The organism is Streptomyces sp. NPDC001056 (genome assembly GCF_053598955.1).
Map to the genome: position 1 here is coordinate 1 of NZ_JBSFLI010000037.1, position 56,404 is coordinate 56,404.

At 72.5% G+C, this 56,404-nt stretch carries 47 protein-coding genes (1 of these 47 cut by a window edge); 10 read left to right on the top strand and 37 right to left on the bottom strand.

Features of this window, described 5'->3' with window-relative positions; genetic code table 11:
• Positions 1-236 precede the first annotated feature (236 nt).
• Complete coding sequence (locus ACWDD7_RS31370; RefSeq protein ID WP_450459879.1) at positions 237-1,184, bottom strand: NAD-dependent epimerase/dehydratase family protein; 948 nt, start codon at positions 1,182-1,184, stop codon at positions 237-239.
• 71 nt (positions 1,185-1,255) lie between these two features.
• Here ACWDD7_RS31370 and ACWDD7_RS31375 point away from each other — a divergent pair, with 71 nt between their 5' ends.
• The 3 genes from ACWDD7_RS31375 to ACWDD7_RS31385 are packed head-to-tail and all read left to right on the top strand — an operon-like array spanning position 1,256 to position 2,383.
• On the top strand, positions 1,256-1,720 hold the full coding sequence (locus ACWDD7_RS31375; RefSeq protein ID WP_450459880.1) for a MarR family winged helix-turn-helix transcriptional regulator: 465 nt from the start codon (positions 1,256-1,258) through the stop codon (positions 1,718-1,720).
• Entirely contained in the window at positions 1,710-2,063 is a 354-nt protein-coding gene (locus ACWDD7_RS31380) for a hypothetical protein (RefSeq protein WP_450459928.1), read from the top strand. Before ACWDD7_RS31375 ends, ACWDD7_RS31380 begins: the two co-directional genes overlap by 11 nt.
• Positions 2,003-2,383, top strand: a complete 381-nt coding sequence (locus ACWDD7_RS31385; protein ID WP_450459926.1) for a hypothetical protein — start codon at positions 2,003-2,005, stop codon at positions 2,381-2,383. The genes ACWDD7_RS31380 and ACWDD7_RS31385 overlap by 61 nt, the downstream gene beginning before the upstream one ends.
• Here ACWDD7_RS31385 and ACWDD7_RS31390 read toward each other — a convergent pair.
• A complete protein-coding gene (locus ACWDD7_RS31390; protein WP_450459881.1) occupies positions 2,332-2,844 on the bottom strand; it encodes an ArsR/SmtB family transcription factor in 513 nt (170 codons plus the stop codon). The two genes, ACWDD7_RS31385 and ACWDD7_RS31390, sit on opposite strands and share 52 nt — an antisense overlap.
• Positions 2,845-2,927: 83 nt before the next feature.
• Between ACWDD7_RS31390 and ACWDD7_RS31395 the strand changes: the two genes are divergently transcribed.
• A complete protein-coding gene (locus ACWDD7_RS31395) occupies positions 2,928-3,839 on the top strand; it encodes a S41 family peptidase (RefSeq protein ID WP_450459882.1) in 912 nt (303 codons plus the stop codon).
• 89 nt (positions 3,840-3,928) lie between these two features.
• Here ACWDD7_RS31395 and ACWDD7_RS31400 read toward each other — a convergent pair whose 3' ends face one another.
• From ACWDD7_RS31400 to ACWDD7_RS31495, 20 genes are read right to left on the bottom strand one after another with little or no spacing between them, the layout of a single operon-like run.
• Positions 3,929-4,816, bottom strand: coding sequence for a peptidoglycan-binding protein (locus ACWDD7_RS31400; protein ID WP_450459883.1), 888 nt, complete (start codon positions 4,814-4,816; stop codon positions 3,929-3,931).
• Positions 4,816-6,366: a DUF6519 domain-containing protein gene (locus tag ACWDD7_RS31405; protein WP_450459884.1), complete on the bottom strand. Its 1,551-nt coding sequence runs from the start codon at positions 6,364-6,366 to the stop codon at positions 4,816-4,818. Before ACWDD7_RS31405 ends, ACWDD7_RS31400 begins: the two co-directional genes overlap by 1 nt.
• Before the next feature lie 54 nt (positions 6,367-6,420).
• Complete coding sequence (locus ACWDD7_RS31410; RefSeq protein ID WP_450459885.1) at positions 6,421-8,580, bottom strand: hypothetical protein; 2,160 nt, start codon at positions 8,578-8,580, stop codon at positions 6,421-6,423.
• A complete protein-coding gene (locus ACWDD7_RS31415; protein ID WP_450459886.1) occupies positions 8,580-12,401 on the bottom strand; it encodes a putative baseplate assembly protein in 3,822 nt (1,273 codons plus the stop codon). The genes ACWDD7_RS31410 and ACWDD7_RS31415 overlap by 1 nt, the downstream gene beginning before the upstream one ends.
• Entirely contained in the window at positions 12,398-15,538 is a 3,141-nt protein-coding gene (locus ACWDD7_RS31420; protein ID WP_450459887.1) for a putative baseplate assembly protein, read from the bottom strand. Before ACWDD7_RS31420 ends, ACWDD7_RS31415 begins: the two co-directional genes overlap by 4 nt.
• Positions 15,535-15,927 carry a GPW/gp25 family protein gene (locus ACWDD7_RS31425; protein ID WP_351876920.1) on the bottom strand — a complete coding sequence of 131 codons (393 nt, stop codon included), beginning with the start codon at positions 15,925-15,927 and terminating at the stop codon, positions 15,535-15,537. Before ACWDD7_RS31425 ends, ACWDD7_RS31420 begins: the two co-directional genes overlap by 4 nt.
• A complete protein-coding gene (locus tag ACWDD7_RS31430; RefSeq protein ID WP_450459888.1) occupies positions 15,924-16,259 on the bottom strand; it encodes a hypothetical protein in 336 nt (111 codons plus the stop codon). Before ACWDD7_RS31430 ends, ACWDD7_RS31425 begins: the two co-directional genes overlap by 4 nt.
• Before the next feature lie 18 nt (positions 16,260-16,277).
• A complete protein-coding gene (locus ACWDD7_RS31435; RefSeq protein ID WP_450459889.1) occupies positions 16,278-16,814 on the bottom strand; it encodes a phage baseplate assembly protein V in 537 nt (178 codons plus the stop codon).
• A 36-nt stretch (positions 16,815-16,850) separates the two neighbouring features.
• Positions 16,851-17,990, bottom strand: a complete 1,140-nt coding sequence (locus tag ACWDD7_RS31440) for a hypothetical protein (protein ID WP_450459890.1) — start codon at positions 17,988-17,990, stop codon at positions 16,851-16,853.
• The gene (locus ACWDD7_RS31445) at positions 17,983-18,345 is read right to left on the bottom strand and encodes a hypothetical protein (protein ID WP_450459891.1); all 363 of its coding nucleotides are present in this window, start codon (positions 18,343-18,345) and stop codon (positions 17,983-17,985) included. Before ACWDD7_RS31445 ends, ACWDD7_RS31440 begins: the two co-directional genes overlap by 8 nt.
• Positions 18,346-18,352: 7 nt before the next feature.
• The gene (locus ACWDD7_RS31450; protein ID WP_450459892.1) at positions 18,353-19,039 is read right to left on the bottom strand and encodes a hypothetical protein; all 687 of its coding nucleotides are present in this window, start codon (positions 19,037-19,039) and stop codon (positions 18,353-18,355) included.
• A gap of 5 nt (positions 19,040-19,044) precedes the next feature.
• Complete coding sequence (locus tag ACWDD7_RS31455; RefSeq protein WP_450459893.1) at positions 19,045-19,599, bottom strand: hypothetical protein; 555 nt, start codon at positions 19,597-19,599, stop codon at positions 19,045-19,047.
• 57 nt (positions 19,600-19,656) lie between these two features.
• Positions 19,657-26,385, bottom strand: a complete 6,729-nt coding sequence (locus tag ACWDD7_RS31460) for an eCIS core domain-containing protein (RefSeq protein WP_450459894.1) — start codon at positions 26,383-26,385, stop codon at positions 19,657-19,659.
• Positions 26,382-26,666, bottom strand: a complete 285-nt coding sequence (locus tag ACWDD7_RS31465; protein WP_450459895.1) for a hypothetical protein — start codon at positions 26,664-26,666, stop codon at positions 26,382-26,384. Before ACWDD7_RS31465 ends, ACWDD7_RS31460 begins: the two co-directional genes overlap by 4 nt.
• Positions 26,657-28,627, bottom strand: a complete 1,971-nt coding sequence (locus ACWDD7_RS31470) for an ATP-binding protein (protein ID WP_450459927.1) — start codon at positions 28,625-28,627, stop codon at positions 26,657-26,659. Before ACWDD7_RS31470 ends, ACWDD7_RS31465 begins: the two co-directional genes overlap by 10 nt.
• Positions 28,628-28,663: 36 nt before the next feature.
• Positions 28,664-29,521, bottom strand: a complete 858-nt coding sequence (locus tag ACWDD7_RS31475) for a DUF4255 domain-containing protein (protein ID WP_450459896.1) — start codon at positions 29,519-29,521, stop codon at positions 28,664-28,666.
• 52 nt (positions 29,522-29,573) lie between these two features.
• Entirely contained in the window at positions 29,574-30,320 is a 747-nt protein-coding gene (locus tag ACWDD7_RS31480) for a hypothetical protein (RefSeq protein ID WP_450459897.1), read from the bottom strand.
• Positions 30,313-31,041, bottom strand: coding sequence for a T4 family baseplate hub assembly chaperone (locus ACWDD7_RS31485; protein ID WP_450459898.1), 729 nt, complete (start codon positions 31,039-31,041; stop codon positions 30,313-30,315). The genes ACWDD7_RS31480 and ACWDD7_RS31485 overlap by 8 nt, the downstream gene beginning before the upstream one ends.
• A gap of 39 nt (positions 31,042-31,080) precedes the next feature.
• On the bottom strand, positions 31,081-31,605 hold the full coding sequence (locus ACWDD7_RS31490) for a phage tail protein (RefSeq protein WP_351876798.1): 525 nt from the start codon (positions 31,603-31,605) through the stop codon (positions 31,081-31,083).
• Positions 31,606-31,639: 34 nt separating this feature from the next.
• Entirely contained in the window at positions 31,640-33,505 is a 1,866-nt protein-coding gene (locus tag ACWDD7_RS31495; RefSeq protein WP_450459899.1) for a phage tail sheath family protein, read from the bottom strand.
• A 572-nt stretch (positions 33,506-34,077) separates the two neighbouring features.
• Between ACWDD7_RS31495 and ACWDD7_RS31500 the strand changes: the two genes are divergently transcribed.
• Positions 34,078-34,353, top strand: coding sequence for a hypothetical protein (locus ACWDD7_RS31500; RefSeq protein ID WP_450459900.1), 276 nt, complete (start codon positions 34,078-34,080; stop codon positions 34,351-34,353).
• Positions 34,354-34,358: 5 nt separating this feature from the next.
• On the opposite strand, the gene ACWDD7_RS31505 is transcribed toward ACWDD7_RS31500, so the two are convergent.
• The 3 genes from ACWDD7_RS31505 to ACWDD7_RS31515 all read right to left on the bottom strand — a co-directional run bounded on the left by ACWDD7_RS31505 (position 34,359) and on the right by ACWDD7_RS31515 (position 36,762).
• Positions 34,359-35,165: a class I SAM-dependent methyltransferase gene (locus tag ACWDD7_RS31505; protein ID WP_450459901.1), complete on the bottom strand. Its 807-nt coding sequence runs from the start codon at positions 35,163-35,165 to the stop codon at positions 34,359-34,361.
• A gap of 51 nt (positions 35,166-35,216) precedes the next feature.
• Complete coding sequence (locus ACWDD7_RS31510) at positions 35,217-35,819, bottom strand: nitroreductase family protein (RefSeq protein WP_351876795.1); 603 nt, start codon at positions 35,817-35,819, stop codon at positions 35,217-35,219.
• A gap of 64 nt (positions 35,820-35,883) precedes the next feature.
• Entirely contained in the window at positions 35,884-36,762 is an 879-nt protein-coding gene (locus tag ACWDD7_RS31515) for an NADP-dependent oxidoreductase (protein WP_450459902.1), read from the bottom strand.
• Between the two features lie 117 nt (positions 36,763-36,879).
• Here ACWDD7_RS31515 and ACWDD7_RS31520 point away from each other — a divergent pair, with 117 nt between their 5' ends.
• Positions 36,880-37,254: a MerR family transcriptional regulator gene (locus tag ACWDD7_RS31520; RefSeq protein WP_351876793.1), complete on the top strand. Its 375-nt coding sequence runs from the start codon at positions 36,880-36,882 to the stop codon at positions 37,252-37,254.
• A 105-nt stretch (positions 37,255-37,359) separates the two neighbouring features.
• Positions 37,360-37,932, top strand: a complete 573-nt coding sequence (locus ACWDD7_RS31525) for a MarR family winged helix-turn-helix transcriptional regulator (protein ID WP_450459903.1) — start codon at positions 37,360-37,362, stop codon at positions 37,930-37,932.
• 29 nt (positions 37,933-37,961) lie between these two features.
• On the opposite strand, the gene ACWDD7_RS31530 is transcribed toward ACWDD7_RS31525, so the two are convergent.
• The 10 genes from ACWDD7_RS31530 to ACWDD7_RS31575 all read right to left on the bottom strand — a co-directional run bounded on the left by ACWDD7_RS31530 (position 37,962) and on the right by ACWDD7_RS31575 (position 48,084).
• Positions 37,962-38,705 carry a gamma-glutamyl-gamma-aminobutyrate hydrolase family protein gene (locus ACWDD7_RS31530; RefSeq protein WP_450459904.1) on the bottom strand — a complete coding sequence of 248 codons (744 nt, stop codon included), beginning with the start codon at positions 38,703-38,705 and terminating at the stop codon, positions 37,962-37,964.
• Entirely contained in the window at positions 38,702-40,192 is a 1,491-nt protein-coding gene (locus tag ACWDD7_RS31535) for an aldehyde dehydrogenase (protein ID WP_450459905.1), read from the bottom strand. The genes ACWDD7_RS31530 and ACWDD7_RS31535 overlap by 4 nt, the downstream gene beginning before the upstream one ends.
• Positions 40,193-40,314: 122 nt before the next feature.
• The gene (locus ACWDD7_RS31540) at positions 40,315-41,775 is read right to left on the bottom strand and encodes an APC family permease (protein ID WP_450459906.1); all 1,461 of its coding nucleotides are present in this window, start codon (positions 41,773-41,775) and stop codon (positions 40,315-40,317) included.
• Positions 41,776-41,968: 193 nt separating this feature from the next.
• The gene (locus tag ACWDD7_RS31545; RefSeq protein ID WP_351876788.1) at positions 41,969-42,574 is read right to left on the bottom strand and encodes a TetR/AcrR family transcriptional regulator; all 606 of its coding nucleotides are present in this window, start codon (positions 42,572-42,574) and stop codon (positions 41,969-41,971) included.
• 28 nt (positions 42,575-42,602) lie between these two features.
• On the bottom strand, positions 42,603-43,448 hold the full coding sequence (locus ACWDD7_RS31550; RefSeq protein WP_450459907.1) for a fumarylacetoacetate hydrolase family protein: 846 nt from the start codon (positions 43,446-43,448) through the stop codon (positions 42,603-42,605).
• Between the two features lie 13 nt (positions 43,449-43,461).
• Positions 43,462-44,376 carry a 3,4-dihydroxyphenylacetate 2,3-dioxygenase gene (locus ACWDD7_RS31555; protein WP_450459908.1) on the bottom strand — a complete coding sequence of 305 codons (915 nt, stop codon included), beginning with the start codon at positions 44,374-44,376 and terminating at the stop codon, positions 43,462-43,464.
• Positions 44,369-45,832, bottom strand: a complete 1,464-nt coding sequence (locus ACWDD7_RS31560) for an aldehyde dehydrogenase (protein ID WP_450459909.1) — start codon at positions 45,830-45,832, stop codon at positions 44,369-44,371. Before ACWDD7_RS31560 ends, ACWDD7_RS31555 begins: the two co-directional genes overlap by 8 nt.
• 35 nt (positions 45,833-45,867) lie before the next feature.
• Complete coding sequence (locus ACWDD7_RS31565) at positions 45,868-46,674, bottom strand: acetoacetate decarboxylase family protein (RefSeq protein WP_392213939.1); 807 nt, start codon at positions 46,672-46,674, stop codon at positions 45,868-45,870.
• A gap of 9 nt (positions 46,675-46,683) precedes the next feature.
• On the bottom strand, positions 46,684-47,892 hold the full coding sequence (locus tag ACWDD7_RS31570) for an NAD(P)/FAD-dependent oxidoreductase (protein ID WP_450459910.1): 1,209 nt from the start codon (positions 47,890-47,892) through the stop codon (positions 46,684-46,686).
• A gap of 3 nt (positions 47,893-47,895) precedes the next feature.
• The gene (locus ACWDD7_RS31575) at positions 47,896-48,084 is read right to left on the bottom strand and encodes a ferredoxin (protein ID WP_285555599.1); all 189 of its coding nucleotides are present in this window, start codon (positions 48,082-48,084) and stop codon (positions 47,896-47,898) included.
• A gap of 377 nt (positions 48,085-48,461) precedes the next feature.
• Here ACWDD7_RS31575 and ACWDD7_RS31580 point away from each other — a divergent pair, with 377 nt between their 5' ends.
• Together ACWDD7_RS31580 and ACWDD7_RS31585 are read left to right on the top strand one after the other, a co-directional pair.
• A complete protein-coding gene (locus tag ACWDD7_RS31580; protein ID WP_351876782.1) occupies positions 48,462-49,817 on the top strand; it encodes a glutamine synthetase family protein in 1,356 nt (451 codons plus the stop codon).
• A gap of 43 nt (positions 49,818-49,860) precedes the next feature.
• Complete coding sequence (locus tag ACWDD7_RS31585; protein WP_450459911.1) at positions 49,861-51,153, top strand: cytochrome P450; 1,293 nt, start codon at positions 49,861-49,863, stop codon at positions 51,151-51,153.
• A gap of 4 nt (positions 51,154-51,157) precedes the next feature.
• Here ACWDD7_RS31585 and ACWDD7_RS31590 read toward each other — a convergent pair whose 3' ends face one another.
• Together ACWDD7_RS31590 and ACWDD7_RS31595 are read right to left on the bottom strand one after the other, a co-directional pair.
• A complete protein-coding gene (locus ACWDD7_RS31590; protein ID WP_450459912.1) occupies positions 51,158-52,480 on the bottom strand; it encodes a TetR/AcrR family transcriptional regulator in 1,323 nt (440 codons plus the stop codon).
• A gap of 44 nt (positions 52,481-52,524) precedes the next feature.
• Complete coding sequence (locus ACWDD7_RS31595) at positions 52,525-53,673, bottom strand: acyl-CoA dehydrogenase family protein (RefSeq protein ID WP_450459913.1); 1,149 nt, start codon at positions 53,671-53,673, stop codon at positions 52,525-52,527.
• Between the two features lie 283 nt (positions 53,674-53,956).
• On the opposite strand from ACWDD7_RS31595, the gene icmF reads away from it, so the two are divergent.
• Positions 53,957-56,404 carry the 5' portion of a fused isobutyryl-CoA mutase/GTPase IcmF gene (gene icmF / locus ACWDD7_RS31600; RefSeq protein WP_450459914.1) on the top strand. The gene runs 783 nt beyond the window's last position, so 2,448 of the gene's 3,231 nt are visible here — the first part of the coding sequence; it begins with the start codon at positions 53,957-53,959; the stop codon falls past the right edge of the window.

Consider the following 56,404-nt stretch of genomic DNA (forward strand, 5'->3'; position numbering starts at 1 on the left):
GACCCCGCCGGTGAGGATCACCAGCGACTCGCCGATCGCGAACAGCCCGTACTGCGCCAGGTCGAAGCCCATGCCCTGGAGCCGGCCGACCCGCGCGTCGGCCGGGACGGCCGACGCGCCGCGCCGCGGACACCGCATGCCCGGTCGTCGCCGGCCACGGGCATCGAGGAGACGCTCCCCAGCGCCTACGGGACGGCGGTATCCCGGGTCCGCCCGCCGCCCCCGAGCGCCGGGCCCTACCGTTCGTTGCCCGCTCGAAGCCAGGCGATGTAATCCGCGGCCGCGGCGGCGGTGTCGTATTCGGGACGGAAACCGGTGTCCTCGCGCAGGCGGGTCGTGTCGAGCCACCGCGGCGGCGCGGCGTCCCGTGAGGGCAGCTCGGCGCGGAAACCGGGCTCGACGGAGGTGATCGCCTCGATCACCTCCGCGTTGCTCGTCGCACGGCCCGAGCCGACGTTGTACGTCATGTGGCGCAGCCGCGGCGCGAGTTGCAGGAGCGCGAGCGCCCGGCCGGTGTCCTTGACGTAAGCGAGGTCGAGGGCGTCCTCGGCGTACGGCTGGTGGGCGAGGCCGGACAGGTCGGGTGCGCCGCGGCGCGCGGCGGCGTGGGCGAGCGACGGAGCCGGGAAGAACGGATCGGGCAGGTGGCCGCCCGGCCCCCAGGTACCGGAGATGCGCGCGGTGACGATCTCGATGCCGGTCTCGGCCGCCAGCTGGCCGGCCAGCAGCTCGGTGATCTTCTTCAGCGTCGGAATCGCGTGGAAGTGCCTCATCGGCAGCGGCAGGTCCTCACCGAGCGCGCCGTCGACGGCCACACCGCCGTATACGCCGATGGTGCCGGCGACCACGACACGCCGTACACCCCACTCCTGTGCGACGCGCACGATGTTGAGGAAGCCGTCGAGCGCGCGTCCCGCGGTCCCGGCCGCGTCGCCGTCGTCCGTCTCCCAGGGCAGTGTGATGGCGAGATGGACGATCCCGGTGATCGCGTACCGGCGGCCCACCGCGCGCAGGCTGTCGAGGTCGGTGATGTCGCCCTGCGCCATGGCCACGGGCAGATCGGCCAATCGCGGCGGTACCGCGGGGGCGCGGCGCTGGAGGAGCACGCATTCCTCGCCCGCCCCGTGGAGCGCCCGAACGGTGTGCGAACCGATGAAACCGGCTCCGCCTGTCACGAGAATCATGACTGTCTCTTTCGTCGGCACGACTGATTGTCAGTGCTACTGATTATCAGCCTAGAGATATCATGTTCGTCATGCCAACCCCCGCCCCGCGCCCCATGGAGCCGCACGACGCACTCGGGTATCTCGTCAAGCACGCACACCTGCGGCTGACGGCGCTGGCCGACGCCGCGCTCGCCCCGCTCGGCATCGACAGCAAGGACTTCGGTGTGCTGCGCGTGCTCGTCGGGCGCGAGCCCATGTCGCAGCAGGCGGTCGCGACCAGGCTCGGCGTCGACCGCACCACGATGGTCGCCCTGATCGACGCCTTCGAGGCGAAGGGCGTCGTCACCCGGAAGCCCGATCCGAACGACCGCCGGCGCAACGCCGTCGAGCTGACCGAGCCGGGGCTCGCGCTCTACCGGGAGGCCGACGCGGCGTACGTCGCCGCGGAGGAGGAGTTCCTCGCCCCGCTCGGCGCGACCGCGGCCGCGCGGTTCCGGCAGGCGCTGCGGGCCGTGCTCGCTCCCGGGGAAGGGCGGGACGGACATGACCGATGACGCCGGCCGCGTCCTGGTGCGGCGCGCCGGCGCCGCGGAACTCGACCGCTTGGTCGAGTTCCGGGCGCTGATGATGTCGGAGACGGGTAAGGACGTCGACGCCGATCCCACCTGGAGGGGCGACGCCGCCGCGTGGTTCGCCCGCCGGATGAAGGAGGCGGAGGCGGACACCTTCGCCGCGTTCGTCGCCGAACTGCCGGGTGCCGGCGCGGTCGACCGCGCCGTCGGCACCGTCGACGACCAGCCCCGAGTCCGCGCAACCGCAGCGGCCGGCGCGGCGAGATCGCCGATGTCGTCACGTCACCGGACTTCCGCGGCCGCGGACTCGCCCGCGCCTGCGTGAGCGCGCTGCTCACCTCGTTCGCCGACGGGACGACCGTCACGACCGTGCGGCCGGCCGCCACCTCCGACGGCGAGGCGCCCTACCGCGGCCTCGGCTTCACCGAGCCGCGCGACCTCGTCCTCCAGGTTCGCGTCACACGCTGGTCGTCCTGTCCGGGAAGGCTGAGGACGGTGACGCGGCGCACGGCTGATCGATGCCCCGACGCCGCGCCTGCGGAGACATGGAGGCAGGTCCGGGCCCCGGCGGCGCTTGCTCGGCAGGCGTCATGTCACTGCGTCGGGGCAGGGGGTTTGCGGTACATGCCGATGAGGAGGCCGTAGCTGGACTGGCCCGGCCCGTCGTCGGTGGCGCCCTCGGCCATCTCCGTCAGGACCGCGGTCAGTCTCGCGGCCTGTTCGGGTGTCAGGCGCAGGTGCCGCAGGATCAGCAGCGGGTCCGCGGCAGCTGTGAGTTCGTCGGCGAAACCGGCGAGCGCTGCTCTGGTGGAGCCGCCGGTGGGGTCGTCGATGTCCATGCGGAGCGCGGTGCGCTGGTAGTACTGCTCGACGCCGCCGCGTACCCGTCGGCTCTCGACGACGCGGACAAGACCCGCCTCGCGCAGGATCTTCAGATGGTGCCCGACGCTGCCCTTCGCCACGCCAAGCGCGGCGGCGAGCTGGCTGGTGGTTGCGGACTGTCGGGCGAGGGAGAAGAGCAGGCGTTGCCGCAAGGGGTGCCCCAGCGCCTTGTGCTGCTCGGGCGTGGAGACACGCATCGACGGATCCTGAGTGGCTTCGGCCATGGAGTAAGCGTCTAGGATTCTTGACGCTTTGGCAAGGCCGGTGCTCTACTTGCGCCCGAATCCAGTGACCAGGGGGGCAATTGATGGAACACACCGAGATCGAACGCATCGTGGCGCGGATCCGCGAACTGGTCGCCACCCGTTACGTTTTCCCCGACCTTGGAGAGCGCATCGCCACTGACTTCGGTGAGGCCGCATCCACCGGCCGGTATGCCGGCGCCGAGAGCCCCGCGGCGCTCGCGGAACTGGTCAGCGAGGACCTGCGGCGGCTCAGCGGCGACGGCCACCTCAGGCTCATCCACCACTCCGAGCCGATCCCCGACCTCGCGGACGAGGCAGCCTCGGCCGCGATCTTCGAACGACGTTCACGGACCACCATGAGCGGCATCGGACGGCTCGAACGGCTGGATGGGAACATCGGGCTGCTCCAGATCGAGCCGGCGCTCTTCGGCGCCCACCTGGTCGGCGACGACATCGCCGCGGCCATGCAGATCCTGCGCAACACCCAGGGCCTCATCATCGACTTGCGTGCCTGCATCGGCAGTGATCCCGCAGCGGTCGCCTATTTCTGCAGCTACCTGCTGCCGCCGGGTACGCACCTCAACGACGTCTACGACCGCACTGAGGACCGCACCACCCAGTACTGGACGCTCCCCCACGTCCCCGGCCCCCGCTACGGCACGGATCGTCCCGTCTACGTACTCACCAGCCGCCGGACCTTCTCCGGCGGCGAGGAACTGGCCTACGACTTGCGCCACACCGGCCGCGCGGTCATCGTCGGCGAAACCACCGGCGGCGGCGCCCACCCCCGCATCGGCGTGCGCCTCCACCCCCACCTCGAGGCCAGCATCCCCACCTGCCGTTCCATCAACCCCGTCACAGGCACCGACTGGGAAGGCACCGGTGTCCAGCCCCACATCCCCACCACCGCCCAGGACGCCCTCGCTACCGCCCACGCCGCTCTCACCCGCGCATCGGAGGGCACCGCCCTCTGAAGGCGGGACCCCCGGCAGCGGCGAGGCCGCCGCGCGCGCACGGCAGCCCGCGGGCTGCGGTCCACGAGCGGCGGTCCGGCGGTCGTCCGTCAGCCGTCCGACGGAACCTTCAGTTTGTCCCAGCTGGTCCTGCCCGGGATGCCGTCCGCGTCCTTGCCGCGGTAGCCGAGTTTGTGCTGCCAGGCGGCGTAGGACTTGCGGTCGGCCTCGGTCCACTCCGGGCCGGGGCCCTTGTCGTAGTGGTCGCAGCCCTCGGCGACGAGGCGGCGGCCCATGGCGGTGATCAGGGGCGACTTCTGGCCCGTGTGGAAGAAGCCGCTGCCGGGGAAGGGCGCGTACTTCGGCTTGGGGCCGGGCTTGGGGCCCGGGTCGTTGCCGCCGCCCTCTCCGGCCAGCCGGTGGGCGATGCGCCCCCGCATACCGTCCATGGTGAAGCCCCGCGGGTCCTGCTTGCCGGGCTGCCACTCCTTGTGTCCGATGACGGAGCGCTCCGACCAGCCGTGATGGCGGCAGATCGCGGCGGCCACCTTCTCGATGGCCTCCTTCTGCGCCTCGGGCCAGGGGTCCTTGCCGTCGCCGAGGTTCACGCACTCGAAGCCGTAGAAGTGCCGGTTGCCGTCGACGTCGGCCTGGTTGTCGTGCGGCAGCGTCGTCTCGTTGACGACCGCGCGCAGGACGTCGCTGTCGCCGAGTCCCGCGTGGTTAGCGCGGCCGTTGCCGACGAGGTGGACGTGGCCCTCCTTGTCGATGACGCCGTGACAGAGGGGGCCGGGCAGGCCGGAGTAGCCGTTGTAGCAGATGTTCACGGAGTTCTCGGTGCCCGAGGTGACGGTGTGGTGGATCATCACGCCGTTCACCGGGCCCCAGGGGCCCTTGGTGTTGCGGTTGTGGTGGCGCCAGTCGCGCACCTCGTGGACGGTCAGGCCCTCGGCCCGCAGGACCTCCAGCAGCTTGGACCCGCTCATCGGCTGCGCCATCACTCGTCTCCTCCCGCGGCGGCCTCCGCCGCCGCCGTGGTCTGTGAGCGGCCGCCGGCGGGGGCGGCCTCGGCGGCCTGCTCCTCGCGCGCGGCCTCGGCCTCGGCGTCCAGGGCCGCCTGGTCGGCCGCGGGGATCTTTGCCGAGAGCGGACCGAAGGCGTACCTCAGGTCGGCCGTGCTGCCCTCGCCGGTGACCAGCGCCAGCAGGGCGAAGTGCCGGTCGATGCCCGCCGGAGCCTGGAGCAGCGGGCGGCGCGCGGCGTCGGTGGCCCACTCGACGCCGCCGGTGGCGGTGCGGGCGGGGATCAGCCAGTGGTCGCCGGTGCGGTAGGTGCCGCCCTTGGCGAAGTAGACCTCGACGCCGTCCTCCAGCGGCAGCCACTCCCCCTCGGTGACCGGAACCGCGCCTGCCTTGAGGGACGTCGTACGGCCCTTGCGACGGGGTCCTTCGCGGTGGTCCCAGCGGCGCAGGAACGGGTGCAGGTGCGGCAGGCGTCCGACGCGCGGGTCCGGCTCGGCGGACAGGCGCACGCGGCGACCGGGCAGGTCCAGTTCCTCGACGCGCAGCAGGGGCAGCGCCTCCAGGCGGGAGGCGTACGCGGTGTCGCCGAACTCGACCAGGTCGCCGACCTCCAGGTCGAGCTTGGAGTCGGGGCCGAGGGTCGCCAACCGCACCCAGGTGCCGTCCAGTTCGTCCACCGGGAAGACGACGGAGCCGTTCTCCCGGGACCAGGTGAAGGTGGCGTCCGCCGCCTCGCCGCCCGTGTGGACCTCCACCCGGTACAGCTGGTTCTCCGGGCCCCGGTAGCGGGCGTCGGGGCGGACCAGGCAGGGGTCCTCGTCGGCGTGCTCGGGGCGTTCACTGCGGGCGGCGAGCCGGGCGGAGGGCGCCGACTGTGTCTTCGCCCACTTCTCGAACGCCTCGCGGACGGCGGCCGGGTTCGGTTCGGCGTCCGCGATGTCCAGCGCGGTCAGGGGCAACGGCAGTACCTGCCAGACGACCTTGGCGCGGACGGCGGTGTCGGGCAGCGCGGTGCCGAGTGCGACCTCGCGCAGCGCCGGGTCCTCGGCCGCAGAGACCGCCCGCTCCCACACCGCGAGGTAGACGAGGAAGGGCGACTGGGCGGGCGAGGGCAGCCGGTCGCCGGGGCGTTCCGGGTCGCGGAAGCCGTCGGGCTGGTTCCAGTAGTCCCAGAAGGCGTCCGTCCCGGCGCTCTGCCGCTCCTCGGTGTCGCCGTCCGGCACGGGGACGCCGGGCGCCGGGCGGTCCGCGTCGCACAGGATGCCGTCGACGTAGTAGCGGCCGCCGTGGATGTACAGGGTGTCGATGTCGTGCCTGCCGCCCACGTACTCGATGCGGAAGCCGGTGGCGCCGGCGGGTCCGCCGTGCCGTCCGATGAGGTCGGCGGCGAGGGTGCGGGCCTGGTGGAGCTGGATGGCGGTCTGTTCGTTGAGGTCCGCGTCCAGCTGGACGCGGCCCTGCTGGGCGAGGACCGCGGAGTAGTGCCGCTCCGGGCGGAAGGTGGAGCGGGAGAGATCAGCGTGCATGAAGGGGGTCCCCCTGGTTCGTCGGTCTGCGGGCGGGTCGTACGACGGCACTGCTCACGTCACGAAGAAGATCCCGGCGTCCGCGACCGCGGGGGTGTACTCCGCGAGCCGCGCCCTGAGTCCGTCCTCCCGCTGCGGCCGGTACAGGTCGTGGAAGGCGCCGAGTTCACCGCCGTCGTCCGCGCCCCGCCGGATCTGCTCGGGGCCGCCGTCGGCCAACTGGCCGTACCAGGGCGTTCCGTAGCGCTTGGAGGCGAACAACGGCCGTACGGTGTCCGCCTGTCCGGCTCCGACGAGGTCGGGCCGGCAGCGGTGGCGGCGCGGGGTGCGCGAGCCGGGCGGGACGTAGCAGTACCGCAGGCAGCCGATGCCGCGCCGGGCCACGTGGAGCCGGCCGGTGAAGAGGGAGTTCTCGGCGATCTCCACGGCGTGGGTGTGTACCTCGCCGATGACGGTGGTGCGGTGCAGGTGCAGGACCGCGTGGGCGTGGCGGCAGTCGGGGGCGGAGAGTGCCTCGCGGTCGTCGCCGGTGGCGTCCAGGACGCTGTCGCGCAGATGGATGTCGAGGGGGTCCTCGCCCACCTCGTCGCCGATGACCTCGATGGTGCCGAGGATGCTGTGCTCGATCCGGACGCAGGCGGTGGTGCGGTCCAGGACGATGCTGGGCTCGTCGGGCGAGTGCGGTGCGCACTCGGGCTCCAGCGACCAGCCGGGTACGAGCGTGCAGTGCCGTACGACGACGGCGCCCATCGGGCCGGTGACGTTGATGCCGCGCCCGGCGACGAGGAGTCCGTCGAGGACGACGCGCGGCCGTTCGTGCGGGGCTCGATGGTCCGGTACGGCACGGATGTTGAGCGCGTCGGGGCGGTTGCTGTACCAGTCGAGGAGCCGGATCACCGGCCGGGTGCCCTCGGCGGCGCGCAGTTCGAGGCGGTCGCCGGGGTCGAGGTCGAAGTCCAGCTGCTCCTGGTAGGCACCGCTGTGGGTGATCTCGATGATGCCGGTGCGCCCGGGGCCGCGCCGGTCCTGCCAGGCCCGGTAGGCGTCCATGATCCGCCGGTACGGCTGCCCGGGCCCGACCCGGTAGAAGTCGGCGTCGGGGCGGGGGCCGCGGTCGGGGCGCTCGTACTCGCCGCCACCGAGGTCGGCGGCGAAGGCGTGGTGGTAGTCGACCCACACGCCCTGCCGGGGCGCCGACCGGGAACCGAAGGCGATCCGGCCCAGCTCCGGGTCGACGGCGATCTGGCCGCGTCCGGGCCGGTAGCGCCAGTCGGACAGGTCGGCCACGACGATGTCGGCGAGCGGCACCGGCCGGTCCTCGCCGTCGCGCCGGACGCACAGGCTCTTCCCGGGTCCGTAGTAGTCGGCGAGCCGGTCGTGCAGCAGCCGCCGGGTGATGAACGCCGGCACGTTGTCCACGGCGGCGATGTGCGCGGGCGAGGGCTCGGGGACCGGGCGGGTGAGCAGCGGGGTGTCGTTGCCGAGGATGGAGAAGGTGTAGAGGTTGCGGGCGCGGTCGATGCAGTAGGCCGGGGATGCGGTGAGCGCGTGCGGCCTCAGCCGCCAGACGAAGAGGCCGACCCCGGCCGGAGACCAACCGCCTTGCCTCCGAGCGGAGTTGGCACGGCGTACGTCGACCGTACGGGCCGTCGTCTCGAACGGACCGCCCGCGAGGGCGAGAGCCGAGCCGTCCCGCAGGTCGAGCAGCCGGCCCCGGTCCCCGCGGGCGCCGGTGACGCCCAGCCTGACCGGCTGGGTGTGGGCCACGTGCCGGGAGAGTTCGACGGCTCGCGCGGGCCAGTCGGCGACCCGCTCGGAGAGTTCCTCCAGCAGGTGCAGGGTGCCCTTGCGGCGCCGGTGGCCGACCGTCGCGGCGACGTCCCGGCGGGGGGCGACGGCCTCGGCGAGCGCCTGGCGGCCGCCGTGGTGCAGGCCGCCGGCGAGTACTCGCTCGTACCCCGGCAGGGTGCGGTAGCCGACCAGATCGCCGAGGTACGGCAGCACCCAGGGCGCCGCGGTCTCCACGAACAGGTCCTCGTAGCCCTGCCGGACTCCGTCGCGGACGCGGTCCAGCTGCTCGGCGATCACGGCGAGCAGCGCCCGAAGCGGCTCGCCCTCCTCGGCGTCGCGCAACCGGTGCCAGCGGGGCAGCAGTTCGGTGAGCCCGTCGGGATGCCGGTCGGCGGGCATCTCCCACTCGACGTCGGGGGACATCACTTGACCTCCGTGAGAATCAGGGTGTCCGCGGCGCGCGCCGACAGCATGGTGAGCTGGGCCGGGCGGATGCCGCGGAAGACGAGCACCGTCCGGCCCTTGGCCAGGGGGCGGGTGTCGGTGATGTCGGGGTTCAGGCGCAGGAGCCGGGCGAGCGAAATGCCGTGCCGGGCGCAGACCGAGGACAGGGTCTCGCCGTGCGCGTCGCCGACGGTGTAGGTCTGTTCGTCGTACGACGCCGCATGCGCGGGGACCGACGACCGCGGGGTCCCGGGGTCGGCGAGCAGGGCGGTGAGCTGGTCCGGGGTGGCAAAGGCGGCTGCGCCCGTGAAGACGTCCACGTCCACGTGGTCGACGCCGGGCACGGAGTGCGCGGTGGCGAGGACCTCGGACAGCCGGGCCGGCTGGGCCAGCTCCCGTCCTTGGTAGCCGAGTCGGAGCAGCAGTGCCTGGCGCAGCCGGGGCTCGACGATCTCCCAGGCGGCGTCGGGGGCGAGTTTCACCCTGGCGGCGATCAGCAGCAGGACGAGTTCGCGCGTGTCCACCCGGATGGGCAGGTCGGGGTCGCCGTACTCGGTCAACGCCCCGCACAGGGGCCGGAGGCTGTCGTCGGTGAGCGGCACGTCGTCGGTACCGGCGACCGTGACGTGCAGCACCCGCCGCCGTCCGTCGAAGAGTTCGCGGGCGGCGGCCCGGCCGATGCCGGCGCGGGAGCGGGCGAAGTCCTCGTAGTCGGCCGGGGAGACCAGCCGGTCCAGGGCGGAGACGGCGAGGGGGATCGTCCGGCGGGTGAGCGAGGGGCCGTCCGCGTCCGAGCCGCCGGTCGCCGGAAGCGGGTTGGTGACCGCGGTGACGCCGAGGGGGCGGGTGAGCGGCTGGGTGATCCGCTCCGCCGGGACGTTGGCGGCCTTGCCGGTGCCGAAGCGGTAGCGGGCGCGGACGTTCTCGTGGCCGCTGGGCAGCCGGGCGCCGTGGACGCCGTCGCCGAAGGTCACGGTGGTACGGCCGTCGGAGGCGGTGCCGGTGATGTACACCCGCTCGGTCGGGCCGCGCCCGGCGAGACTGTCGACCTCGTGCCAGAGCACGCCGTCCACCCGGATCTCCAGCACCGGTGTCGCGCCGAGGGGGTTGTCGGCGGCGAGCCAGGTCAGCGGGGACTGCCACAGGGCGAAGGTCTGGTTGACGCGGCCGGAGTCGCCACTGCCGATGGCCTCCTCGCGGCTCTCGCCGTGGGTGGCCGCCACGACGTTGCCGAGGACGCGGACGCTCGCCCGGTGGTAACGGTGGGCGAGGTTGCTCGTGAGGGTGAGGCGGGTGTGCACATGGTCGCCGGGGAGCCGGGGATCGACGGCCGGGTCGGCGGCCGCGATGACGACCACTTCGCCGGCGGTGATCCCGGCCACGCCGGGCACATCGGTGCGTTCGCCGCTCACGACGAGGGCCCGGCCCGGCCGCAACCCGTCGTACAGCTCGGCGAGTTCGATCTCGTCGCCGTGCACGTCCTCGCCGAGCGGCTCGTCGGCCAGGCGCAGTTCCTCGCCCGCCGCGTGCACGGTGGTGTCGCGGATGTGCGAGAGCAGCACGTCGAACTCGTCCAGCCACGGGTCCGCGAGGGTGAGTTCGGTGCCGCGGCCGGTGATGCCGTAGTTGGCGTACGCCGCCGTGCGGGCCGCCACCACCTGGGTGGTGACGAGGGCGAGCTTGGCGTCGCCGGGCACGCTCGTGCCCTTGGCGGGGCGCTCGATCGCCACCCAGCTGCCGACGGTGATGCCGTCCTGGACGCTGTCCAGTTGCAGGATGCGGCGGTTGAGGGGCGCGGGCTTGCTCGCGATGACGATCTCCACGTCGGGCTCGGTGCTGCCCACCGTGTAGGTGACGCCCACCTGGTAGTCCCCGTGGGTGAACTGCCTGCTGCCGCCCGGCTTCAGGGAGAACTGCTCGGCGGTGCCGTTGGTCAGCGCGATGTGCACGGTGCCGTCGTCCTCCGGGCGGGAGACGAACAGGCTGCGCTCGGGCAGGCCGGGGTGGAGGCGGGCGGTGACGCCCGGTTCCTCCGCGGCGGCCGGGCGGCGGGTCAGCCAGCTCAGCTCGTGCTCCCGGGCGGCCCGCGTCGACAGGTCGACCTGGCCGGGACCGAGGGTGAAGGTGACCTGCTGGGTGGTGGGCAGGTTCTCGGCGCGCTGGTCGGAGCTGCTGCCCTCGGCGTACTGGAACTCGGCGCGCACCGGCACCTTGCCCGCCGGGTCGTACACGACGCGCATGGTCGCCAGCGCCGCGCCGGTCAGGGGCCAGTCGGTGGTGCGGATGACGCGGCCGCGGGCGTCCTGGACCGGTTTGAGCGGGGCGCCCGCGCCGAAGGGGGCCGCGGTGACGCGCATCGCGAGGAGGGCGCGCAGCAACTGGCCGGTGCCGGGGCCGGCGGCGGCGCGCCAGGCCGGGTAGAGGCTGCCGAGACCGGGGTTGAGGGCGGCGAGGAGGCGGGCGGTGTCGGAGCCGGGGCGATGGCTGCCGGTTCCCCGGCGGGGGCCGGGGGCGGTGGTTCGCAGGGCGGGGAGGACGGTGCTCAGGGCGTGGAGGGCGGCTCGGCGGGGATCGGGGCGACCCGGTGCGTCCTGCCGGGGACGGACGGGGGCGGGGTCGGTCGCCCGCGCCCGCGGGGTGTCGCCGCGCCCGCCCGCGCCGCCCCCGGCGGCACGGCCGCCCGCGGGGACGACTGGTCGGGCGGGCGCCAACTCCAGTGCCCGCTGTGCCAGTTCCGCGAGGACCGCCGCCAGCCGCTCGAACCACGCGGACACATCCTCGTACGGCTCCGCCAGCACCTGTGCCTCGCGCAGTCGGGCGACCGGGCCGGCGAGGCGGGACGCGAGACCCTCCGGGGTGCCGATGCCGTCGAGGTCCGTGCGCAGCGGGGTGAGGACCTGGTCGTCGAAGTCCTCGATCAGGCGGCTGACCGGGCGCGGGTCGGGCACCTCGGGAGTCGGCGGCTCGTCGCCGGGATCGCCGGGGGCGGCCGGCTCGGCGATCCAGCGCCGTACCTCGTCCACCAGTTCCCTCAGCGTGGGCGGGGCCGAGCTGGGCAGGGTGAGCGCCGTGACCTCTTCCTCGCGGTCGACGCGGACGCCCGCGATCGGCAGCAGCCTCCTTTCCCCTCCCGCCTGTTCCCCGAAGACGAAGAGGAGCTGGTCGCCGGTGCGCAGCGAGTTCGCCGTGCCCTCCACGAACAGTTCCGAGCGGTGGTCGAGATCGTCCGGGGTGATGAGGGAGGGACGGCGGCGGCGTACCGCCAGCTCGTTCCAGTCCCAGCGGGCGGTGAGGTCCGCCGATGTCTCGAAGGTGAGCGACTGCTCGTCGGCGGAGGCGGGCACGCTGTGGCTGCGGGCGCCGCGCGGGATCGTCACGGGGAGGGTCTCGGCGCGCGGGTCGCGTTCGAGGGTGTACGCCAGATGGGTGCCGGCGGCCACTCCGGGCCGGGGCCGGTGTCCGACGAGGCGGCCGAGCATGACCAGCGAGCGGTGTTCGTCGGCGGTGCGGATGTAGGCCTCGTCGGCGATCCGCTCGGAGTGGAAGGTGAGCAGGTCGCCGAGGACGGCGGTGGCGTCCAGCAACCCGACGGCCGGGTCGTCCGGGGTGCGCACGGTGAGCCCGGTGAGGGCCGGGTACGCGGGCGAGGCGAGCCGGTCGAGGAGGGCGGCGAGGAAGGAGCCGTAGTCGCCGACCCGGTAGTCGAGGGCGGTGCGGCCGGGAGGGTTGTGGAGTGGAGCGGGGGCGAGGCGCTCGTCGTGGCCGCCGCACGCGCCGCCGCAGGAGCAGGCCCGGCTCATCGGTCGCCTCCCAGGGTGATCGCCAGCCGTCCCTGCTCGGGGCGGTCGGGGTCGTTGTCGCAGGTGGCGATCTCCAGCGGGCCGAGCCGCAGCACGCCGTCCTCCCTCTCTCCGCGATCCGGTTCGAACAGCCTTCGCAGCCGGGTGACTTCGACGCCCTCCACGCCCGGGACGGCCGCGGCGACGGCGACCAGGCGGCTGAGCCGCACGGGTTCGCCGAAGGTCAGCGCGTCGGGGTGGAAGAACCCGAGGCGTCCGCCGGGCATCCGGCCGCTGCCGAGGACGCGGTACAGATCGGCCAGGATCTGTCCGTGCTGGTGTCCGGGCAGCGCGCAGACGCGCAGCGCGATGTCGAGCGGCACGAACCGGGCGGGGCCGACCACCAGGTCGTGGCCGATGCGCCGGTACGTCTCCAGTGCCTGCGCCACCGAGTCCAGCAGGCGCTGCGACGGGGCGCCGTCGCCGTACGCGTCGATCGCGACGTGGGCCTCCTGGGTGCTGCCGGTCCAGCGGATGTCGGCGGCGGCCCGCTGGACGCCGGGCAGGGCGGAGGCGAGCGCCGCGTAGTCGGCGGCGGTGACGGCGCGCAGCCGGGTGCGGCGCAGGTCCAGGGGTGCCAACTGGCGTACCTGTTGCAGCGGTTCGGGTTCGGTGCCGCCGGTGGCCGGGAGGGGGTTGCGGACCGTGGCGGCCGGTGACGGCTCGCCGGGCTCGCCCGACGCCACGACGAGGTGGTTGATGGCCTCCGCCCCGACGTTGCCCGCGCTGCCGCCACCGAGCCGGTAGCGCGCCGTCAGACGTGTTCCGGGTGCCGGTTCGGCACCGCCCCGCCCGTCGCCGAAGCGCAGGGCGAGCCGCCCGTCGTCCTCCTGTTCTCCGACGAAGTGCCGGTCGCGGGGCGCGCTGTCGAGCAGGTCGCGGCGCGGCTCCCACACCGCGTCGCCGTCGGCCAGGCGTACGGCGGGCAGGGCGCGGCGCGGGTCCTGGGCGAGCGCGGCGCTCGCCGGTCCGCGCAGGACCGGCTCCTCGGGGTGGAGGCCGGCCGCGTACGCCGGGCCCCAGCTGTGCGCGATCTCCCAGGCGATGTGGGGGTCGAGGACGGTGCCGGCGCGGGCCCGCGCGGTGAGGACGGCGATGCGCCGCAGCTTGGTGTCGAGCAACTCGTCGCTCCGGTGGAGCAGTTCACGCAGAGCGCGAACGGGATGGCGGCGCAGGTCCAGCCGTTCGAGCGGCTTCAGGCCGAAGACGACGGCGAGTTCGGCGATCTCCTCCTCGCCGAGCCCGTCGCGGTCACGGGCGCTGCGCCACAGGTCGACCAGACGCTGCCGGAGCCGGCCCGGGATGGCGGCGATCCGCTCGGCCTGTCCCGCGGCGACCGTCGCCGGGTCCGGGAAGGGCACGGCCGGGGTGACCGGGGCACGGCCGAGGACGGGGCGGAAGCGGGGCCGGATGCCCGGGTAGGCACTCTGGGCGAGCAGCGTCCGCAGGGCCGCGGCCTGCGCGTACGCCGTCGCGGGTACCACTTTCCCCCAGCCTCCGGCCGGGGGGACCCCCCTCTCGCTTCGCCGTTGCCCGGCCTGTTCCAGACCGATCCCCGCGCGCAGCACGGCCCGCTCCCCCACGACCCGGAACAGCTCGCGGACGTCCTCGGGGGCGAGGGCGCGGCCGCTTTCCGCCCGGTCCGTCAGCGAGGTCACGAGCCGCGCCGGGGCGTTGTTCTCCGTGCGGTCGTCGCAGCCGAAGCCGGGCGGGCCGCAGGGCGCGACGACGGCCGGGTCCGGTGGCACGGTGACCGTCTGCGTCGTACCGGAGCGGCCGTGGTCGACGAGGACGGCGTTGCCGCGGGCGAGGGTCACGTCCTCGACGGGCAGGCAGTCGCGACCGCCCCGCGTGGTCAGGCAGAACGGGAAGCGCAGGGCGTCCGCGGCGGCCCAGGTGACCTCCAGGACGGGCTGGTCCTCGATGGGGTCGAGGCCGGGGGTGACGGAGGTGAGGCGGACGGCCTGCCGGTGTGCGGGGTCGGCGTCGCCCGGGGTGCCGGTGCGCGGGCCCTTGACCTCCTCCAGGATCAGCACGTCACCCGGTTTCAGGCCGAGCCTGCGTTCCCGGCAGGTCTCGGGGTCGGTCCATTCGTCGCGCAGGGTGGCGGCGGTGGCCCCCGCGGGCAACACGCACACGTCGCCGTCCCAGGTCCACAGCCGGATCGCGTTGTGCGCGACGCGCAGTTCGAGGGGTTCGGCGGCGACGACGGGTTCGAAGACCTCCACGGAGCCGCGCTCGTCCAGGTCGCCGAGGTCGTCGTCGTCGATGACCGTGCCGGGTTCTGGGCGGTCGTGCGGGTCGAGGCTGCGTACGTCGACCGAGGCGAAGCGGTAGGTGCCCGGCGCCAGCGTGCGGTCGGCGGCGGTCTGGACGGTCACATAGGTGCGGGCGTTGCAGCCGTCGTGCATCGCGTAGTCGATGAGCCGGACGTGCCGGCGTACCGAGACCCGGCGGCGGGCGGTGTCGAGGTACGCCTCGGTGGCGACCGCGTCCTGCTGGTAGCTGATCTGGTCGCCGGTGTACGCGAGCAGTTCCACCAGCGTCGTGCCCAGGTCGGCGGGGTTGCGCTCGGCCCGGTCGGGCGTGGTCAGCGCGAGCCGGTCGAGGAGCAGCCCTCGGATGGTGTCGTAGTCGCGGGCCGTGTAGTCGATGACGGGCGCGGACGGGAAGGGCTCGGTGTCCGCCGGCTCGTCCGTGCAGTCGAAGGGGGTCGGGCAGTCGGGCCGGAAGCCGAACTCCGCGCTGAAGTACCGCTGGTCGAAACCGCGGTACGGCGCAACGCCCGGCCTGCCGTAGGGGTCGGCCTCCACCAGCGACAGCCGGTAGCGGGAGGTGTCGCCGGCCCGGTCGAGGGTGACGTGGAGCCGGTCGTCCAGCTCGGGGTCCTCCTCGCGTTCGACGCTGACGTCGACGGCGGTGATGCCGGTGATGCGCCGGCCGCCGTCGATGCGGACGTTCTCGGGGCCGAGGGCGCCCGGGGCCTTGCCGAGGAAGGTGACGGTGAGCAGCAGCCCGTCGTCGCTCACCTCGACGGCGTCGACCCCGTTGAGCCGGGCCGCGCGCACCTTGGTCCGCCGGGTGGCCGCCGCGCTCATGCCGCCCTCCCCTCGAACAGGTCCTCCTGGACGGCGCCGGTGGCGCGGACGACGTACGACAACCGGACGCGTACGGTGTCGTCGCCGCCTTCGATGTCGAGGGAGACCACCTCGATCAGGTCGCCCAGCCAGCGTTGCAGCGCGGCCTGGACGGAGAGTTCGAGGGTGCTGATCAGTTCGGGGCCGGCCGGTGCGAAGACCAGGTCGAGCAGTCCGCAGCCGAAGTCGGGGCGCATCACACGCTCGCCGGGGCTCGTGAACAGCAGTTGTTCGACGAGGTCGTGGACGTGCTCGGCGGGGCGGGCGTGCGCGGTGCGGCCACGGCGGTCGGCGTGGAACGGGAACGCGATGTCGCTGCGCGGGCGGGCTTGTTGACTCAGCGGCCTCATCGGACGGTGACCTTTCGCTGCGCGGCCTGGACGACGGGTGGTCCCTGCGGGACGAGGGCCGCGCTGAAGCACTGGGCGGCACAGGTGTCGAGCAGCACGGGCGCGCCGTTCGCCGTGACGCCGGTGGTGGTGGCGGTCCAGCGCACGGACGCGCACGGCGAGGGCACCCCGTCGACGGTGTGCGGGCAGCCGGTGACGACGTAGGTGTGGGCGGCCGTGGCCACGGCGGCGCCGTCGACGTGCGCGCCGCCGGAGGGTGTGGTGGCGGGTGTGGCGCGGCCGCCGTGCGGGCAGCCGATCACGGTGCCCGCGTGGAGCAGACTCCCGGACAACTTCTCTCCCCCGTTTGTCTATCGCTTGGAGTGGACGGTCAACTGGCCCTGGTTGATGGTCACGTCGCCGCCGCGCAGAGTGATCTCGGCGCCCGCGCCGGTGGCGATGACCACGGATTCCTTGGTGATGCGGATGTAGGCGCCGCCCTGGGCCTGCAGGAGGACGCCCTGTTCGGCGCCCGCGGTGTCATTGAGGACGATCTTGTGGGCTCCCGGGGTCTGTACGACGACGGGTTTGCTCGGCGCGTTCGCCTGGAGCTCGCGGCGCGCGTCGGGCGGCAGTTCGCTCGCGTCGCCGTACCAGCACCCGGTCCAGACCGGGAAGCTGGGGTCCCCCTGCTCGAACTCCACCCATACGCCGGCGCCGGGTGGTGGCACCACGAACTGTCCGGCCTGCGCCCCGGTGAACGGCAGGCAGGGCAGCGCCCAGGTGGACGGCTCGTCGCCGAGGACGTCCGGGACCTCGGCCGTGATCCGGCCGAGGCGCAACGGGTCGTCGTTGCTGACCACCCGGCCGCGGAACTTGCCGAGGTAGCGATTGCTGGGTGCCGCCATGGTCGGGGTTCTCTCCTGGTCGGTGGGTCGGGTGTGCTACGGCCGGACGGTGTCGCCGCGCGCTTCCAGGCCCTCACGGGAGAGGGTGAAGTTCTGCTGGAAGGAGCCCGGACGGAGGTTGTGGGTGACGGACTTGACGTAGTAGTCGCCGTCGTACGCCCGTCCGGCGCCGCGGACGCCGACGAGCCGTCGCGGCTGGAGGAGGTAGCCGTGCCGGTTGACGTCGAGCGAGCCGGAGCCGGAGATGACGTCGGCGGAGACGGCGGCGCGCGCGAGGAGTTCGGCCTCGGCCTGCTCGCGCTGCTGTTTGGCGGTGCCGGAGAGGGTCTTGCGTTTGAGCGCGGGGCTGGCCCGGCGGCCGAGCGGCGGGCGCAGGGGGCTGATCGGCGGCTGGGGCAGGAGGGTGGACTGGCGGGTGCCGGGGTCCTGCCAGCGCGCCTGGGGCTCCTCGCGGGCGGTGCCGTCGTAGGCGAAGGTCAGCTGGTCGACGGTGGACTGGGCGTCCATGTTGACGTTGAGGGCGTGCTGGCGCAGTCCGAGCCGTACCTCGGGGCCCCAGCGGGCCGCCGACCGGCCGGGGGTGGGGCCGGGCTCCAGATAGAAGGTGTAGCCGTTGGCGCGGGCGAGTTCGGTGACGTACTGGAGGTCGGTGCCGGTCTGGTAGTGGACGCGGAGGTCCTGGTGCGGGGGTTGGGCGATCATCTCCCGGTAGACGTCCGGGCGGACGCCGTAGTCCGAGTAGCGGCGCAGGATGGCCAGCACCCGTTCGGACGGCGGCAGGTTGGGGTAGCGCGCGGTGCGCTCCTCCAGGTCCATCAGGAGGGTCAGGTCCTCGCCGGTGACGGTGAGGGTGGAGTGTCCGGGGATGTTGCTCGCACCGACCTCCTGGCGCACGATCAGGCCGTCGAACAGCACCTCGGGGGTGCCGCGGACGCTGACGGTGAGGATGACGCGGATCTTGGGGTCGAAGTAGCCCTCGGGCAGGAGCCGTTGGTTGAGCAGCCCGTTCTTCGTGAGGTCGAAGGCGAACTGGAACCCGCTGCGCTCCCCCGCGGTGGCCGTGATCTGCGCGGACAGCAGCGCCTCGGCCACCTCCAGGGGGACCGGGCGCGCCAGCTTCGGTCCCATGAGGAGCTGGATGTGGACGGGGCCCTGCCCCACGGGCTGTTCAGACACGCCGCTCCCCCCGCGGGAACCCGCCGGCGAGCGGGATGCCGATGACGCGTCCCGCCTCGTCCGTCAACTCCCGTGGATCGAGTACGGGGTTGGCGTCGGCGATCCGCCACCACTGGCCGGGGTCGCCGAGGAAGCGTTGCCCGAGCAGGTCGGGCCGCTCTCCGCCGCCGACGAGGTGCGGTTCGGTCTCGTCGTCGAGCGGGGGCAGCAGCCGGCGCTTGGTGTACCGGACTTCGGTGCCGTCGGCCTGCTTGTGGATGCCGATCTCGGCGTCGTGGTACCGGCTGGTGCGCGGGTAGGGGTGGGCGCCCGGTATCGAGTCCAGGGCACTCTCGTACGGCTCGATCTCCGCCATCTCGTCCTCATCCCCTTCCGGCCACGAGATCGGCGCCGCCGAGGCCCAGCGCGCCGAGGCCGCCACCCCGCGCGGCGGCCGCGAGCCGCTCCTTCTGCGCCAGGTGCGCCATGTACAGGTCCGCGCCCCGGTGCCCCGCCGGCAGATCGCTGACCGTCAGGATCTTCATCCCGATGCTCAGCGAGGCGCGGATCGGGTTCAGGTCGACGTCGAACGCCGATTCGTTGACGGACAGTTCGGTGAGCCGCACGGGCATCACCCGCTTGCTCCCCCACGTGAACAACGTCAACGGCATCTCGATCGGACTGATCTCGATGCTGCCCTTCTGCGTCAGCCTGCTCGCGGCACGCAACTGGGCGGTGGTGGGCTGCACCAGCATCTCCAGCACGGCGAGCTGCGGATGGATCCCGTCCGGCGCGGCGATCTCCAGCTGATCGGTGGCATCGATCTCGGCGGTGAACTTCCACGTCTCCTGCGCGGGCCCCTTGAGCCTCAGCGCCTCGTTCCGGTCCCCGCTGCCGGTCCCCCCGCCACTGGCGTCCCCGCCGTCCCCGGCCGACTGGGGCGCGATGCTGCGTTCCAGGGTGTCGGGGTTGAACTGGAGGACGATGACGCGTTGGGGGGTGCCGTGGTCGGGGTCCAGGACGACGAGGCCGGAGCGGATGGGTTTGGGGATGTCGGCGTAGCGGGTCATGTCATTCAGCTCCCTGCGCCGCGGAGGACCGCGAGCACACGACCGGCGAAGTCTCGAACGGAACGATCGGGGTCGGACGAGGAGAGCTCCGTGAGTACGTCCGTGAACTCTCGCCATTTGGTGTAGTAGATCGCACGCACCGCGGCATTCCGAACCACCGGAGCAGTGTCCTGTGCCGCAGTGAAGAAACCCGAATAGAATTCCTCGTCGAATTCAAGAGGCGCCCCGAGGCCGGCCTTGATCACCGCCGACGCCCGCTCCTGTTCGCCGACGGTTTCCATCCCCGACAAGAGTTCGGCATCCTCACACGTATCGAGTTCGGCACGCACCATGGGAGTCAGTTGTTCCGCAAATTCCTGACCCAGTCCGCTCATCACCGAGATGTACGAGAAACTCAGGGCGTCGTCCCGAAAGTAGTTGAGAGTGGCACCCGGAGCGATCTGCCAGGCGACACGCCGCGGAACCCCCCTTCCTTCGTCACCGGGGAGGTCCGCCACTGCCGCCCAGCCCATATCCGCAGCGAACGCCGCGACCGATTCCTCGGCCTGGAACTGCCGCATAACAAACCTTCGCGACCGTGCCACACCTGTCGACGACGAATTCATACACACTCCTCATCAAACCTGCGGTGTCCACCACGGGAAGACACCTTGCATCCTGCTCTTGATCTTCTCGCGAATTTCTCGGTACATCTCCTCCTCACTGAGCCCGGAACCGAAGTCGGTGCCCCTGTACACAGTCTCGAACCACTTCTCGATCAACTGCACTTCCCTGTTCGCCAGATTGTTCGCATCCTGCAACTTCCTCAACTCTGCCAGTCCCGGACGCTTGCGCTGGACTCGACTGCGATCCTTGCGACCACCCTTTTCTTTTTCCTCTCTGAATCTATCAAGGTATCCGCGAACGTCGTCGAGGGCCGCGTCCGGATGACTGTCGGCCATGCGGAGTTCGTCCTGCATCTGTTCGATCGCACGATCCAGGGCTCCTGGCGGCCCGTCGAGATAATCCGGCAGAATCTTCGCCCCGGCCGGAGCCCCCGCAGGAATCATGGGCTGCAGAGTGAAGGTGCGCTGAAGGCGCAGGATCTCACGCTTCCGGTCAGGGTCGGGAACCTGGTTGTACAGATCGGCCAGAAGGACACTGTTCACCATGTTTCCCGGGTTCCGGTCCCGCTCGCCGAGATAGGCGAGCGAGCCGACGAGCGAAACGTCTTCCGTTTCCTCGTACGGAAGTTGACTCCGCCGGTCGGAGTGCCACCGTCCGAGAGTACGGGCAATGTCACTGGTGTGCTGGGAACGCTGGAGGCGCTTGAGAATCTCGCTGTACGCCGTCGACGAGTTCGGGTTCCACTCTCTTTCCTGGTAAGTCTTTCCGTCACGGAACTTCTGAAAATATGGTCCGCTCGGCAGGCGGCTCCGCCATGTCTCCGCCCCACCCCAGTTCATGACCTGCGTGACCAGGCCCGAGTTCCTCAGCTGCGTGTGAGCGGATGCGATGTCCATTTGCGTCGGAATATTCGCGCGAAGCCGTGGCCTCTTCCCTCCCGGTGTCTGTTCACGCGTGGCACCGATCTGCTGCCCGCCCCCTCCCGCCGCCTGCAACTGCTGCGCCTGGGCCAGGATGTCCTCCTCCAGGTTGCGGATGTAAAGGAGGACGGGTTCCGAAGGGAGTTCCTTGCCATTGATGACGATCTTGCGCGGATTCAGAACGGCGAGATCGTCGAAGGACGAGGTGCCCTGGACCGCGAGTTCCGTCAGCCGGTACCAGATCCGCAGTCCCGCCAGGGTCGAACGGTGCACGACGCGTCCTACGCCCTTCGAAAGCAGCTTTGACAGCGTGGGGCGCATTCGCGCGACGATCTCCGACAGCCGCTTCTCCTTCGACTCCGGAGAGTCCTCGTCCTTCTTGCGACGGTCTTTCTTTTCCTGCTTGTCCTTGTGCGGGTCTTTGTCCTTGTGCGGGTCCTTGCCCTTACGCGTGTCCTTGTCCCTGTGCGGGTCCTTGCCCTTACGCGCGTCCTTGCCCTTGTGCGGGTCCTTTTCCTTGCGCGGGTCCTCGTGATCCTTGTTCTTCGACCGCCCCCGCCCCTTGCCCGACCCAGGCTCGTCAGGACCTTTCTCCGCGGGCTTGGGCTCGGACTCGGGTTTCGTCCTGTCGTGGTCGCCGTCCTTGCCGTGCTCGTCCTTCGGCTTCCTTCCGCCACCGTCACGGTCCTTCGGGCTGGTGGAGTCCTTGCCCCCTTCTTTCGGCGCGGCGGAGTCCTTGTCCGTCTTCGGCTTGGTGCCCGGCTCCGCCTCGGTCTTCGGCTTCGGGCGCGGCTCCGGCTCGGGCTTCGACTTGGCGGACGGGGTGGGCTGGGTGTCCGGCTTCTCGCCGGGGGCCTTCGGGCGGCCGTTCTTGTCCTTGGACGTGGGGGTTTTGGTGTCGTCGGAGGGCTTCGGTCTGCCGGGGGCGCCGTCTTTGCCGTGGGCCGGCTTCGGCGACTTGGCGTCCGAGTCGGACTTGTGGTCGGTGGACTCGTCCTTGGCCCTCTTCGCCGGGCTCCCGCCCTCGCCGTCCTCTCCGCCCCCGCGCCCGCGCCGACCGGGCTTGCCGAACTTTCCCTTGGTCAGTTTCGCCGCGACGCCCCTCAGCCGCTTCCCCACCTTCGCGACGTACTTGCCGATCTGGTTGAGGAGAGCCTGGTAGAGGACCTCCAGGAGGGCGACGACGCCCGCGGCGACGGCCTTGGCGAAGAGGAGGCCCGCGCCGCCCACGCGGACCGCCCTGAGCCAGGTGAGGACCGCCTCCAGGGAGCGGAGGATCGCGCTGAGGGCACCCCAGGCCGTGCGGATCGCGTCGATGACCGCCATCACCCAGCCTGCACCGGGAATGAGCTTCGCGACGACCTTGGTCATCACCAGCTCGCCGATGATGAGCGGGAGTTGGGGAACGACGGCGTCCCAGGCCTCCTTGACGATCTGGTCCAGGGAGATGCCGCCCTTGATCAGCTGGTCGATGATCGCCTTGGGGACGCCGATGATCTCCTGGATCTTCTCCTGGAACCATGACTTGACGGCCGTGGACACCTCGCGGAAGAGGTGGTTCTTCGCGCCGTCCACCGCCGAGTTCTTCGCGCCGCTGAGCCAGCCGCCCGGGTCGGAGAGGAAGTCGACCGCGATCATCATCCAGGCGCCCAGCGCGCCCAGGAGCTTCGAGGCGAACTCCAGGACCGACCTCACCGCCGCGACGACCGCCTTGACCGCCGCCTGGAGCGCCTTCTTCAGGACGTCAAGGAGGCTGCTGAGCAGCTTGCCGATGGCGTCGAGGAGGTCGCTCACAGCCTGCTTCAGCGCCTGGGCGAGACGGTTGACCAGGGCGATCGCCGCCGAGACGAGGTCGGTGACGAACTTGCGGATCCGCGCGGCGAGTTCGATCACGGCCCGCACCATCGCCACCGCGAACTCGATCAGGTCCTTGATGAGGTTCTTGATCGCGTCGACGATGTTCCTGCGGGCCTCGTTGATCCAGCGCTCGACCGTGTCCTTGAAGTTCTTGATGAAGCCGACGACCGCGTCCCGCGCCGCCCGGATGACCCGGACGATCGCGTTCTTGATCTCGATGACCTTCTGCTTGATCCAGTCGAAGGCCTTGCTGACCCAGTTGCCCGACTCCTGGGCGGCGCCGTCGCGCTTCTGGGCCGCGTCGCGTTCGGCCTTGTCGCTCTCGTCCCGGATCTTCTTGTCGCTGCCCTCCTTCTCCTTGTCGACGTCGTCGTCGGTCTTCTTCTCCTTCTCCTCGACGTCCTTGCGTACCTTGTCGTGCCGCTCGCTCTTCTTGTCGCCGAGGGACTTGAGCTGCCCGTCCTGCTCCTTGCGCCAGTCCTCGCGCTGGGCGGTGACCTCGCCCATGGCCTTCTGGCGCTCGCCGGCCTGCGACCTGGTGTTCGCCTCGATCTCGGCGTCGACCTTCTTCTTGTGCCGGTCCTGCGCGTCGCGGACGTCGCGGTCCTTGGCCTGCCTGCCCTCGGACATGCTCTTGGCGCCGTCGGTGAACGCCGCCCGGAACTGTGGACCGCGGTCGTGCTCCGCCACCTCGGAGGCCGCCTCCGGAGGCACCGCGCCGGTCGCCCCGCCGCTGTCGACCGCCCCGCCCTGACCGCCCTGCGCGCCGGGCACCTTGGCGGTCATCCTCTCCTTGGGGGCGTCCGGGTAGACCTGGTCCTCGCCCATCCCCCGGCCGGCGTCGTCGCGGCCCGTGCTGATGGTCTCCTGGCCCTTGTCGTCGACATGACCGTCCTGCTCGCCGGCCGTCTGCTCCGCCGCGCCCGTCATCCCGACGCCCGGCGCGTCGCCCGCCCGAGCCTGCTTCAGGGCCTCGTCCTTCGTCGGGAGCCCGGCGAACTTGGCGGCGAGCGCCTGCGGATCCACCACCGGCTTGTCGGCGCCGAAGAAGCCGGCGATACCGTTCACGATCTTGCCGCCGATGAAGCCGAGCGCCATCTTGAAGGTGTCCCAGCCGCCGGGCTCCTCGGCCTTCTCCGCCTCGATCTGGCCCTCGGGCTTCTTCTCGCCGGTGACCTCGGCGTCCTTCTGCTCCGGCGCCTGGGCTTCCTGCGGCTTGTCCTGCGAGTACTCGGCCGGGGCGTCCGTCCTCGGCTTGCCCGACAGCGTCTGCGGCGCCCCCGCCGGGCGCTGCATCGAGGGGGGTGCGGACGCGAGCGCCTCGTGCTCGTCGCCGACGGAGCGGTCCACCGCGCCGCCGACGCCGCCCATGGCCTGAAGTGCCTTGTGGGGCTTGAGTTTCGAGGCAGTCGTCAGGCCCGCCTCCGGGGAGACTCCGGAGAGGTCGGGGGCCGGGGCGGAGTCTTTCTTGCCCTTGGACCGAGCCGGGGCGGCCCCGCCGCCGCCCCCGGCACCACCGCCGCTGCGCGACGCTCCGCCCGTCGCGGCCTTCGGCGCCGGCGCGGCCTCGGGTTCGTCGGGCCCCTTTGCCGACTCCGGTGCCGGCCCGGACTGCGCGGCGGCCGACGCGGACGCCGACGTGGGCTTCGGGGCCGACGCCTCCGCCCGGCCGTGCGATGTCCTGCGCGACTCGTGTGCCGCTGCCGCATCCGCTCCGGACCCACTCGGCGCACCCGGCGCTCCGGACGAAGCCCCCTGGACCGCGGCCCCGGCCCCGGCCTCGGCCGCCACCGCGACCTCCTCCGGTCCGGCACCCGGCACCGCCGGGGCCCCCGCACCGCTCCCACCCGGCTGCCTCGCCTCGGTGTCCCCCTGCGCCGACTGACCGCCGGTCGCCTTCGGGGACTCCTTCTCCTGGCCGCCGGCGCTTTTGTCCCCCGCGGCGGCGGTGCCCTTCTCCTCCTTCGCGGCCGTCTCCCCGGCCGCGCTGCCGGCATCGGACGCTCCCTCGGCCCTGCCCGCCTGCTGCACCGTGGTCTGCGCGGCGACCGGGCCCGCCTTGGGGTCGTCGCCGCTCTTGGGGTCCCGGGTGCCGGACACCGGCGGCAGCGCGGCGGCCTGTTCCACCGCGGGACCGAGGCCGACCGGCCCGGCACCGCCGTCCGCACCACCCTCGGTCTCCCGCGCGGACGGCCCCGGCTCCGGCTCCGCGCCGGGCTCGGGCCCTTCCTCCTCCGGCGCGGCCGCCGCCTCCTCTGCGTCCTCCGCGTCACGCTCGGCCTGTACCTGGTCCGCCTTGGTCGGCGGGGCGGCGGGGAAGGACGGGACCGACGAGGCCGCGGACGCGCCCGGGGCGAGCTTCTCCGCGGTCGGTACGGCGGACACGTCGAGGTCCTGCGCGGGCAGGAAGTCCTCCGGCTGGAGTCTGACGTCCCAGGCGCTCCGTTCCCCGCCCCCGACCTCCACCTCCGACTCGCCGCCGGAGCCGAAGGGATCGTCGTCGGCCTCCTCCTCGGGTCCTTCGACGTCCTGGTTGCGTCGGCCTTCGAGGGTGCTGAACGGGCCCGGGAGCCGCGTGTCCGTGCCGGAGACCGTCGGCGAACCGGTGGGCTTCTCGCGGCCGCCCTTGTCCTGCGGCTTCACCTGCTGTCCGGCCACGGCGGCGTCGGCCGCACCCGGGCGGTTGCGCGCCGCGGACTCCTCCTCGCTCGCGGCCGGCGTCCGCGTCTCCTCGGCCGGCTCCCGGCCGCCCGGGTCCTCCTTCCCGCTCTCTTCCCGCCCGGCGGGTGCCGCCGTCTCGGTGTCGCCGCGCTGTCCGCCGCCCGGCGTTCCGCCGGAGGCGGCGGACGGCGCGGCCTGCTCCTGCCGGGCGGGGGCCGCCGCCGGTGCCGAGCCCTGCGGCCCCTTCGCCCCCGGTGCCTTCTCCTGCGCGCGGTGCGGCGCGTCCCCGCCCTGCGGCGTGGTCCCGTGCTCCGGCGTACCGCCGTTGCGCGGTGTGCTGCCGGCCGCGCCCTCGTCGCCGTCCCGCTCCTTCTCCGGTCCCGGTGCCAGGCCCGGCCGCTCGTCCTCCGCGCGCCGCCGCTCCCGCGCCCGCGGCGCGTTCTCCCGCTCGGCGCGCACCTGCTCGGCCAGGTCCGGCTCGATGTCCGGGGCGTCGTGCGCGTCGACTTCCAGATCCTGGTCGCGTACGTCGTACGCCCCGACCTCCTCGACGAGGTCGAGGACCCGGTCCTGTTCCGGGGCCAGCAGCCGGTTCTCCAGCCGGACGAGGACGCCGTCGAGCAACTCTTCGGGGAGACGGGCGAGTTGCTTGCGTGTTCGCTGGGACAGGTCCTCCGGGTCGCCGCGCAGGGAACGCACGACCGAGTTGGCGAGCCGGTCGAGCAGGGTCGCCGGGTCCATCGCCTCCGCGCGGTTGCGGTCGGCGTCCACCGTGGCGTACCGCAGCCAGCCCGGAGTCGCCTGGTTCTCCGAGACCTGGGGCGCGGACTCCTCGGTGGCGGGGCGGACGAGGTCCTGGGCGGCGGACTCGGCCTCCTGCTCGATCGCCTGCCGGGGGAGGCTGACCGCGCCCGGTTCGCGGCCGGCGCGCAGGGTGCCGAGGCCGTGCGGGTTCTGGACGGTGTGGAGGAGTTCGTGGACGAGGAGGCGACGGCCCTCGTCCGTGCCGGGTCTGAAGGCGCCCGCGCGGAAGAGGATGTCCTGGCCGACCGCCACGGCGTCGGCGCCGAGGAGTTCGGTCAGCCGGGAAGCGTCGCGGTCGGTGTGCAGCCGGACGCGGCTCAGGTCGTGACCGAGTCGGTCCTCCAACTCGCGGCGGACGCCGGGGTCGAGGGGCTGACCGGCGCCGCTGACGATGTTCTTCGGTTCCGGGGCACGGGACTTGGCGGCGCGTTCCCTGCGCTTGCGGCGGCGCTGTTCGGCGGACTGCTGCGCGCCGGGGTCCTGGGCGCGGGCGCTCATGGGGTCACCTCCCCGTGGCCGCTGAGCCCCTCGTGGACGGCGCGGGCCAGTTCCTGGCCGAGGCGGCGGGCGGACAGGCCGGCGGGAAGCGGGGCGAGGCCGGACAGGGCGTCGACGGCCAGGGGGCCGGACGACGCCAGCGGCACGCCGTGCAGCCGTACCAGGCGGGCGAGTTCGCGTTCGAAGGCGGCCGAGACCCGGGCGGGGTCCGCGCGGAAGCCGTCCAGGACCAGTTCGCCGATCTCCACGTGGATCGTCGAGGGCCGCTTGTTCACACCCATCCGCGCACCTCCGCGGGGGTCAATGAGCGCTCCAGTTTGAGGTATTCGGTGCGCGCGGCGGCGAGCATGTGCCGCATCTGCAGCCGGTCGCCCTCCTCGGCGGCGAGGAAGGCGCCGGACAGCGCGATGTTGCGGATCGAGCCCCCCGCGACGGTGAGCCGGGCCAGCAGGTCCGTGTCGATGTCCTTGAGGGGGGCCTGCGGGGGCAGTACGCGGCGCCAGATCTCGGCGCGTTCGTGCTCGGCCGGGAAGGGGAAGTCGACCACGAAGCGGATCCGGCGCAGGAAGGCCGTGTCGAGGGCCTGTTTCATGTTGGTGGTGAGGACGGCGAGACCGCGGTAGGCCTCCATCCGCATCAGCAGGTAGCTGACCTCCAGGTTGGCGTAGCGGTCGTGGCTGTCCTTGACCTCGCTGCGCTTGCCGAAGAGGGCGTCGGCTTCGTCGAACAACAGGAGCGCGCCGCCGCGTTCGGCGGCGTCGAAGACGCGGCGCAGGTTCTTCTCGGTTTCGCCGATGTACTTGCTGACCACCTGGGAGAGGTCCACGACGAACAGGTCCAGGCCGAGTTCCTTGGCCATCACCTCGGCGGCGAGGGTCTTGCCGGTGCCGGAGCCACCCGCGAACAGGGCGGTGACGCCGAGCCCGCGGCGCAGGGTCGCCGCGAAACCCCACTCCTGGTGGACGGTCGGCCGCCGTCGCACATGTGCGACGATCTCGCGCAGTACGGCGGTCTGGCGCTCGTGCAGCACGAGGTCGGTCCAGCCGGCGCGCGGCTCTATCCGGCGGCCCAGTTCGTCCATGCCGATGCGGGCCTCGTCCAGCCCCGCCCGCCAGGCGAGTTCGGCGGCGTCGGCGTCGTCCTCGTGCGGCAGTCGGCGGCCCACGGCGGCAGCGGCGGATCGCACGACGTGCGGCGGCAGCCGGAACTGTGCGACCAGGGAGCGCAGTTCGCGATCGTCCAGGTCGGCCACGTCGTCGAACGCGGCTGCCCACAGTGCGAGTTGCTCATCGTCGTCCAGGCGCGGCACGGCGACGCGCGTGGCACTCGGGCGTCCGGTGGGCAGCGGGTCCTCGCTGGAGACGACGACGGGTACGGCGGCCCCGCCGAGGAACGCCTCGGTGGCCGCGCGCTGGTCGCGGTCCAGGTACCCGGCCTCCACCAGCAGCGCGGCGGGCAGCAGGATCGCCTCCCGCTGCCACAGACGGGCCAGCCGGTCGCGCTCGACCGGGTCGGCCGGCACGTCCTCGGCGCTCATGGCGTAGAGCCCGAGCCCGCAGCGCGCGGCCGCGGCGGCCGCGATCTCGGCGCGGCTGCGCGGGTCGCCGCCGGTCACCTCGACCACCGGCGGCGCGTCGGCGCCCCGGCCCTCCGGCGTCCAGCCCTCGGCGAGCCGGCTCGCGGCGAGGTCGTACGACGGCGGCAGCGCGTCCGGCGCCGTGGTGCGGCGCAGCCGGCCGTGCAACCGGGCGTCGAGATAGGGCGAATCCAGGAGGAAGTGCAGGATGCGCTCGTCCAGCCGGAGCCGGGAGACGGTGAGCCGGGTCTCGTCCTCCAGCTCCACGATCCGCCAGCGCCGCAGGGGGGCCACCGGGGTGAGAGCGCTCCAGTGCGGATCGCCGAGGGCGGCGAGGGCGAGCGAGAAGGTGGGATACGACCGCTGCGGATCGCCCGCGGCCGCCGCGCACCGGGCCGCGGTGGTGGGGTCGAGTTCGTCGGCGGCGGTGAGCAGGACGAGGTCGCGTTCGAAGGGGGTGAGCCCGAAGAGGGCGACGAGCGCGTCGAGCGGGGTGGTGGGGGCCGCGGGCACGGGTACGGCGGCGGCATGCCCCCGCGTGGCTCCCTGGCCGGTGGACCGGGCCGCGTGGGCGTCGACGCGGGCCAGGACGCGCTTGATCCCGGCGGTCAGCGCCGAGTCGCCGCCGCCCGCTCCGGCCGCCTGCCGCTCGTCGTACGTGCCCATGTGCTCACCCGCCCCCGTCGCGTCGCCCATGCCGGATCAGTCGTCCCCGCCGTCCGCCCCGCGAGCGGGCGGCTGTGCCGGTTTCGCCGTCCGCGGCGTGCTCTTGCGGGCGCGCGCGGGGGCCTTCGCGGGAGCCTTGGCAGATGCCTTGGCGGGGGCCTTCGCCGCGGCCTTGGCCAAAAGCCCGTGCGCGCTCTCGGCGACCGCCTTCGGCGGCGCGTGGTCCTCGGCCCGGGTCTCCCCTTCCGCGCGGGACCCGACCGGCGGCGGCACCGGCGCTCCCGGCGCGCCGAACGGCAGCACCCGGACCTGCGGGCGCTCGACCGGCTTGGCCGGTGTGGGGGTCTCCAGGCCGTCGATGAGGACCAGGGAGGCCTGGTAGACGACGGACAGGGCGTAGGGGGTCTGGTAGAGCATCCCCCACAGCTTCGAGGTCTCGTCCACGTCCATCACGTTCGGTGTGAACCGCACCCGCTGGGCCGCCTCGGCGAGGTTGCTGCCCGCCAAGTAGGGCTTCTCGCCCGCGAGTTCGATGATCTCCCTGGGCAGGACCGGGATCTCGTGCAGGGTGCGCACGACCGAGCCGAGGAGGCGCTGCCCGACCAGTTCGGTCTCGTCGCCGTACGCGCTGATCACGTAGTTCAGGTCGAGTGCCGTGCTCGCCCGGCGCACCAGCGTGCCGTCGGGGGCGCGGGTGGGCAGGTCGCTGTTGCGCCGCGAGGGGTCGGGCGCGACCTGGTAGAGGAAGACGGAGATGGTCGGGTCGGTCGGCGGCTCGGCGGGCGGCTTGCGCGGCTCCACCTTCACCGCCATGTCGATCTCCGGCTGGAGGTGGGACTCGATCAGCAGGGCGAGGGCCTGGCTGACATGGGCGATGGCGAGTGCGTTGCTCATGGCGTCAGTTCCCTGATCCCCTTCGTCGTCCTACGGCGTCGCGCCCCCGTGCTCACTCACGCCCCCGCGCCAGGTAGTCCGCCAGGCTGAGGGTCGACCCCGCCCGCTCGGCGGCGCGTCCGCCCTGCCGTGTCCCGCCCGGTGCGGGCGGTTGCGCGGCCGTCACCTCCAGCCGGCCGATCTGCACGCGCACCACCTGTTCCGGCGCCCGTCCGGTGCGGCGCCCGGCGGTCTGCCGCACCGCGGTACGGGCCGCCGTCGTGTCCGCGGCGCTGGGGCGCGCTGCCATGGGCACGACGGCGGCCGGAGCGGCGCCCGCCCCCAGGGGGGCGGGGACGGACGCCGCGGACCGGTCCCCACCGGTGTCGGGGCCGGGCCGCCCGGTGCCCCGCGTCGCTCCGCGGGGCGCCGGGTGCGGCCCGGCGGTCAGGGGTGCCGCGGGGCGGAGCAGCGGCGCCTCGGCCGGGACGGGCGGGGTGGCACGCGTCGACTCCGGCTCCGCAGCGGGTCGTTCGGTGCGGACGACAGTCCGCTCGTGCTCCGTGTACCGCCGGACCTCGGTGGCGGGTCGTGGTCCCTCCCCAGGCGGCGCGGCCGCGGGGGCGGCGGACGGCCACGCCGTGACGCCGTCGGTGTCCGGCTCGGCACCACGGGCCCTGACCGCCTCGACGCGTTCGAACGGGCCGGGCAGCCGCGGCCGTACCCGGACGGTGTCCGGTGCCGTGACGGCGTGCCGGGCGATCAGCCGGTCGAGGAAGTCGGGCGCCCGGACGGGGTCGGGCACGGAGGGGTCAGACATCCGCACACAGCTCCAGGTAGTAGCGGCGGCGCAGCGGGCTCAGCGCCAGGATCTCCGGCTCGCTCCAGCCGTAGGCGGTGGCGAGCAGATGGACGTCGAGCAGCACGTCCCTCGCCCAGGCGTCGAGTTCGGTCCAGAGGTACGACGCGATGTCCAGCTCGGCGCGGGTCGGCGCCCCGCACTCGGGGCAGCCGACGTTGAGCGTCACGTCGGCGCCGGGGTCGGCGGCCTCGACGGCCTCGGCGATCCGCCGCTGCACCGGTGCCGGGAGGGCGTCGGCGGCGCGGGGCGTACCGTCGTGGGCCGCCGAGACCAGGCAGCGGGCGAGGAGGGCCGTGCGGGGGTCGGCGGCGCAGGCCGCGGCCGTGAGGTCGGCCGCGGCGGGCAGCCGGAAGACGATGTCCCAGCCGTCCTCGGCCAGCTGCACCACCGGTCGGCCGGGCCGGTCGAGGGACCGGGCGAACTCCCCGGCGTCCAGCTCGAACTCCATGTCGGCGCCGCAGGCGTGGCAGTCCAGCCGTACCTGCATCCGCTCCCCGAACAGGGCGCGGCGCAGGGCGAGCAGGTCGTGCTCGCGCTCGCCCAGCGGTACGACGGGCAGCGCCGCCGCGTCGAGGTCCGGGCGCGCCGTGCCGTGCAGCAGCAGGGCGCGCCCGGCGGGCGCCTCGGCAAGGCCCGCCTCCCAGGTGGCCAGCAGCGTGGCCGCCCCGGTGTTCGCCATGTTCCCCCCCCGGGTCCTCTCACCTCACCACGCGTCGTCTCAGGCCGGGTTGAGGAAGGAGGGCTCCTCGGGCTCGGGCACCTCGTAGTCCCGTTCCCAGCCCTCGCACTCAAGCTTCAGCGACTGGATGGCCACCGCGTTGGCGTTGGCGTCCATCTCACCGAGGACCTGGTACTCACTGGGCCAGGTCCGGTACAGCTTGTGCGAGACGGCGACCTGGCCGGCCTCGTTCAGGACCTGGATGACGATGTCCTTGCGGAAGTCGGCGAGGGAGACCTCCGAGCCGAGGCCCGCGCCGACCTGCCAGACCTTGTTGGCCCAGCGGTCGAACTCGGGGTCGTGGGTGACCCCGCGCTCCAGCGTGATGCCGTCGAACTCGGAGCGTCCCGGCGACTTGCGCGGGGAGCTGGGATCGCCGCCGTGGCGGTGCTTGACGACCTCGGTGGTGCGCTTGAGCGGGCTGATCTTGCTGATACCGGCGACCGTGCGACCGTCCCACAGGACCAGGAACTTGAAGTTCTTGTAGGGGTCGAAACGATGGGCGTTGACGGTGAACTCTGCCATCGGATTCCTTCAGCTCTCCAGAATTCCCGCGGGTCTACAGCTCGAACTGGCCGGACGTCTGCTGGATCTTCACGATCACGAACTCGGCGGGGCGCACCGGTGCGATGCCGACCAGGACGTTCACGACGCCGTTCGCGATGTCCTCGTCGGTGGTGGTGTCGCTGTCGCACTTGACGAAGTACGCCTCGCGCGGGGTGCCGCCCTTGAAGGCGCCCTGCCGGAAGAGGGTGTGCAGGTACGAGGAGGCGGCGAGCCTGATCTGCTGCCACAGGTTCTCGTCGTTGGGCTCGAACACGACCCATTGCAGGCCGCGTTGGAGGCTTTCCTCGACGTGCAGGGCGAGCCGCCGCACCGGCACGTACTTCCACTCGCTGTCGAGCGCGTCGGTGCCCTCCAGGGTGCGGGCGCCCCAGACGGTCGGACCGGTGAGCGGGAAGGTGCGCAGGCAGTTGACGCCGAGCGGGTTGAGCAGTCCGGTCTCCCGGTCGGTCAGGTCGACGGTGAGGGAGTGCACGCCCGCGAGGCGTGCCTCGGTGCCGGCCGGGGCCTTCCACACGCCGCGCTCGGAGTCGGTGCGTGCGACGACGCCGGCGACCGCGCCGGAGGGCGGGAAGGCGCGCAGCCGTCCGGTGAGCGGATCGGTGAGCTGGAGGTGCGGGAAGTAGAGGCCCGCGTGGTTGCCGCGGACGGCGTCGAAGGCGGCGACACCGGCGCGCGCGGTGTCCACGCTGACCCAGGTGGCGGGGGCGTCCACGAGCAGGAAGATCCGCCGCTCCTGGCACAGGCGCTGGGCGGCCGAGACGACCGTGACGGCGTCCTCGGTCTTCTCGTAGGCGGCGAGTTCGGGCAGCACGAGGAGGTTGACGTCGGCGACCTGGCGCAGCGCCTGGATGCCGGTCTTCTCGGCCTCGGAGCCGATCAGGTCGCGGGGGCCGGGCGCCTCGCCGTCCTCGCCGCCCGCGAGCGGGAGGACGGGCGGGTTGACGGAGGCCTCCAGGCCGAGGTCGTTGGCGCACTCGCCGAGGAAGCGGACGACGTCCTCGGGGTCGGTGGAGCCCGCGACGACCTGGACACGGCGGCCGAAGGCGGTGACCTCGGTGCCCGCGAAGGCGTGCTTGCCGGGGGCGTCGGGCAGGGCACGCAGCTTGCGTTCGAGCAGCAGCGCCAACTCGGCGACCGAGCAGGGGGCTTCGCCGTCGATGTCGGGGTCGTAGAGGGTGAACTCGCGCTCCACGTCGCCGATCTTGACCGTGAGGTCGACGGCGAGGTCGGGCAGGCGGTGGCCGAACGGCTTGGAGACGGTGCCGGACGGGTCGGGGCGGCCCTCGCCGACCGCCTCGACGCGGATCAGCCGGGAGGCGGCGTTGACGACGGTGGGCGCGTAGCGGGCGCCGTCGGGGTCCATGGACAGACCGGTGAAGCTCTCGCGGGCCTCGCCCCGGGCGTCGTAGACGCGCAGGTTGAAGGTGGCGTCGGGGTGCGGCGTGTCCTGGTCGACGGCCACCCGCAGCCCGTTGCCCCACAGGCCGGGTTCCTTGGCGTGCACCTCAAGGACGTCGCTGTCGCTGTGGCCCTCGGTGGACCTGAGGGTGACGCAGGCGGCTTTTCCGCTGCCCGCCTTGGTGACGCGGACGACGACGGCGACGGTGCCGCCGTTGCCGAAGAACTGGTGGACCGCGTAGCCGACCGCGCTGCGTGCGCTGAGGCCGCCGAAGCGACGCTCGAACTCCGCGAAGCTGGTGACGCGCACCGGCTCGTTGAGCGGACCGCGCCGGGTGTGGCCGACGAAGGCGGTCACCGACGTGGTCAGGGTCGAGATGGTGCGGGTACTGCTGGGAAGCTCTTCGACGTAGACGCCGGGATACGTCGGCTTGGCGGCGCTCACCGCGCTCATCGGCATTCCCCCTCCTGTCCCTGTCTCGGGCACCGGACATGGGCACCAAGAGGCAGGCGGCAAAGAGACAGGTTCCGTTTCGGCGCGGCAGACGACCCCACGCAACCGGCCGGTCAACGCTGGACGTGCACACGCATCAGATTCCCCCGCCAATACCCGGCCGGCGGTCGGCCGTCCGGGTCAAGCAACGCTTGTGACTCCTGATGCTCGTAGACGGATCTACCTTGATGCACGGGCAGTCGGCGCAACAAGGAGCCTTTCGGCCACCCCAAAGGAAGGTTTTGTGAAGGTAAATACTTGGTATTCTCGCATTCCACCCGCATGTCATTGACGGCGAAAACAAAGGATCTTCACAGGAAGTGCGGGAGGAATATGACACCCCGTACCGGCCTCGCGGAATTCTGCCTTCTCCCGCCGGCCCTTCCCCGGGTGTACACATTCCGTGATGGCGGGTTTCACGGGTTTGCGTGACGCCGTGGGCTGTCGCGCCGTGAGCGGGCGGCCCAACGTCCGCCGGGCAGTGCGAGGGCGTACGCCGCGAGTGCCCCGGCGCACGGCACCGAAACGGGTTCGGCCTCGTGTTCACCGGCCTCGACGACTACGACGGCCGCCCGAGGGACACCGGGGCGGCTGCGGGCGGCACTGTCCGCGAGGCCTGGTACCGAGGCCGGCTCAGGCGCCCGGGACGTCCGGCGGGCCCGCGAGCCACCACCGGCGAAGGGACGAACGGGCCGGACGGCCGCTTCGGCGGCTGCCTCGCCGCCCTGGACGACTGTCCGCGCGGCTCCTTCGCCCACACCGCCCCGGACCCCGACGTCCTGGCCGAGGACGGCATGCACGTCACCCCTGCGTGATGTGATCAGTCGTCGGAAACGGCCTGGTCGGCTTCCAGGACGAAGAACAGGAAGCACAGGAAGCGCGGCGCGGCCGCGATGGCTTCGGGGAACAGCTCGCGGGCGGCGGGGTCGGGGGCCGGCTCGCCGATGACCGTGATCCGGAACCCCGCCGCGGTGAAGGCGTCGGTCATCGCGTGCAACGGCCTGTGCCAGCGACTCATCAGGGCGGTTCGGCCGCCCATGGTCCACTCGTCGGTCCAGTTGGTGGTGTCGAAGTAGTTGTACTCGGCCTCCCGGCCGGCCTGACGGTGCATGAGGTTGATCGCGAAGGGATGCTCGACGGACACGATCAGCCGACCGCCGGGCCTGAGCACGCGTCGCAGCTCGGCCAGGGCCGGCCCCCAGTCCTTCAGGTAGTGCAGCACCAGGGACGCGACGACGTCGTCGAACGTGTCGTCGGCGTAGGGAAGCGGGCTGCCCAGATCGGCCACCCGAAGGTCCACGTCGTCGCCGAGCCGTCGCCGGGCCAGCTCCACCATTGCGGCGCTCGCGTCGAAGCCGCTCACGAGGGCGCCACGGTCGCGCAGCGCCGCGGAGAGAGGACCGGCGCCGCAGCCGGCGTCGAGGATCCGCCGGCCGGCCACGTCTGCGGCCAGGGCCAGCATCGCGGGACGCTCGTAGTGGGCATTGAGCAGGTTGGTCTCGTTGTCGGCCGTGTACGCCTCGGCGAAGCCCTCGTAGTCGTTGACCTTCGGCTGATCCGTGGACGGCGAGGCGATCTCGGTGCGGTCGGTGTCCCGGTGGTTCCCGTGCTGCTTCTCAGAAGTCATGGTGCGGGGGACGTACGCCCGATCGGCCCGGTTCCCGGCAGGCGGCCGGTCTCAGCCGTGCCGGCCCCAGTTCCCCCGGTGGACGACCTCGTCCGCGTCCCGGCGCCGCTCTTCGACGTGCGGGCTCTGCGGCGGCAGGTCCGTGGCGCGGTAGCCGATGGTGAGGGCGCCGATGGGAGCGTACGCGTCGGGGATGCCGAACTCCTCGCGGAACGGCTGGATGTGTTCGGGCATGATGCCGAAGAAGCAGGCGCCGAGGCCCTCGTCGACGGCGGTCAGCAGCATGAGGAGCGAGGCCATGCCGGTGTCGATGTACCAGTACGGCGCGGGCCAGCGGTCCTCGGAGCGGTCCTCCCAGCCCTTGCCGGGTTCGGCGTAGCGGTCCAGGTAGGCCTCTTTGTGGGCCAGGGGCACCACGACCAGCGGCGCGTCCTGCATGGTCGGCGTCTTCTCGACCCGGACGGGGACGAAGGGCCAGAAGCGGGCGCGGTCCGCGGGGTCGGTCAGGGCGAGGAAGGCCCAGCCCTGGGAGAAGCCCGCCGAGGGGGCGCGCAGCGCGGAGGCGAGGATCCGCTCGACCACCTCGGGCGCCAACGGCTTGCCGGAGTAGTGCCTGACCATGCGCCTGCGGCGGATCACCTCGGAGAACTCCATGGCGGCCGATCATGTCACGCGACACACCCGTCGGGGCCAGAGCGATTCCGGCCACCGTCCGGGCTCAGAACAGCAGCACGACCTTGCCCGACAGACCGCCCGCCTCGAAGCGTTCATGGGCCGCGCGCACCTCGGTGACCGGGTGGTACGCGGCCACCCGCACCTTCAGCTGTCCCGCGTCGACCAGGCCCACCAGCTCCGCGAGGTCCTTGCCGCTCTCCTGGACGTAGCTCTTGGCGGCGCCCCGCACGTCGGGCAGCGGCTCGTCGGAGACCGAGACGTACAGCCCGCCGTCGGCGAGCGCCGGGGAGACGTCGACGCCCGCGGTGTCGAGCACCGCGTCGTACGCCCCCGTGGGCAGCTCCGCGACGGAGTGCGTCACGGACGTGGCGCCGAACTCCCTGACGACCTCGATGTGTTCCGGCCGGGAGACCAGTCCGTCGACCGCCGCGCCGACCTGCCGGGCCAGTTGGACCGCGAGCCCGCCCACCGCGCCCGCCGCCCCGGTGACCAGCAGACGGGTGCGGCTCCCCGGACGCAGTGCCGCGAGGGCCTGCACCGCCGTGGTCCCGGCGAGCGGCAGTGTCGCGGCCTGCGCCAGGGTGAGCGTCACGGGGGCGTGTGCGAGGAGTCGCTCCGGCAGGCGGACCAGTTCGGCCCAGGTGCCCAGGCCGGTGGCCAGCTGCGCGGACATGGCGATCACCCGGTCGCCGACCGCGAACTGCGGCGACCGGCTCGCCACGACGATCCCGGCCAGGTCCCAGCCGAGCGTCCTCGGCAGGGCGGGGCCCACGTCCCAGGCCCGGGTCTTCCAGTCCACCGGGTTCAGGCTGCTCGCGACGGTCCGCACCAGCACCTCGCCGACGCCCGGCTCCGGGTCGTCGACCTCCCGTACGGTGAGCACCTCGGGCCCGCCGTGGACATCGATCTGTACTGCGCGCATGGCGACAACTCCTCACGTTCCCGGCCGTGTTACGGCCCGCGGCGACCGCTGTGGTCCCGCATCGGAGTTCACGCTAGAGTCTGACATCAGTGTGAGAGTCAAGCCGGGGAGGCCGCCATGCGGATCGGCGAGATGGTGCGGCGCACCGGGGTCAGCGAGCGGCTGCTGCGCTACTACGAGGAGCAGGGCCTGCTGGCACCGGAACGCCTGCCCAGCGGCTACCGCGTCTATGGCGAGCAGGACGTCGAGACGGTCCGCCGTATCCGCACCCTGATCGCCGCCGGGCTCACCACGGAGACCATCGCGAGGGTGCTGCCGTGTGTCCGCGAGGAGGACGACCGGCTGGTGCCGGTCTGTCCGGACCTGGTCGCGGAGCTGCGCCGGGAGCGGGAGCGGATCAGCCGCGCGATCGACGATCTCCAGGCGTCGCGCGGCATGCTGGACAGCGTCATCGAGGCGGGTCCGCGGCCGGTGGCGGCGGGCTCCCGGTAGACCTGAAACGGGCGGTGGCGAGCCGTCCCGCCCGTACAATTCGGTGCCGAACGATCGCGGGCCGCACCGAGCCCGCGGTCCCGAACACGAGGTGAGGGAGCGACCGTGCCCAGCGAGCGGTCCATCAGCGAGGCGGAGAAGCTCGCGGAGGCGAAGCTCGGCGGTATCGCCCTGCGCCGGGAGCAGATGGCCGCCGTGGCCAACATCTACCGGGCCGCCTCGGCCGTCCGCCAGCACCTGGAGAACTCCGTGCTGCGCGGCTCCGACCTGACCTGGACCGCCTTCGTGGTGCTGTGGGTCGTCTGGGTGTGGGGCGAGTCGGAGACCCGGCACGTGGCCGAGGAGGCGGGGATCTCCAAGGGCACCCTGACCGGGGTGGCCCGGACGCTGGAGTCGCGCGGTCTGCTGCGCCGCGCCGGGCATCCCACCGACGGCCGGCTCGTCCTGCTGTCCCTCACCGAGGAGGGCGAGGACTTCATGCGCCGGGTCTTCCCCGCGTTCAACGAGGAGGAGGCCTTCGTCACCGCCCGCCTCAGCGACGCGGAGTGCCGCACCCTCGCGGACGGCCTGCGCCAGGTGGTCCTCCAGGTCGAGGAGCAGGGCGAGGAGCGGCGCAGGTCGCTGCTGAACGGCGAACCGCCCACGCCGCGCCGCAGCGGGCGACGGGCCGGGAAGTAGCCCCGGGACCGCCGCCCGCCGGGCCTGCTCTATCCGGCCGTCCGCCGGTACGACCACTCGCGCGCCGCCTCCACCAGCGCGCCGAACAGCCGCTGCTGGGCCGGGTCCTGTGCCGCCGTGTCCTCGGGGTGCCACTGCACGCCGACGAACAGCCCGTCGTGTGCGGTGAGTTCGACTCCCTCCACCGTCCCGTCCGCCGCTCGCGCGGTGGCGGTCAGCCCCTCCCCCAGCCGGTCCAGGTGCTGGTGGTGATAGCAGGACGCCTCCGCCTTGTCGGCCCCGGTGATCCGTGCCAGCGCCGAACCGGGGGCGAGGGAGACGGGGTGCCTGAGGTGGCGGTGGTCGCGCCCGGGGCCGCCCATGTCCTGGTGGAGCGTGCCGCCCAGGACCGTGTTCACCACCTGGAGCCCCCGGCAGACGGCGAGGAGCGGCAGCCCGCCGGCGAGGGCCTGGCGGGCGAGTTCCAGGTCGAAGGCGTCCTGTTCGTCTTCCACGTCGTAGACGGCCGCATGGGTGTGGGCGGCGCCGTAGCGGTGGGGGGCGAGGTCCCCGCCGCCGGGGAGCAGCAGGCCGTCGAAGCGGGCGAGGCGGGCGGCCACCTCGGCGGGGTCCGCCGTGCCGCCGGGGGCGTGCGGGTGGAGGGTGGCGGGCTCGCCGCCGGCCCGCCACACCGCCTCGATCAGGGCGCGCGCGTTGACCTCGGCGGCGTGCCGCAGGGCCGAGGTGGTGGCGGAGAAGCGGGCGGGTACGGCGATCAGGGGTCGGTGGGTCACAACTGGATCCAGGTGGTCTTCAGTTCGGTGTACTTCTCCAGGGCGTGGACGGACTTGTCGCGTCCGTTGCCGGACTGCTTCATGCCGCCGAAGGGCACGGTCAGATCGCCCTCCTCGTAGCAGTTGACCCACACCGTCCCGGCCTTGAGCGCGCGGGACACCCGGTGCGCGGTGGACAGGTCGGAGGTCCACAGGCCGGCGGCCAGGCCGTACTCGGTGGCGTTGGCGAGGGCCACGGCCTCGTCCACGTCGTCGAAGGCGAGGACGGACAGCACGGGCCCGAACACCTCTTCGCGGGCGAGCCGGCTGTCGGGGGCGACCCGGTCGAAGACGGTCGGTTCGAGGTAGACGCCGCCGGTCTCGGTGAGGGTGCGCGAGCCGCCGGTGCGCAGCCGGGCACCGTCCTCGGCCGCGGCGCCGACATGGCCGAGCACGCGGGTCAGATGGGCCTCGCCGACGAGGGCGCCCATCTCGGTCGCGGGGTCGAGCGGGTCGCCCACCCGCAGGGCACGGGCCCGCGCCACGACCGCCTCGGTGACCTGTTCGGCGATCGAGGAGTGGACCAGCAGCCGGGAGGGCGCGGTGCACATCTCGCCCTGGTTGAAGAAGATGCCCCAGGCGGCGGTGGCGGCGGCCTTGTCCAGGTCGGGGGCGTCCGGCAGGACGATGTTGGGGGATTTGCCGCCGAGTTCCAGCCAGACCCGCTTGAGGTTGGAGTCGGCCGAGTAGCGCAGGAAGTGGCGGCCCACGGCGGTGGAGCCGGTGAAGGCGAGGACGTCGACGTCCGGGTGCAGGCCGAGGGCGCGGCCGGCCACGGGTCCGTCGCCGTTGACGACATTGAGCACGCCCGGCGGCAGCCCTGCCTCCAGGGCGAGCCGGCCGAGCAGCAGTGCCGACAGGGGTGAGTTCTCCGAGGGCTTGAGGACGACCGTGCAGCCGGCGGCCAGCGCGGGCGCGATCTTCCAGCCGGCCAGCGTCAGCGGGAAGTTCCACGGCACGACGGCTCCGACGACACCGGCCGGCTCGCGGGTGACCAGGGCCAGCGCGTCGGGCGCGGTGTGCGGGGACTCGTCGGTGAGTTTGTCGGCGAGCTGCCCGTACCAGCGGAACGTACTGGTCACGGCGCGCAGCTCGATGTCGTACGCCTCGCCGACGGGCTTGCCCATCTCCAGGCTGACGGTCAGGGCCAGTTCGGCCCGGTGCGCGTCGAGGAGGTCGGCGAGGCGCACCAGGGTCCGGCCGCGGTCGGCGGGGGCGAGGCGCGGCCAGGGGCCGTGGTCGAAGGCGCGGCGCGCGGCGGCCACGGCGGCGTCGATCTCGGCCGCGCCGCCGTCGGCGGCCTCGGTCAGCACCCGGCCGTCGCGGGGCGACACGACCGCGAACGTGCTGCCGCCGCCGGGCTCCTCGGCGCCGTCGATCAGATGGGCGCTCGGCGGCCTGAACTCCTTGGCCCGGCGGAGCCAGTCGTCGTGCGTGGATACGGTCATGCGGTCCTCCAGGTCATGGGTCGTACGGTCCTCCGGTCCGGGGAGGGGGGCCGCCCGCCGCGGGTCGGTGGGTGCGGTCGGGCGGCCCGGGGAATTCGGCGCGGGGTGGGTGGCCCGCGGAATCAGAGCAGGTCGGGTGCCGGGCGTCGCCGCCGCATCCGCTCGTTGGCCACGCCCAGTGCCAGCACCACGGGCACGGAGGCCACCAGCCAGACCGCGGTGCTCACCTCGCCGCCGATGAGGGTGGTGAAGTTGGCCAGGATCAGCCAGCTCGCGCCCGCGAGGCCGATGGCGCCGAGCACGGGGGCGAGCAGGGTGTGCCACAGGCGGGTGTCCACGCGCCGGCGGCGGAAGAAGACGACGACCGACACCGAGGTCAGCAGGTAGAGCAGCATCATCGCGAGGACGGCGAGCCCGCTGAACCACGAGAAGAGGGTGAGCACCGGGTCCTTGCCGGCCAGCGCGAACGGCACGACGAGCAGGACCGCGATCACGGTCTGGACACAGCCCGCGGCCCAGGGGGCGTGCCGCCCGTTGATGCGGCACAGGGCGACGGGCAGCTGCCGGTCCCGGCCGAGGGAGAAGAGATAGCGGTTCGCGGAGTTGTGGAAGGTCAGGATGCCGGCGAACAGGGAGGTGGCGAGAAGGACCGGCAGCACCTCGCCGGCCCAGCCGCCGAACTGGGCGGCGATGGGCGCGAAGACGAAACCGGCGGAGTCGCCGTGCGCCAGCGCGCGGGAGGCCGCGCCCGGTGCCTTGGAGGCGCCGTACGCGGAGATCAGCATCCAGGAGACCAACGCGAAGAAGCCGGTGACGACGATGACCGACAGATAGGTGGCCCGGGGCACCGTCTTCTTGGGCTCCTTCGCCTCCTCGCCGTAGATGGCGGTGGCCTCGAAGCCGAACATCGACGCCACGGCGAACATGATGGCGACGCCCGGTGCGCCCTGGAGGGCGGCCGACGGGGAGAAGCTGCTCGCCACGCCCAGCCCCTCGGGGCCGCCGCCCTTGGCCAGGGTGACCAGGCTGAACACCAGCAGGATGCTGAACTCGGCGAGCACGAACACGGCCAGGACGCGGGCGCCCATCTCGATGCCCGCGGCGCCCAGCGCCTGGACGACGGCCATGGTGACCAGGGTGTAGACCCACCAGGAGAGGTGGATCCCGGTGTGGTCGGCGACGAGCGAGCTGACGATGGAGCCGTACAGGCCGTACATGGCCGCCTGGATCACGCAGTACGCGAAGAGGGCGACGCTCGCGCTGCCGGCCCCGGCCGTCCGGCCGAGCCCGGTGCCGATATAGGTGTAGAAGGCGCCGGCGTCCACGACGTGCCGCCCCATCGCGACGAAGCCGACGGAGAAGAGGAGGATCACGGCACCGGCCAGCACATAGGCGGCCGGGGTGCCGGATCCGTCGCCGATGGCGACCGAGATCGGGGCCGCGCCGGCGATGCCCGTCAGCGGGGCCTGACCGGACAGGACGAAGAAGAGGATGCCCAGGACGCCGAGGGCGTTGGGCTTGAGCGTGGCTGCGGTGGGGGCGTCCTGCACGGTCCGCGGGGCGGAGGCCGTCTGACTGTCCACTCGGATCACCTGCCAGAGAAGAGGAAAGGATCGTTTCAGGCCAAACGAGTTGCCTCATCGTGGGGCCGAACTATCCGTTTGACAAGGGGGTGGGAGCAGGGAATCCCGCCCTGCGCCGAATCCTTACGGCGCCGTGACCGAAGGCACGGCGCCGTGACCGCGGGGCCCCGCCGAGGGGCCTGCGCGCGGGTCGTCAGCCCTCGGCCGCCAGCCGCTCCAGCAGGGCCCTCAGCTCCCCGAGGGCCTCCTCGGTGACCTCCCGCTCGCCGAAGACGAGCTGGTGCAGCACCAGGCCCTCCAGCGCGGCGAAGACCAGCCGGGACAGGCCGCGGCTCACCGTCCCCGGCAGAATCCGGTCCAGCTCCCGCGCGCTGGCCTCGAAGTACTCCTCGTACAGGGCGCGCAGATGCGCGAGGAGCTCCGGCCGGCGCCGGGCCTCCAGCAGCAACTCGTACTGGAACGCCTGGAGTTCGGGCCCGGAGTCGACCATGTCGGGCAGACCGCCGGCGAAGTCGGCCGCCCGGCCGGTTCCGATGTCGAGGGCGCTGCTGTGCAGGGAGGCGCGGATGGCGTGGGTGACGGCCTCCTCGATCAGCGCGTCGCGCGAACCGAAGTGGTGCACGACCAGGCCGTGGGTGACCCCGGCCTCCTCCGCCACGGCCCGGTAGGTGAGCTTGCGCAGCCCGCCGCGGGCGACCACGCGCACGGCGGCGTCCAGCAGGGCCACCCGGCCCGTCCCGTAGTGGTTCACGCGCTTGCGGGTGGGGCGCTCACCGGGGTGCGGGGCGGAGTCGGTCATGGTCCCGACCCTACCGGCGCCGCCGCGCTCACCGCTTCGGCGGCCTGATGCCACGGAACTCCCAGTCGCCGCCGAGCGCGGTGGACAGCACCTCCTCGGACTCGGTGGGCTGGGCACCGACGTCGCCGCGGATCGGCACCGGTCCCATGACGATGTGGTTGGTGAGCCTGCCGAGGCCCTCGACCTCGACCTCCACGACGTCCCCGGGCCGGACGGGGCGGGAGTTGGCCGGGGTGCCGGAGAGCAGGACGTCGCCCGGGTACAGGGTGATGGTGCGGGCGATGTCGGCGACGAGGTAGTGCATGTCCCACGTCATCTCGTCGGTCGAACCGTCCTGGACCACCTCGCCGTTGACGTAGGTCTTCAGGCTCTTGCCGCGGAAGTCCCAGTCCGTGACCAGGCCGGGCCCGAGCGGGCAGAGGGTGTCGGAGCCCTTGACCCGGAGCATGGAGCCCGCGTCCGTGTCGCGGAAGTCGTGCAGTCCGTAGTCGTTGGCGACCGTGTACCCGGCGATGTACTCCCCCGCCTCGTCCGGGGCGATGTTGCGTGCCGTCCGGCCGATGACGATGGCGACCTCGCCCTCGTAGTTGAGCCACTTGCAGCCCTCGGGCCGCACGACGGCGCCCCGGTGGGCGTTCAGGGCCGAGGTCGGCTTGTGGAAGTAGGTCGGGGTGTCGGGGAGGCCGATCCGGAACTCCTCGACCCGGCTGCGGTGGTTGAGGTGGACGGCGATCACCTTCGAGGGGACGACCGGGGGCAGGTGCCGGGCCTCCTCGGTCCTGACGCGGCGGCCGTCACCGGCGACCAGTTCGTCCCCGTCGACGGTGACCTGGACGGTCGCGCCGTCGAGGAGGATGCGGCGGTACTCGGGCATGTCGGTCTGCTCCTCAGAGGCTGTGCGGGGTGGCGGGGGCGGCGCCGGTCCAGCCGTCGGCCGGGCGGTCGAACCAGAGGTGCACCTGTCCGGTGCCGATCGAGTTCTCGTACACGCCGTACTGGCGGGCCCTGGCGGTGCAGGCGTGTTCGCCGAGGGCGCCGGCCATCATCAGGTAGTGGAAGAACCGCGCCTCGGGCCTGAACTTCCAGAACTCGTCCATCGTGTCGAGGACCTTGTCGTGGCGGCCCTCCTTGAACCAGTCGATCCGCTCCAGGTCGGCCTCGCGCGCCTCGGGCGTGAAGATGTGCGCCGGGTCGCTGGCCTCGTGGTCGCGCAGCTCGCGCAGCGGCCAGAAGGTGTGCGAGAGGGCGCCGGAGGCGATCAGCAGCACCCGGCGGCCGGGCGTGGCGGCGATGCCGTCGGCCAACGCGCGGCCGAGGCGCAGATGGTCCTCCATGTCGCCGGTCTGGCAGACCCCGATGGTCACCCACCGCTTGTCCGGCAGCCCCTCGCCGAGGAACTTCCAGAGGTTGATGGTGGCGTAGTAGACCGGCAGGTACGCGTCGTCGATGGCGGTGATCCAGGTGCCGTGCCGGTCGGCGAACCTCGCGATGTTGTGCGCGAGTTCGGGGTCGCCGGGGAAGTCGAACGGCATCCGGCTCATGCCGCGCGGCAGTTCCTCGGAGGTGAACAGGCCCGCCCTGCGGTCCTGCGCGGTGACGACGAACTCGACGGTGGTGGCCCAGTGCGAGTCGAGGACGACGACGGTGTCGTAGTCGTCGCGCTCGAAGACCTCCTCGCGCAGCTGCCGGAGGCCGGTGACGAGGGTGATCTCCTTGCCCTCGTTCAGCTCCCTGCGGGTCTCCTCCGGGAGCACGATGGTGGGGACGTGGGCGAGCAGCCCGGCCCCGACGATCTCACCCATGGTCCTGCCATCCCCTCGGTGCGGTGACGGTGTTCTTCAGGTCGCAGTAGAAGTCGAAGCTCCACGTGCCGCCCTCGCGACCGACGCCGGACTGGCGGGAGCCGCCGAAGGGGGCCTGGAGGTCGCGGACGAAGAAGCAGTTGACCCAGACGGTGCCGGCCACCAGCCGCGCGGTGACGCGTTCGGCGCGCGCGGGGTCGCCGGTGACGACGGTGGCCGCGAGCCCGAACCGGGTGTCGTTGGCCAGGCGCACCGCCTCGTCCTCGTCGGCGAAGGTCTGGAGGGTGAGGACCGGTCCGAAGACCTCCTCCTGCACGATCTCCGAGTCCTGCGCGACACCGGTGAGCAGGGTGGGCGCGTAGTACTGGCCCTCCCGCCGGTGTCCGCCGAGGACCGCGCGGGCCCCGGCGGCGAGGGCGCGCCGGACGAAGCCGTCGATCTTCTCCAGCTGGCGCGGGTGGATGATGGGTCCGATGTCGGTGGCCTCGTCGCGGGGGTCGCCCTGCTCCAGCCGGGCCGCCTTGTCCACGAAGCGCTTCGTGAACTCCGCCGCGACCGTCTCCTCGACCAGCAGCCGGGTGCCCGCCAGGCAGACCTGGCCCGCGTTGTCGTACTGCTCGACCGCGAGGTCCACGGCGAGGTCCAGGTCGGCGTCCGCGAACACCAGCAGCGGGGACTTGCCGCCCAGCTCCAGGCTCAGCGGCGTCAGTCGGGCGGCGGCGGACGCGGCGATGCGCTGCGCGGTGGGCACCGAGCCGGTGAAGCTGATACGGCGCACGTCGGGGTGCGAGGTGAGGACGTCGCCGATCTCGGAGCCGTAGCCCTGGACGACGTTGAGGACACCGGCGGGCAGGCCGGCCTCGGCGGCGATGTCGGCGAGCAGGGAGGCGGTCAGCGGGGACCACTCGGCGGGCTTGAGCACGACGGTGTCACCGGCCGCGAGGGCCGGGGCGACCTTCCAGGTGGCCAGCATCAGGGGCGCGTTCCACGGCGTGATCAGCACGCAGGGGCCCGCCGGGTCCCAGCTGACGTGGTTGGTGTGGCCGCGGGTCTCGAAGTCCTCGTGGTCCAGTCGCAGCAACCAGTCGGCGAAGAAACGGAAGTTGTGGGCGACCCGGGGCATGACGCCGCGCCGGTGGGAGCGCAGCAGGGCGCCGTTGTCGGTGGTCTCCACGACGGCCAGCTCCTCCAGCCGCTTCTCGACGCCGTCGGCGATGGCGTGCAGGACGCGGGCCCGCTCGGCGCGTGGTGTGGCGGCCCATCCGGGGAAGGCGGCCTTGGCGGCGGCGACGGCCGCGGCGGCCTCCGCCCCGGTGCCGCGGGCGATCTCACCGATGACCGCGCCGTCGATGGGCGAGGTGTCGGTGAAGGTCCCGGCGGAGGCGACGCGTTCGCCGCCGATCCAGTGCCGGGTGTCCACGGCGACGCCGGCGACGGTGACGAAGGGGGTGCTCATGGCGTGGGGCTCCTCGGGGTCGTTCGGGTGCGGGCTCACTCGGCACCGGAGGTGCCGGACTCCAGCAGGCGTCCGCCGTCCCAGACCACCCCCACCTGCCGGTAGTACGCGGCGATCGGCTCACGGATCTCCAGCCGGGCCAACTCCTCGGTGGGCGACTCGAAAAGCTCCAGCTCCGCCTCTCCCACCCACGCCTGGCCGCCCTCGAAGGCGGCCGCGCCGGCCTCGACCAGCTCGTCCAGGGCGAGGCCCTTGCCCTTCTCGATGGCCGGCAGCCACCGGTGGTGGGCCATGGGGTGGGAGTTGACGAAGCCGTTGGTCTCCGAGGGCTCCCGCAGGGTGACGACGGCCTGCGCGAGACGCCGGTCGGCCGCGGCGAGGGTCGCCCCGAAGCGCGCTCCGGCCTCGATGCGCGGCGCGGGCCCGTAGGGGTGCGGGCGGGTCTGGTGGATGGAACCGAACTTCTTGGGGTAGCCCTGGTGCAGCCCCCGGGCGATGGCGAAGTCCTTGTCCACCCAGATGTACACACACCGTGTGTAGGTCCGTCCCCGGTACATGCAGCGCACGACCGCGAACGCTTCCTTGTACTGGGCGCGCACCGGGTCGAGCAGTTCCTCCCCAAAGGTGCCGCAGGACTGCCAGTCGGCCCAGATCAGCGCGACCGCGCCGGGGTCCTCGTCGGCCAGCTCCAGGGGTTCGGGGAGCAGTTCGCGCACCCGTGCGGGATCGGTGCGGTACTCGACGGTGAGCAGGTCGCCGGAGTAGCGCCAGGGCGGGGAGGGGATCAGCGAGGAGGCGCCGGTCGCCGTCTTGGGGTGGAGGAATCCACGGACACTGGTCACGGACGTTCCTTACGCGGTGAGGGCGGGTTGCTGGAGGAGTTGGGCCCGGTACCGGGCGGCCGCGGTCGCGGCGGCCTGGCCGCCGAGGGCGACGACCCCGACCAGGCGGCCGTCCGCGTGGTAGCCGGCGAGGACGTCGCCGTCCGGGTCGCCGTCCAGGACGCGCACGTCGTCCCGGCCGAGGGCGGGGGCGCCGAAGGACTGGAGCCTGAAGTCGTGCTGGTCGCTCCAGAAGGTCGGCAGGGGCGCGAACGGCGCGAGTCCGGCGTCGCCGCCGGTGAGGCGGGCGGCGAGGACCCGGGCGGCGTGCTTGGCGGTGTCCGTGGGGATCGACCAGTGCTCGACGCGCCGGGGCACGCCGTCGTAGCGGGCGTTGGGGAAGCGGGCCACGTCGCCGACGGCGACCACGTCGGGACGTCCGCCGGCCCGCAGGTGCGCATCGGTCAGGACGCCGTCGCCGAGGTCGAGACCGTTGCCGTCGAGCCACTCGGTGTTGGCGACGGAGCCGACCGACTCCACCACCACGTCGGCGGGGAGCACCCCGCCGTCGGACAGGACGACCCCGGTGACCCGGTCGCCGCCCTCGAAGGCGGTCACCCCGGTGCCGAGCGCGAAGCGTACGCCGCGCTGTTCATGGCGCTTCAGCAGTGCCGTGGCCAGCAGCTCGCCGAGCGGTCCGACCATGGGCAGCGGCAGCGGGTCGACCACGGTCACCTCGGCGGCGCCGAGGGCCACGGCGGTGGCGGCCACCTCGCAGCCGATGAACCCGGCGCCCACCACGACCACCCGCGCGCCCGGCCGGGTCAGCGCCGCGCGCAGCCCCCGGGCGTCGTCCAGGGTGCGCACGGTGTGCCGGCCGGTGAGCGGTCCGGGGCAGCGCAGCCGCCGCGGCCGCATCCCGGTGGCCACGACGAGCCCGCCGTACGGCAGGGTCTCACCGCTGTCGAGTCGTACGACGCGCCGGTCGAGATCGGCCGCGACGACCTTGGTGCCCAGGCGCCAGGCCACGTCGGCGACGCCGGCGCGGGGCCGGAAGGCGAGCGACTCGAAGGGGGCCTTGCCGACCAGGACCTCCTTGGACAGCGGCGGCCGGTTGTACGGCATATGGGGCTCGTCCCCCACCAGGGTGATCGGCCCGTCCCAGCCGGCGGCGCGCAACTGCTCGGCGGCGCGCAGGCCGGCCAGGGAGGCACCGGCCACGACGACGGTCGCGCTCATGGCTCAGGCCTCGATCCGGATGGCCTGGAGCGGGCAGACGTCGGCGGCCTCCTCGACCTGCTCGCGCAGGGATTCGTCGGGGTCGGGGACGTAGGCCAGGTGACCGTCGTCGTCGAAGCGGAAGACGTCGGGCGCGGCGAAGACGCACTGACCGTGGTCCTGGCACTGGTTCATGTCGACGACGACCTTCATGGCCGGTCCTCCTGGTGCTGGGGGGAGCGTCGGAAAGAAAGGGAGGCGGAGAGGAAGTGGGGCCCGGACGGCGAGGTCCGGGCCCCGGCCAAAGGGGTGCGGCGACCACGGCACGACGGCCGTGGTGTGCGTCCGCACCCCCAACTCGTTTGGCGTCAAACAACATAGGAACGGGCGGGCCCCTGGTCAATAGCTATCCAGGTGGATAAATTTCTGCGGCAGAACCCTTGCGGGAAAGTGACGGGCGTCCCTACCGTTTGGCACCAAACGAACGACGGGTCCGCCGCGCCTCCCGCGGTGCGCCGCCGTTCCCTCCCCCTCTCCGTCCCAGCGCCCTGAGCCCTGGGAGGCGCCCCCTTCCCCTTGAGGAGACACCGGTGAGCGCATCCGACACCCCACCCGTCCGCCGCCATATGGAGCGGCTGGCCGCCGAGGGCATCGACGTGGTCCGGGTGACCTATCCCGACCTCATCGGCACCGAACGGGCCCGGGACGTCCTGCTGGACCACCTGCCCTCCGCCTGCGAGCACGGCCTCGCGTTCTGCCGCGCCGTCTACCACACCAGCCCGCAGGGCGACGTGGTGCCGGTCGCCGGCGGGCTGGACGCCGGTCTGCCCGACATCTGCGTGCGCCCCGACCTCGACACCCTGACCGCCCTGCCCTGGGAACCAGGGGTCGCCGCCTGCCTCGGCGACGTCACCGACCCGGCCACCGGAGCGCCCGCGCCCGAGTCCCCCCGCGACCTGCTGCGCGCCGTGGTCGAGCGCTGCCACGAACACGGACTGCGCCCGGTGGTGGGCCCGGAGCTGGAGTACTTCCTGTGCGAGAGCGCCCCGGACAGCCCGGCCGGCTGGCGCCGCTACAGCGACGCCCAGGGTGTCGTCTACACCGCGGGGCTGCGGGCCGACGGCGACAACCACCTGTTGCGCACCCTGCGCCTGCTGCACGGCATGGACATCGGGGTCAGCAGCGGCAACCACGAGTTCGACGGTTCGCAGTTCGAGATCAATCTGACCCACGGTGACGCCCTGGCCGCCGCCGACCGCGCCTTCCGCTTCAAGGCGGCGGTCAAGGAGCTGGCCCGCACGGAGAACCGCCTGGCCACCTTCATGGCCAAGCCCTTCAACGACGCGGGCGGGTCGGGCTTCCACCTCCATCTGTCCTGCGCGGACGAGGGGGGCGGCAATGTCTTCGACGACCCGTCCGGCCCCTACGGCCTGTCCGCCACCGCACGCCACGCCCTGGCCGGCGTCCTCGCCCACGCCCCCGCCCTCGCGGCCCTGGCCAACCCGACCGTCAACTCGTACAAGCGGTTCGGTCCGGACACCCTCGCGCCCTGGCTGATCGACTGGGGCCTGGACAACCGCAGCGCCATGGTCCGCGTCCCGCCCGAGCGCGGCTCCGGCGCCCGCTTCGAACTGCGCCTCGGCGACGCGAGCGCCAACCCGTATCTGCTGATCGCGGGCACGCTCGCCGCCGCGCTGCTGGGCGTGCTGGCCGGCGAGGAGCCGCCCGCGCCGCTGGAGGGCTACGGCTACGACACCGCCAGGTCCCCCATGCTGCCGACCACCCTGCCCGCCGCGCTGGACGCCCTGGAGGCGGACGCGGCACTGGCCGAGGTGCTCGGCAAGGACTTCACCGCTTCCTACCTCTGCTACAAGCGCGACGAGGTCGCGCGCTTCCACCGGCACGTCACCGACTGGGAGTTCACCGAGTACGCCTACCACCTGTGACCGAGTACGCCCACCACCCCTGCCGCCGAGGAGCCCACCGCCCATGACCATCCCCGCCCTGTCCGTGCCCGAGGCCGTGCGCGAACCCCTGCCGCTCGCCGACGTCGATCTCGCGAACCTGGACAACTTCACCGACGGCGTGACCCCGTGGCGCATGTTCCACACCCTGCGCCACGAGGACCCGGTGCACTGGCAGCCCGAGGAGGCCCCCAACTCCGGTTTCTGGTCCGTCACCCGGCACGCCGACATCGCCCGCGTGGACCGGGACGCGGAGACCTTCACCTCCATGAAGTTCGTCAATCTCGAAGAGGTCGACGAGGACCAGATCAAGAAGCGCGCCTCCATCCTGGAGCTGGACGGCGTCCGCCACCGCGCCCTGCGCAGCCTGCTGCAACGGCAGTTCGGCGCGAGCGTCATCAACGGCTACGCCGACTTCCTGCGCGGTCTGACCGCCACCACCCTGGACGCGGCCCTCGCCAAGGGCACCTTCGACTTCGTCAAGGACGTGTCCGCCGACTTCCCCATCAACGTGCTCGCGCGGCTGCTGGACGTGCCGCCGGAGGACAACCAGCAGCTCATCGACTGGGGCAACCGCATCATCGGCAACACCGACCCCGACTACGCGGACGTGCTCCTGCACAGCGAGGAGAGCGAGAAGTACCGCGATCTGCCCTTCCGCTCCCCCGCCTCGCTCGAAGTGTTCGCCTACGGCCGCGAGCTGGCCCGGCAGCGCAAGGGCGGCGACGGCACCGACCTGATCTCCCGGCTGGTCAACGAGACCCCGCGCGACGGAGTGCCGCTGTCCGCACAGGACTTCGACAACTACTTCCTGCTGCTGGTCGTGGCCGGCAACGAGACGACCCGCCACACCATCAGCCACTCCATGCTGGCCCTCCTCCAGCACCCCGAGCAGCTCGCCCGCCTCCAGGAGGACCCGTCCCTCATCCCGACGGCGGTGGAGGAGTTCCTGCGCTGGGCCTCCCCCGTCTACCACTTCCGCCGCACCGCGATCCGCGACGTCGAACTCGGCGGCAAGCGGATCAGGGAGGGCGACAAGGTCGTCATGTGGTTCGCCTCCGGCAACCGCGACGAGGAGGTCTTCGGCAATCCCTACGACTTCGACGTCGCCCGGCGGAACAACGACCACATCACCTTCGGCAAGGGCAGCCCGCACCTGTGCCTCGGCAATCTGCTGGCGCGCACCGAGATCCGCATCATGTTCGAGGAGCTGATCCCGCGCCTCGCGGGCATCCGGCTCGCCGGGGACGTGCCGCGGGTGCGCTCCAACTTCGTCAACGGCATCAAGCGGCTCCCGGTGGAGGTGACCCTGGCCTGAGGCGTCACTCCGGGACCGGCCCCTCCGGCAACTCCAGCAGTTCGCACCCCAGTTGGTGCAGCGCCCGGTCTATCCCGGGCCGGGTGGCGAGCCGGGGGGTGCGGGCGACGTCGTTGACGACGGTCAGGACGGTCTGCACCCGGACGCGGGCCTCGGACGGGCCCATGGCCGGATGGACCGCGTGCAGCAGGTGCAGCCACTCCGCGATGTAGTCGCGCTGGAACTGCCGGGTGCGCAGCCGGTCCGCCTCCTGGAGGTGCTCGGCCTCGGTGGCGATCACCGTCACCAGGTGCCGGGAGACCAGCGCGTTGCGGGTGTAGCGCCACACCAGGCGCCGGAGCGCACCGGCGTGGTCCTGGGCCGAGGCGAGCACCTCGGCCAGGTCGACCCAGAGCCGTTCGACGCCGCGGTGCACGGCGGTGGCGAGGAGCTCGTGCTTGCTGGCGAAGTGGTGGTAGATGCTCTGCCCGGCGATCCCGACGGCCGCGCCGGTGTCCTCCAGGCTGACGGAGGCGTAGCCGCGCTCGGCGAACAGTTCGGTCGCGGCGGCGAGCAGGGCCTCCCGGCGCGAGCGGTGCCGCAACCGGCCCCCGGGTGCGTCGAGTCGGGGTTCGCCGAGGCGGGGCGGGGCCGCCGTGGCGACGCGGCGCATCAGACACGCCACGAGGTCCGGCGTGGCGAGTTCCACGTGCTGGTAGGCGAGGCCGGCCGCCACACCGAGCGTGCCCCAGGACAGCAGCTCGGTGTGGGCCGGGTCCAGGTTCGGCCGGGCGGCGGTGAGTTGCCCGGCGAGGGTGCGCCGGGCCGCGTGCAGCCGGCGGGCGAGCTCCGCGTACTGCTCGGCGGGCAGGTGCCGGGCCTCGCGCTGCCACAGCACGCCCAGCTCGCGCCGGGCCAGCGCGGACGCCGCGAAGTCCCGCACCAGGACGTCGAGTTCGCCCGGACCGGCCGGGTAGAGCCCGGCCAGGCAGGAGTCGAGCGCCTCGGCGACGACGGCGTGCAGCAGCTCCTGCTTGCTCCCGAAGTGCCGGTAGAGGGCCGAGGGGCCGATGCCCACGGCCGCCGCGATGTCGCTCATCGCCGCGTTGGCGTAGCCGTCGCGGGAGAACAGCTCCCGCGCGGCGGCGATGATCAGCTCCCGGCGGTTGCGCGGACGCGTGGCCCGCACGAGCGGGGGAACCGGCCGCGCGGCGGGCCCCGCGGGAGCCGCACCGGGTTCCGCGGGAGCCGTACCGGCTTCCGCCGCCCCTGAACGGCCGATCGCCTCCGCGGCCTCCGCGACTCCCGCACGGACGCCCGCCGTCTCCGTCCCGGTCCCGACCCTCACCGTCACCTCCAGACAGGCGAGCCGACTCCCTCTGGACCGGCGACCTAGCCGAGTTCCAGCGAACGGCCGATGATCTCCTTCATGATCTCGGTCGTGCCCGCGTAGATCCGGCTCACCCTACTGTCCTGCCAGGCCCGCGCGATCGGGTACTCCAGCATGTAGCCGTACCCGCCGTGCAACTGGACACAGGCGTCCATGACCCGGCCCTGGAGTTCGGTGCACCACCACTTGGCCTTCGCGGCGTCGACGACCGTCAACTCGCCCGAGTTCAGGGCCAGTACGCAGCGGTCGAGGTAGTGCTGGGCCACCTCGATCTCGGTGGACAGCTCGGCGAGCCGGTGCCGGATCACCTGGAGGGTGCCGATCGGCTTGCCGAACGCCTTGCGCTCACGGACGTACTCGACGGTCCACTCGAAGGCGGCCGCCGCCTGGGCCAGACCGGCGATCGCGACCGACATCCGCTCCTGCGCGAGATTGCGCGTCAGGGCGAAGAAGCCCTCGCCCTCCTCGCCGAGCAGGTTGGCCGCCGGCACGCGCGCCCCGGTGAAGACCAGTTCCGCGGTGTCCTGGGCGTGCAGGCCGACCTTCTCCAGCTTCCGTCCGCGCTCGAAGCCCGGGGTGCCGCGCTCCACGACGATCAGGCTGAGCCCCCGGTGCGGGTGCTCGCCGGTGCGGACGGCGACGACGACCAGGTCGGCGTTGATGCCGTTGGTGATGAACGTCTTCGCGCCGTCGATGACGTAGTGGTCGCCGTCCCGGACGGCCTTGGTGCGGATGCCGGACAGGTCGGAACCGGTGCCGGGCTCGGTCATGGCGACCGCCGTGATCAGCTCACCGGAGGCGATGCCGGGGAGCCAGCGCGCCTTCTGCTCGTCGTTGGTCTGGTCGAGGAAGTAGGGCAGGCACACGTCCGCGTGCAGGGTGGGCCCGAGGATCGCCGGGATGGCCCCCACCCGGGCGCCCTCCTCGTGCAGGATCGTGTTGTAGCGGAAGTCCTGGATCCCCGCGCCGCCGAACTCCTCGGGCACGGCGATGCCGAGCGCGCCGAGGGCACCCAGACCGGTGAACAGCTCGCGGGGCACGATGCCCGCCTTGTCCCAGTCCGCGTAGTGCGGCATGACGTGCTTGGCGACGAAGGCCCGCACGCTCTCGCGGTAGTCCTCGTGCTCGGCTTCGAAAAGGGTTCGCTTCATGATCAGCTTTCTCAGAGGGATCGAGAACCGCGGTGGTGCCGCCGTATGGCCGAATGCGCCAGCGGAGACTACTCGGGATTCACTTGAGGTGGAAGTGGTGAAGTGGCGGCGGGTGAGGCGGGGTGGGGTGGTACGAGGCGCCCGGCCCGCATTCTGATCCCGGTTCACAAAGCCGCTCCTTCGACTGTGCCGCTGGTCACATCGAGTCCGACTACTGCCTTTTACTAGGACGTCCTAGTATTTCTCTGATCAGCGTCCCCCGACCTGTCCCGGAAGGCCCCCGATGAGCGAACTGCACTCCCCCGTGCACCCCGTACGCCTGGTCACCGCATCCGCTCTGTTCGACGGGCACGACGCGTCGATCAACATCATGCGGCGGATCTTCCAGTCCCAGGGTGCCGAAGTGATCCACCTCGGGCACAACCGATCGGTTCAGGAGGTCGTGAACGCGGCACTGGAGGAGGACGCGCACGGCGTGGCCGTCTCCTCGTACCAGGGCGGCCATGTCGAGTACTTCGAGTACCTGGTCGAGTCGCTGCGCGAGCGGGGCGCGGAGCACATCCGGGTGGTCGGCGGCGGGGGCGGCGTGATCGTGCCCGAGGAGATCACCCGGCTGCGCACGCACGGGGTGACCATCTTCTCGCCCGAGGACGGTCAGCGGATGGGCCTCGCCGGGATGATCAACTCGGTGGTGCGGGACTGCGACTTCGACCTGTGGGAGGGCAAGCCCGCGGACGTCGACGCCGTGCTCGCGGGCGACCGGTTCGCCACCGCCCGCGCCATCACGGGCGCCGAGCTCGGCAAGCTGTCCCCGGAGTTCCTCGCGCGGCTGCGGGACGCGGCGGCGGCACGGGTGGTGCCCGTCCTCGGCATCACCGGCACCGGCGGCTCCGGCAAGTCGTCGCTGACCGACGAGCTGGTGCGCCGCTTCCGCGTGGACCAGCAGGACAAGCTGCGCATCGCGGTGATCGCGGTCGACCCGACCCGCCGACGCGGCGGCGGCGCGCTGCTCGGCGACCGCATCCGGATGAACTCCCTGGACGGGAACCGGGTCTTCTTCCGCAGCCTCGCCACGCGCGGCAGCCATGAGCTTCCCGAGCACCTCACCGAGGTGCTCGACGTGGTCAAGGCCGCCGGGTACGACCTGGTGATCGTGGAGACCCCGGGCATCGGCCAGGGCGACGCGGCGATCGTGCCGTTCGTCGACACCTCCCTGTACGTGATGACGCCGGAGTTCGGCGCCGCCTCCCAGCTGGAGAAGATCGACATGCTCGACTTCGCCGACGTGGTCGCGGTCAACAAGTTCGAGCGGCGCGGCGCCAAGGACGCGCTGCGCGACGTGAGCCGCCAGCTGGTGCGCAACCGCGAGGCGTTCGACAAGAGGCCCGAGGACATGCCGGTGTACGGCACCTCGGCCGCGACCTTCCACGACGACGGGGTCACCGCGCTCTTCCAGCACCTGAAGTCGGCCCTCGACGAGAAGGGGCTGCGTCTGCGGGAGGGCACCCTCGCGCCCGTCTCCGTGCGCCACTCCTCCGGCATCCGCCAGGTGGTGCCGGCCGACCGGGTGCGCTACCTCGCCGAGATCACCGAGACGGTCCGCGCGTACCACGCCGAGACCGAGGCGCTGGCGGAGGCGGCGCGGCGGGTGCAGCGGCTGGACGCGGTCAAGGGCGAACTCACCGCGGCCGGTTCGGACGCGGACAACGTGGACGCCCTGCTCACGGACGCCCGCAGGCAGCTGCCGCACGAGGTCACCGAGCAGCTGGAGAACTGGCCCGCCGTCGTGGCGTCGTACTCCGGCGACGAGCAGGTCGTGAAGATCCGCGACCGGGAGATCCGCACCAAGCTGACCCGCGAGTCGCTGTCGGGCAACAGGGTCCCCCGGGTGGCGCTGCCCCGGTTCACCGACCACGGTGAACTGGTGCGGTTCTGGCGGCGGGAGAACCTGCCGGGCTACTTCCCGTTCACCGCCGGGGTGTTCCCCTTCAAGCGCGACGGCGAGGACCCGGCGCGGATGTTCGCCGGCGAGGGCGACCCGTTCCGCACCAACCGGCGCTTCAAGCTCCTGTCGGAGGGCCAGCCCGCCACCCGGCTGTCCACCGCCTTCGACTCGGTCACCCTCTACGGCCGCGACCCGGGCGAGCGCCCCGACATCTACGGCAAGGTCGGCACCTCCGGCGTCTCGGTCGCGCACCTCGACGACATGAAGGCGCTGTACGACGGCTTCGACCTGACCGCGCCGACGACCTCGGTCTCGATGACGATCAACGGCCCGGCGCCCACCGTGCTGGCGTTCTTCCTCAACACGGCGATCGACCAGCAGATCGAGCGGTTCCGCGCCGCCGAGGGCCGCGACCCCTCGGCCGAGGAGGCGGCCGGGCTGCGGGCCGACGCGCTGGCGAGCGTGCGCGGCACCGTGCAGGCCGACATCCTCAAGGAGGACCAGGGGCAGAACACCTGCCTGTTCTCCACCGAGTTCTCGCTGCGGATGATGGCCGACATCCAGGAGTGGTTCATCGCGCACAAGGTCCGCAACTTCTACTCGGTGTCCATCTCCGGCTACCACATCGCCGAGGCGGGCGCGAACCCGATCAGCCAGCTGGCCTTCACCCTCGCCAACGGCTTCACCTACGTGGAGGCGTACCTGGCGCGCGGCATGGACGTGGACGACTTCGCGCCCAACCTGTCGTTCTTCTTCTCCAACGGCATGGACCCCGAGTACTCGGTG

Bases quoted from the DNA above. Each gene is read 5' to 3' on its own strand.
- ACWDD7_RS31370 (WP_450459879.1), bottom strand. From the start codon at position 1,184: ATGATTCTCGTGACAGGCGGAGCCGGTTTCATCGGTTCGCACACCGTT.
- ACWDD7_RS31375 (WP_450459880.1), top strand. From the start codon at position 1,256: ATGCCAACCCCCGCCCCGCGCCCCATGGAGCCGCACGACGCACTCGGG.
- ACWDD7_RS31380 (WP_450459928.1), top strand. From the start codon at position 1,710: ATGACCGATGACGCCGGCCGCGTCCTGGTGCGGCGCGCCGGCGCCGCG.
- ACWDD7_RS31390 (WP_450459881.1), bottom strand. From the start codon at position 2,844: ATGGCCGAAGCCACTCAGGATCCGTCGATGCGTGTCTCCACGCCCGAG.
- ACWDD7_RS31395 (WP_450459882.1), top strand. From the start codon at position 2,928: ATGGAACACACCGAGATCGAACGCATCGTGGCGCGGATCCGCGAACTG.
- ACWDD7_RS31400 (WP_450459883.1), bottom strand. From the start codon at position 4,816: ATGGCGCAGCCGATGAGCGGGTCCAAGCTGCTGGAGGTCCTGCGGGCC.
- ACWDD7_RS31405 (WP_450459884.1), bottom strand. From the start codon at position 6,366: ATGCACGCTGATCTCTCCCGCTCCACCTTCCGCCCGGAGCGGCACTAC.
- ACWDD7_RS31410 (WP_450459885.1), bottom strand. From the start codon at position 8,580: ATGTCCCCCGACGTCGAGTGGGAGATGCCCGCCGACCGGCATCCCGAC.
- ACWDD7_RS31415 (WP_450459886.1), bottom strand. From the start codon at position 12,401: ATGAGCCGGGCCTGCTCCTGCGGCGGCGCGTGCGGCGGCCACGACGAG.
- ACWDD7_RS31420 (WP_450459887.1), bottom strand. From the start codon at position 15,538: ATGAGCGCGGCGGCCACCCGGCGGACCAAGGTGCGCGCGGCCCGGCTC.
- ACWDD7_RS31425 (WP_351876920.1), bottom strand. From the start codon at position 15,927: ATGAGGCCGCTGAGTCAACAAGCCCGCCCGCGCAGCGACATCGCGTTC.
- ACWDD7_RS31435 (WP_450459889.1), bottom strand. From the start codon at position 16,814: ATGGCGGCACCCAGCAATCGCTACCTCGGCAAGTTCCGCGGCCGGGTG.
- ACWDD7_RS31445 (WP_450459891.1), bottom strand. From the start codon at position 18,345: ATGGCGGAGATCGAGCCGTACGAGAGTGCCCTGGACTCGATACCGGGC.
- ACWDD7_RS31450 (WP_450459892.1), bottom strand. From the start codon at position 19,039: ATGACCCGCTACGCCGACATCCCCAAACCCATCCGCTCCGGCCTCGTC.
- ACWDD7_RS31455 (WP_450459893.1), bottom strand. From the start codon at position 19,599: ATGCGGCAGTTCCAGGCCGAGGAATCGGTCGCGGCGTTCGCTGCGGAT.
- ACWDD7_RS31460 (WP_450459894.1), bottom strand. From the start codon at position 26,385: ATGAGCGCCCGCGCCCAGGACCCCGGCGCGCAGCAGTCCGCCGAACAG.
- ACWDD7_RS31465 (WP_450459895.1), bottom strand. From the start codon at position 26,666: ATGGGTGTGAACAAGCGGCCCTCGACGATCCACGTGGAGATCGGCGAA.
- ACWDD7_RS31470 (WP_450459927.1), bottom strand. From the start codon at position 28,627: ATGGGCACGTACGACGAGCGGCAGGCGGCCGGAGCGGGCGGCGGCGAC.
- ACWDD7_RS31475 (WP_450459896.1), bottom strand. From the start codon at position 29,521: ATGAGCAACGCACTCGCCATCGCCCATGTCAGCCAGGCCCTCGCCCTG.
- ACWDD7_RS31480 (WP_450459897.1), bottom strand. From the start codon at position 30,320: ATGTCTGACCCCTCCGTGCCCGACCCCGTCCGGGCGCCCGACTTCCTC.
- ACWDD7_RS31485 (WP_450459898.1), bottom strand. From the start codon at position 31,041: ATGGCGAACACCGGGGCGGCCACGCTGCTGGCCACCTGGGAGGCGGGC.
- ACWDD7_RS31490 (WP_351876798.1), bottom strand. From the start codon at position 31,605: ATGGCAGAGTTCACCGTCAACGCCCATCGTTTCGACCCCTACAAGAAC.
- ACWDD7_RS31495 (WP_450459899.1), bottom strand. From the start codon at position 33,505: ATGCCGATGAGCGCGGTGAGCGCCGCCAAGCCGACGTATCCCGGCGTC.
- ACWDD7_RS31505 (WP_450459901.1), bottom strand. From the start codon at position 35,165: ATGACTTCTGAGAAGCAGCACGGGAACCACCGGGACACCGACCGCACC.
- ACWDD7_RS31510 (WP_351876795.1), bottom strand. From the start codon at position 35,819: ATGGAGTTCTCCGAGGTGATCCGCCGCAGGCGCATGGTCAGGCACTAC.
- ACWDD7_RS31515 (WP_450459902.1), bottom strand. From the start codon at position 36,762: ATGCGCGCAGTACAGATCGATGTCCACGGCGGGCCCGAGGTGCTCACC.
- ACWDD7_RS31520 (WP_351876793.1), top strand. From the start codon at position 36,880: ATGCGGATCGGCGAGATGGTGCGGCGCACCGGGGTCAGCGAGCGGCTG.
- ACWDD7_RS31535 (WP_450459905.1), bottom strand. From the start codon at position 40,192: ATGACCGTATCCACGCACGACGACTGGCTCCGCCGGGCCAAGGAGTTC.
- ACWDD7_RS31545 (WP_351876788.1), bottom strand. From the start codon at position 42,574: ATGACCGACTCCGCCCCGCACCCCGGTGAGCGCCCCACCCGCAAGCGC.
- ACWDD7_RS31550 (WP_450459907.1), bottom strand. From the start codon at position 43,448: ATGCCCGAGTACCGCCGCATCCTCCTCGACGGCGCGACCGTCCAGGTC.
- ACWDD7_RS31555 (WP_450459908.1), bottom strand. From the start codon at position 44,376: ATGGGTGAGATCGTCGGGGCCGGGCTGCTCGCCCACGTCCCCACCATC.
- ACWDD7_RS31560 (WP_450459909.1), bottom strand. From the start codon at position 45,832: ATGAGCACCCCCTTCGTCACCGTCGCCGGCGTCGCCGTGGACACCCGG.
- ACWDD7_RS31570 (WP_450459910.1), bottom strand. From the start codon at position 47,892: ATGAGCGCGACCGTCGTCGTGGCCGGTGCCTCCCTGGCCGGCCTGCGC.
- ACWDD7_RS31575 (WP_285555599.1), bottom strand. From the start codon at position 48,084: ATGAAGGTCGTCGTCGACATGAACCAGTGCCAGGACCACGGTCAGTGC.
- ACWDD7_RS31585 (WP_450459911.1), top strand. From the start codon at position 49,861: ATGACCATCCCCGCCCTGTCCGTGCCCGAGGCCGTGCGCGAACCCCTG.
- ACWDD7_RS31595 (WP_450459913.1), bottom strand. From the start codon at position 53,673: ATGAAGCGAACCCTTTTCGAAGCCGAGCACGAGGACTACCGCGAGAGC.